Source organism: Rhodanobacter sp. DHG33, assembly GCF_014843005.1.
Taxonomy (GTDB): Bacteria; Pseudomonadota; Gammaproteobacteria; order Xanthomonadales; family Rhodanobacteraceae; genus Rhodanobacter_A.
The window spans coordinates 286787-342066 of the sequence record NZ_JACYXM010000006.1 but is presented as its reverse complement, the minus strand read 5'-3'; the positions used below and the strand labels follow the sequence as shown (position 1 = coordinate 342066).

The window sequence follows — 55280 nt, the reverse complement described above, 5'->3', positions numbered from 1 at the left end:
TGGTCGCAGCCGTCGGCAGCTGGCTGTGCGCGCGGCATGCCGGCGGCCGCTGGCTGCTGCGCATGGAGGACATCGACCCACCACGCGAGGTGCCCGGCTCGGCCGCCGCCATCCTCGCCGCGCTGCCGGCGTTCGGGCTGGCCGCGGACGAGCCGGCGCTGCACCAGTCGCAACGCGGCACCGCCTATGACGCGGCGTTAGCCCGGCTTCTCGAACTCGATGCGGTCTTTCCCTGCTGGTGCAGCCGCAGCGAACTGGCCGCCCTCGGGCCGCACCGCGACGGCCGCTGCGCGAGCCAGCCCGATCCGAACCGCGAGCCCGCATGGCGGCTGCGCACGCCGGATATCGAAATCGCCTTCGACGACGCCCTGCAGGGACCGCAGCGGCAGAACCTGCGCGAAACCGCGGGCGACTTCGTGATACGCCGTGTCGAAGGCCTGTATTCCTACCAGCTCGCCTGCGTGGTGGACGACGCCCACCAGGGCATCACCGAGGTGGTGCGCGGCTGCGACCTGCTCGATTCCACGCCGCGGCAGATCTATCTGCAGCATCTGCTGGACTTGCCCAGGCCGCGCTACCGGCACCTGCCGCTGGCGCTGGATGCGCAGGGTCGCAAGCTGTCCAAGTCGACGCAGGCGCTGCCGGTCGATCCCGCCGACCCGCTGCCGGCGTTGCGCCATGCCCTGGATTTTCTCGGCCAGCCGTCGCCCGCGGACGCCGGCGACGCGCAGGAAATGCTGGCGGGCGCGCTACTGCGCTTCGATCCTGAGCGCATACCGCAACGCAGCGGTTGCTTTGTCATCTGAGTGGTTATAAATCTTCTGTGGGCCGACGCCGGTCGCTGATCGTCGCGCCATGCGCCCGCCATCCATTCCAAGGAGATTCGACATGACGCAGCGCACGGCTTTGGTTACGGGCGGTACGGGTGGCATCGGCAGCGCCATCGTGCGCTACCTCGCCCGGCAGGGACACCGGGTCGCCACCAACTACCGCAACCCGGAAAAAGCCGAAGCCTGGCGCAAGGCCATGGCCGATGAAGGTATCGAGGTGTGCATGGTGTCCGGCGATGTCTCCGAACCCCATTCGTGCGAAACGATGGTGCAGGAGATCGCCAGCAAGTGCGGCCCGGTGGACATCCTGGTCAACAACGCCGGCATCACCCGCGACACCACCTTCCACAAGATGAGCTACCAGCAGTGGACGGAGGTGCTGAACACCAACCTCAACGCCTGCTTCAACGTCACCCGCCCGGTGATCGAAAGCATGCGCGACCGCAAATGGGGCCGCATCGTGCAGATCAGCTCCATCAACGGCCAGAAGGGCCAGTACGGCCAGGCCAACTACGCCGCCGCCAAGGCCGGCATGCACGGCTTCACCATCTCGCTGGCGCAGGAAAACGCCAAGTTCGGCATCACCGTCAACACCGTCTCGCCGGGCTACGTGGGCACCGACATGGTGATGGCGGTGCCCGAAGACGTGCGCGCCAAGATCGTGGCGCAGATCCCGGTGGGCCGCCTCGGCCGACCCGACGAAATCGCCCACGCCGTGGCCTTCTTCACTGGCGAGGAGGCGGCCTGGATCACTGGCGCGAACCTGGCGATCAACGGCGGCCATTACATGGGCTGGTAAAGCGCGCGCATGGTGAAGCCGTCTGTTGGCGGCTTCACCATCGTCTGTGGAAATCCATCCGGGTGGTGATGGCCGGCCTGGGGCGGAAAAGATCGCGAAAAGCATTCCGTACCCTCGAGCACCGAGGCATGTGCGGCGATGATGCCGCCTGCGCAAATCATCGGGTCGCGCTGCCACCAAGCGCTTTCAAGCGCGGATCGAAGCGTGTGTTCACGCGCTGGCCCCGCATCCTCCGACATCGTCCAGCGACGCTTTGCCGCATTCGCGCGGCTGGATGCCGCCGTGGCGGCATGACACCATTTCGCGCCTCAGATCCGGATTTTGTCGGGTACATGTTGTTCCGCAAGCGCGCCCACCGCAGCATCGCGACCTGGCTGGCCTTTCTGGCGATCGGCTTGATCCTGTTCGCGCCGACGGTTTCGCGAACGCTGGCCTTCGCCACGACGGCCAGCGCCAGCATGGACATGGACTGCCCCATGCACGCCGCCATGCATCACGGCGGCCAGTCGCCGGATGCCCCGCAGGCTCCCGATCCTTGCGGGTATTGCACCCTGATGTGCCACTCCCCGGCCCTGGCGACCGGGCTGGTACTCACCATCCTTCCGCTGCCTGCCGCGCCGTTTGCCGTCCGCGATACGCAGCGCGACGCTCCACTGTCCACCCTGCTCGAACGACGCTCGCGCGGGCCACCGTCCGCTTGATCCCTTACTGAACAAGGAAACGCTACGTGTTCGCCCGCTTCGTGGATGGGCAAGCGCGGTGCGTTGCCGTACGCCATTACCGTTCACAGGATCGACTACATGCCTTCTCCAGGCTTCCGCCGCGCGCGTCCCGCGCTGGCCTTGACACTGCTTGCCCCCACACTTGCCGCTGCCTGGGACAACACGCCCACGCCACCCCAGACCTCCGCCAAGACCTTGGAAGGCGTGAGTGTTTCCGCACGCTCGGAACCCAAAACGCAGGCCGGTTTTCCTGCGACGAAAGTGACCGTCGCCGCCGCGCAGATCCAGGAGACGGTCAATGCGGTGGACGTGGAAGACGCCGCCAAATACCTGCCCAGCGTGTTCATCCGCAAGCGGAACTACGGCGATACCCAGCCCGTGCTGGCCACGCGCGACTGGGGCGTCAATTCCAGCGCACGCACCCTGGTCTACATCGACGACGTGCCTGTCTCCGCGCTGATCGCCAACAACAACACCATCGGCGCGCCGCGCTGGGGCATGGCGTCGCCGGACAGCATCGACCACATCGACATGCTCTACGGCCCGTTCTCGGCAGCGTATCCCGGCAACTCGATGGGCGGCGTGCTGCGCATCGACACCAAACTGCCGGACCAGCCCGAGGTCACCCTCAAGCAGACCGAGGCCATGCAGGATTTCGACCTCTACGGCACGCACGATCATCTATGGACGAGCCAGACCACGTTCACTGCGGGCGAACACAGCGGCAACTGGGGCTTCTTCTTCTCCGCCAATGCGATGAACAGCTTCAGCCAACCGCTGAGCTTCATCACCAGCCCCGGTGTCCCGACCGGCACCAGCGGCACCCTCCCGGCACGGAACAAGACCGGCCAGACGGCCAACGTGCTGGGCGCGGGCGGCCTGCTGCATTCCCGCACGCTGGATCTCAACGGCCGGCTGAGCTACGACATCACGCCCTGGCTGCAGGCCAGCTACATGCTCGGCTACTGGCACGACATGGGACAGGCGCAGGCACAGACTTATCTGGACAACGCCGCCGGCGCACCCACCTACGGCAAGGCGGCAGCCTTTGCCAGCAGCATCTACGGCCTAGGCGCCGACCACCTGATGCAGGCCGCCACGCTGAAGACCGACACGCGGGGCGACTTCGACGGCGAGCTCGTCGTCACGCACTACGCGTTCCTCAGGGACAGCCAATGGACCCCGGCAGGTGTGGCGGCGGATACCGGCCTGACGACCCATGGCCGCCTGGCCAGCTACGCCGGCACGAACTGGTCCACGGCCGACCTGCGCGGCACCTGGCGCCCGGACGGCTACGACGGCACGCAGGAGGTGACGGCCGGTGCCCATGCCGACCAGTACACGCTGAAGAACCCCACGACCAATCTGACGGACTGGCTGGACCCGCAAAGCACCACCACCCTGTATTCGGCCGGCAGCGGCAAGACCTCCACCCGCGCCGTATGGGCACAGGATGCGTGGCGCTTCGCCACGGACTGGCTGCTCACGCTGGGCGGCCGCTACGAGTGGTGGCAGGCCAGCGACGGTTTCAACTTCAGCGGCAAGACGGCGATCCACCAGCCGTCCGAGAAGAGCGATGCCTTCTCGCCCAAGGCGACGCTGCGCTGGGACCTGGCGCCGGACTGGCGCATCACCGGCTCGCTGGCCAGGTCCGTGCGCTTTCCGACCGTGGGCGAGCTGTACCAGCTCGTCTCCACCGGCACCACCTACACCTCGCCCAACCCCGACCTCAAGCCCGAGCGCGCCTATGACGGCGAGCTGGCCGTCGAGCACGCCACGGACGGCGGTCTGGTGCGCCTGTCGCTGTTCCAGGAAAACACCCGCGATGCGCTGATCCAGCAGACCGCCTTCCTGGCGCAGTACCCGGTGCCGGTGAACTACGTGGTCAACGTGGGCGAGGTGCGCAATCGCGGCGTGGAACTCGCGATGCAACGGGACGACGTGCTGCTGCGGGGCCTGGAGCTGTCGGGCAGCGTGACCTTCGTCGACTCCACCATCCTGTCCGACGACAGCTTCGCCAGCGCTGCAGGCACCACGGCCGACGGCAAGCACGTGCCTTACGTGCCGCGCTGGCGTGCCACGGCGGTGGCCACGTATCGCCCGGACCAGGCCTGGTCGTTCACGCTCGCCGGCCGTTACAGCGGACGGCAGTACTCCACGCTGGACAACACCGACGACACGCCGCACGTCTTCGGCGCGTTCGACGCGTTCACCGTGTTCGATGCGCGTATCCAATACCGGATCAACAGCAACCTGACGGCCGGTTTCGGCGTGGACAACCTCACGAACGAGAAATACTTCCTCTACCACCCCTTCCCGCAACGGACCTTCGTGGCTGATCTGAAGCTGCGCCTGTGATGCGGTCCGACGGCGGCATGTACGCATGCATTCCACCGGCATCGAAGCGGCAAATGCCGCTACCATCGTTCCGTGAACAGCATGAAGCACAGGGGCCATGCCGCCCGCCTCGATGATGGAAACAACCGCCCGTTCGTCGGCCACCAGACCAGCGTGCGCGGCGCGGCCGGCTTTGCTCCCTGCGACGCCATCGCAACCAACCCCTCTCCATGACATCCGACGACCGTACCGCTGCCCGCCTTGCCTGGGCCCGTCACACGCTTGGCGATTCCTCCCTCACCCTGGAATCCGCCTCCGCCGATGCCAGCTTCCGCAGCTACTGGCGCACCTCGCACGGCGGCCAGAGCTGGATCGTGATGGATTCGCCGCCGGAGCGCGAAGACCCGCGCCCGTGGCTGGCGATGAACGCGCGTCTGTCCACGGCCGGACTGCACGTGCCGAAGGTGGCGGCGCAGGACCTGCAACAGGGCTTCCTGCTGATCGAAGATCTCGGCTCGCGGCTGTATCTGGCCGAGTTGAGCGACGCCAGTGCGGACAGGCTCTACGGCGACGCGATGAATGCCCTGCTCGCCATGCAGACCCGCGTGGCCAGCGATGACCTGCCGCCCTTCGATCGCACGGTGCTCGTGAATGGGCTCGAGGTGATGCCCACATGGTTCCTCGAACGCCATCTCGGCCACACGCCCAGCTGCGACGAATGGGACGTGCTGGAAGCGGCATTCGACCTGATCGTGCACAACGCCATGGCGCAGCCGCGGGTGTTCGTGCATCGCGACTACCACAGCCGCAACCTGCTGGTGGTGGACGAGAACAATCCGGGCATCATCGATTTCCAGGGCGCGTTGCACGGCCCGCTGACGTATGACCTCGCGTCGCTGTTGCGCGATGCCTACATCGCCTGGCCGCGCGAGCGCGTGCTAGGCTGGGTGGAGTCGTACCGGTTGCGCCTGCTGGGCGCGAGCGTGATCGACGATACCGTGGATGCCACGCGCTTCCGCCGCTGGTTCGACCTCACCGGCCTGCACCGCCATGTGCGCGTGCTGGGGCAGTTCTACCGGCTCTGGTATCGCGACGGCAAACCGGGTTATCTCAAGGACGTGCCGCAGGTTTATCGCTACGTAGTCGAGGTGGCGCGCAGCTATCCCGAGCTGGCGGATTTCGCGGCCTTGCTCGAACGGCATGCAACGGGTCGCGACCTCACGCAGGTGGCGGCATGAGGCATGCGCTGATTTTCGCGGCAGGGTTGGGCGAACGCATGCGGCCGCTCACCGAACACACGCCCAAGCCGCTGCTGCCAGTTGGCGGCAAGCCGCTGATCGTGTGGCACCTGGAGAAACTCGCCGCGGTCGGCGTGAACTACGTGGCGATCAACACCTCGCACCTCGCCGGACAATTCCCCGAGACGCTGGGCGACGGTTCGCGCTGGGGCCTGCGCATCCGCTATGTATACGAAGGCGCCACACCGCTGGAAACCGGCGGCGGCATGCTCAACGCCTTGCCCATGCTGGGGCCGGAGCCGGTGCTGACGATCAGTGGCGACGTGTGGTGCGACGCCGATCTCGCCACCCTGCCCGCCGAACCCGTCGGCCTTGCCCATCTGCTGATGGTGGACAACCCCGCACACCATCCCGGCGGTGATTTCCGGATGGATGCGCAAGGCCTGCTGCATGCCGGCGGCGAATCGCGGCTCACCTACAGCGGCATCGGCGTGTTCCGCCGCGAACTGCTGGATGGATGGCGCGAAGCGGTGGGCGATGCGCCGGGGGCCGAAGCGAAACCGCCGCGGTTCAAGCTGCGCCCCCTGCTGGAAGCGGCCATGGCGCGCAACGCGCTGACCGGCACGCTGCATCGCGGCCGCTGGACGGACGTGGGCACGCCGCAACGCCTGGCTCAGCTGGACGCCGAACTCTCTGCCTGAATACCCGCGTGTGCCAGCGGAATCTGGCTGGCTTCCGGCACTTGGAGGTCGAAATCCCGTGCCGGCATCGGCGCATAACCCTCGTCGAACGCCACGTCGCCAGGGCACCAGCCGGCACGGCGGCGCAGCACGCCCCAGAAGCGGCGCAGCACGTATAGCTGCTGGCCCACGACGCCGCGGCGGTTATCCGCATCCATCATCGGGTCGCCCACGCCGGTGGGGTATGCCGGCTCGCCGAACAGCGCGGTGCCGAACAGGATGTCCCATACCGGGAAGATGAAAGCGAAATTGCAGTAGTGCAGCTGCGGCCGATCCCGATCCACGCGCACGTGGTGCACGCGGTAGTAGTGCGGATCGGCCAGCGCCTTCTCCAGCACCCTGCCGAAGCGCAGCCGCACATCGCGCTGAGCAAAAACGCAAACGGCCCGGACTGTGCCGGGCCGTTTGCTATCCGCGGGGAAACTCCCCCAGCTCCTGTCCCGCAAGCGGGAGCCCTCTCAAGGGCGACGGGCGAGCTCCGGGTTTTCCTTGGTCGTCGGCATCAGATCCTTCTTCGACACGCCCAGCCACAGCAGGATGGGACTGGCCACGAAGATCGAGGAGAGCGTGCCCACCACGATGCCGATCAGCATCGTGATCGCGAAGTTGTGCACCGCCGAGCCACCGAAGAAGAACAGCGCGGCCATGGTGATGCCGGTGAACAGCGATGTGATGATGGTTCGCGACAGCGTGCTGTTGATCGAGCGGTTGAGGATTTCCTCGGGCTCGGCCTTGCGCGCGAGACGGAACAGCTCGCGGATGCGGTCGAACACCACCACCTTGTCGTTGATGGAGTAGCCGATCACCGCCAGCACCGAGGCCAGCACGGTCATGTCGAACTCGCGCCCCGTCAACGCAAGGATACCCAGCGTCACCAACGTATCGTGGACTTCGGTAAGCACCGCGGCGATGGCGAAGCGGCGTTCGAAGCGGATCCACAGATAGGCCATGATGCCAAGCATCACGAACACGGCGGCGACCATGCCGTCGCTCTTCAGCTCGGCGCCGACTTCGGCACTGACCGAGAAACGGCTCTTCAGCGTGGCATCGGCACGCGCGGCCTTCAGCGGCTGCATCACCACACCGGACACCTTGTCGAGGTCCACCTGACCCTTGGTGTCGAGCATCGCCTTGGTGGGCTGCATGCGAATCGATACCTCGCGGCTGCCGCCCACGCTCTGCACTATGGTGTTCTCGAGGCCGGCCTTTTCCAGTGCGGCGCGCACGTCGCCGGTCTGCACCGGCTGGGTGTAATCCACCACCAGCGAGACACCGCCGGTGAAGTCCAGGCCGTAGTTCAGGCCCTTGGTGGCGAGCAACGCGATCGAGGCAATCATCAGCACGGCGGCGACCGCGACGCTGAAGACGCGGATGCGCAGGAAGTGGATATTGCTGTTGTGGTTAAAGATTTCCATGGATTGAATCCCGCCCTTAGACCGACAGGGTCTTGAGCTTGCGGCGGCCGTGAATCAGCGCGGTGAATGCGTGCGTCATCACCACCGAGGTGAACATCGAGGTCAGGATACCGATACCCAGCGTGACGCCGAAGCCGCGGATCGCGCCGGTACCCATCGTCATCAGCGCCAGTGCGGCGATCAGGTGGGTGACGTTGGCGTCGAGAATCGTGGCCCAGGCCTTGTCGTAACCTGCATGGATCGCCGCATGCGGCGTGGAGCCGTTGCGCAGTTCCTCGCGCACGCGTTCGCAGATCAGCACGTTGGCGTCGATCGCCATGCCCAAGGTCAGCACGATGCCCGCGATGCCCGGCATGGTGAGCGTGACGCCGATCAGCGACATCACCGCCACCAGGATCAACAGGTTGAAGAACAGCGCGATGTCGGCAACGAGGCCGAACAGCTTGTAGTAGATCGCTGCCGCCAGTAGCACCAGCGCGAGGCCAAGCATCACCGCTTCGAAGCCCCTCTTGATGTTTTCCTGGCCGAGGCTGGGGCCGATCACGTACTGCTCGACGATGTCCATCGGCGCGGCCAGCGCACCACTCTTCAGCAGCAGCGCCAGGTCGGAAGCCTCCTTGGGGCTGCCCAGGCCGTTGGTGGAGAATTCCTTGCCGAACGGGCTCTGGATCGTGGCGTCGTTAATCACCTTGATGATGGTCTTGGGCGTGCGTACTTCCTTGCCGTTCACCGTGCTGGTTTCGTATTCGGTGTTGATGAGCAGCACCGCCATCGGCTTGCCGACGTTGTTGTTGGTGAACTCCTGCATCTTCGCCGCGCCGGAGGCGTTCAGCGTCACGTTCACCGAAGGCGTGCCGTTCTGCTGATCGACGCCGGAACTGGCGTCCACCAGCTGGTCGCCGGTGACGATTGCGCGTTTGCCGACCAGCACGGGCGCATTCCCGTTGCTGGTGTAGTAGAGATTGGCATCCGGCGGGATGCTGCCGCTCTGGGCAGCTTCCACCGCACGCGCATCGCCCGGGAAACCGATACCAGGGCGGTATTCCAGCGTAGCGGTGGCGCCGATCAGCTTCTTCGCCCCCGCCGGATCCTGCACGCCGGCCAGCTCGACCACGATGTGGTCGTCGCCCTGCTGCTGGATCAGCGGCTCGGACACGCCCAGCGCATTGATGCGATTGCGCAGCGTGGCGAGGTTCTGCTTAATCGTGCCCAGCGAGAGGTCGCGCAGCTTGGTCGGCTTGATCGCGGCATACAGCACGAAACGGTCGCCGGTGCTGGGGCCGTCGGTCACCGCGAGGTCGGGCGAGTTGCCGGCGATCATGTCCGCCGCGCTGGAGCGGTCGGCGTCTGAGCGCAGCACCACCACGATGCCCTGCCCGGGTACGGTGCTGCGAGTCACCGATTCGTAGCGGACGTTCTTGTCGCGCAGCTGGCTGCGGATGTCGTCGGCATAGCTGTTCTCCAGCTTGTCGAGCACGCCGCTCTGGTCCACCTGCATCAGGAAGTGCACGCCGCCCTGCAGATCCAGGCCCAGCGGCATGGAGTTCGCGTGGATGGCGGCCAGCCAGTTCGGTACCGTGGGTTCCAGTTTGAACGCCACCGTATAGCTATCGCCGAGCAGGGCACCGATCGCGTCGGCGCCGCTCTTCTGGTCGTCAGCATTGGCGAAGGTGGCGAGCAGATGGTCGCCCTGCACCTCCACGGTCTTCGCTGCCACATGGCTCTTGGCCAACGCATCGGCCACCTTCTGGCGCAGCGCGTCGTCGGCTGGTGCGGCACCCTCTTGGCTGGCAGTGACCTGCACCGCCTGCAGCGGCCGAAAAGCATTGGGCAGCGCATAGACGATGCCGAACAGCATCGCCAGCACGACCAGCGCATACTTCCAGCGGGGAAAATCGCTCATCGGTAATCCTTTGCAGCCATCCGTGTTGCAAACGTCAGCCAGCCGACCGTCCGTGGCCGCCCGTCATCGATTCATGGAATGCCCGTACCGGTGGAACCGGCTCAGGCGGATTTCAGCGAGCCCTTGGGCAGCACCTGCGACACCGCGCCCTTCTGCAGCTTCACCTTCACGTTCGGCGCGATCTCGATGGTGATGAAGGTTTCGCCCACTTCATCCACGCGGCCGGCAAGGCCGCCGTTGCTCACCACCTCGTCGCCCTTGGCCAGGGCGGAGACCATCGTGCGATGCTCCTTCTGCCGCTTCATCTGCGGGCGGATCATCATGAAATACATCAGGCCGAACAGCACCACCATCATGATGATCATGGACAGGCCGCCACCCGCGGCGCCCGGGGCCGCCTGGGCCAGCGTGAAAGACATCGGTAGACTCATTCGGCTCGTCTCGCAAGTTGTGGCGCCAGCAGGAATTTCCGCTGAACGCCCGATAAAAGATCGCTGATTATGCCATGCGTTACCGGCTGCCGCACGGCGCCCCCAGGGCCTCCCGGGGAGGCATCCTGTGCGCGATTTCCCGGATTCAGGCGAAGCCGGGGTCTCAAGGGACGCCGCAGCGGCGGCAGCCGCATCAGGCCTCGGCTTTCGCGCCCTGCCGCCGCGCGTGGAAGGCCGCCACGAAATCGGCCAGCTGCCCCGCCGCGATCGCCTCGCGCAATCCCGCCATCAGCCGCTGGTAGTGGCGCAGGTTGTGCATGGTGGCGAGCTGACTGCCGAGGATCTCGTTGCAACGGTCGAGGTGGCGCAGATAGGCGCGGCTGAAGCCGTTGGCGCACGCGTGGCAGTCGCAACCTTCCTCGATCACCCGGGTGTCGTCCGCGTACTTCGCGTTGCGGATGCGCAGCGTGCCTTCGCCGGTGAACAGGAAGCCGTTGCGCGCGTTGCGGGTGGGCATCACGCAGTCGAACATGTCGATACCGCGGCATACCGCCGCCACGATGTCCTCGGGCCGGCCCACGCCCATCAGGTAGCGCGGCTTGTCCTTGGGCAGCAGGTCCACGGTGAAATCCAGCGTGTGGTTGCGCGCTTCTTCCGGCTCGCCCACGGCGAGGCCGCCCACCGCGTAGCCGTCGAAGCCGATCTCCACCAGCCGTTCCGCCGAACGCCGGCGCAGCGGCTCGTACACGCTGCCCTGCACGATGCCGAACAGGTTGTTGGGGTTGCGCAGGTCGTCGAAGGCACGGCGCGAACGCTCGGCCCAGCGCAGGCTCAGCTCCATCGAGTCGGATGCCACCTTCTCCGTCGCCGGGTACGGCGTGCACTCGTCGAAGATCATCGCGATGTCCGAGTCCAGCGTGTGCTGGATCCGCATCGACACTTCCGGCGACAGGAACACCTTGGAACCGTCCACCGGCGAGGCGAAGGTCACGCCCTCCTCGGTGAGCTTGCGCCGGTGCGCCAGCGAAAACACCTGGAAGCCGCCGGAGTCGGTGAGGATGGGCTTGTCCCAGCCGATGAAGCGATGCAGGCCGCCGAACCTCTCCACGATCTCCAGGCCGGGCCGCAGGTACAGATGGAAGGTGTTGCCCAGGATGATCTCGGCGCCTGTCTCGCGCACATCGCGCGGGGTCATCGCCTTCACCGAACCATAGGTGCCCACCGGCATGAAGGCCGGCGTCTCCACCGTGCCGCGCGGGAAGGAAAGACGGCCACGGCGGGCCGCGCCATCGGTGGCTGTTACATCGAATGCAAGGGAAGTCATCGCGGCATTATCGCAGGTTGCCGGTTGGTCTCCCTCTGTCCGGTACGTACCGGCGCAAAACCGCCTCACACCTCGTGATGCGCCGCCTCCGCGCCCAGCGCCGCCGTGCGGCGCGGCACCAGTTCCACCAGGTACATCGCCCCCAGCACCAGCGCGCCGCCGACGAGCATGCGCCAGGTCAGCACATCGCTGCCCAGGGCCACGGCGAAGGCGGCGGCGAACACCGGCTCGGTGGTCATCACGATGGCGGCACGGGTGGCCGGCAGGTGCGCCTGCGCCCAGGTCTGCATCAGCATCGCGCCGGCGCCGGCGATCAGCGCCATGTAGAGCACCGCCAGCCATGCCGCGCGATCCGGCGGCGGCATGGGGCCGCCGTGCGGCAACGTGGCGAACAGGCACACCAGCGCAATGGCCACCATCTGCACCGCCGACAGGCCGAAGGCGTCGCCCGGGCGCGACCACTGCCCGAGCAGCACGATGTGCAAGGCGTACAGCAACGCCGAACCCAGCGTGAGCCAGACCCCGGCATCCACCGACAGACCATTGAGCGAGAGCAAGGCGAGGCCGACGGTAGCCAACCCCACCGCGAACCACACCACGCCGGCCATGCGCTGGCCGAGCAGCAGCGTCGCGAGCATGGGCGTGAACACCACGTACATACCGGTGACGAAACCGCTGACGCTGGGCGAGATCAGCGCCAGGCCCCAGGTCTGCAACAGCTGGCCGCAACCGTAGATCGCACCCAAGGCAAGCCCACGTGCGATACCGGCGCGTCCCAGCCTCCAGACGTGGCGCGGAAACAGCACCAGCATCGCCAGCGCGGCGACGGCGAAACGCACGGCCAGGAAATCCGCCACCGGCATGCGCGCCACCACGTCCTTGATCAGCACGAAGGTGGAGCCCCATACGGCGGTCATCGCCAGCAGGCCGAGCGTGGGAAGTGTGCCGCTGCGGGAGGTCATGGAAGAAAAGTACACGGGTGGGGAGGCACGAGGGAAAACACCAATAGCCATGACGGCTCCTGGCCGCCTATCCCGCTGCGTTTTTTCTTTTCATGCTGCCCACCCACTGGCCAGGAACCTTCAAAAGGAAGTGCCCCCAGATACCGAGCCACACCGCCGCCGCCACGAGCGGATTGCGTGCGGCGGGATCGAACTTGCGGAACCAGCGCCACATGCCGCGATGCTTGTGGCGACTCACGAACACCGGACGATGCCGGCTGGAACCACCCTTGCCGTGCAGCACGCGCACGTCGCCGGCCAGCAGCACGCGCCAGCCGGCGTCGCGTACGCGGCGGCACAGGTCCAGGTCTTCGCAGTGCAGGAAATAGCCTTCGTCGAAACCATTCAGCCGCTCGAACAAGTGGCGCGGCAGCAGCATCAACGCGCCGGATACCGCTTCGGCCTCGACGAGATGGTCCGGCATCGCACCTCCCATCTCGACGCGCTCGCCCTTGCCGCCCAACAGGCTGGCCAGTGCGCGGCGCAACAGCGGATCGCGCCGGTACGCGGCAGGGTCCGGCACGCCCTGCTCATCGCAGACCACGGCACCGAGCAGACCGACCTGTTTTTCGCGCGCGAACACGGCAAGCAGGCGATCCAGGCTGGCCTGGTCGAGCAGGCAATCGGGATTGAGCACAAGCAGGATGTCGCCCGTGGCCTGTGCCGCCGCACGGTTCACCGCCGGACCGAAACCGAGGTTGGTACGGTTCTGGATCAACCGGAAGCGCGAGTCGTGGTCATGCGCGCGCGCCACCGCCTGCGGCACGCCGTCGCCCGACGCGTTGTCGATCAACAGCAGTTCCAGCGACGTGGTACAGGACAGCACCCGGCGCACGCAATCGCGCAGACCTGGGCCGCTGTCGGCAGAGACGACGATGACGCTGAGCTTGGGCATGCCGCTGGGGAAACGGGAAGCGCGAGATGGCGGCAAGTATGCGCGATGCGCCCGATGCGCGATAGCCGCGCGGGTCGATGATTTAAAGATGCAGTCGGGCGGAAGCGGAAACTTGCGGGACGCGCAGAAAGAATCGCGTTCAATCGGCTTCGTCGTGCCCCAGCACGTGAGCGATGGCCAGTGGCGCATGCTCCATGTCTCGGCTCAGCCATGGCTGGCCTTCGTACCAACCGGCCAGCTGCCAGCCGCGCAGGCGATGCCGGCGATCCTGCCGCCGATCCAACAGCAGAAGACCACGCGGGGCCGCCAGCGACAACACCAGCCAACGGCCGTCGGCGGCGAAGTCGCAGCGTGGCTCGACGCCGTCGATCCGGTTGCCATCCGCCAGCTGCAACGCACCGTCGTGCCAGCGGAGCTCACCGCCCAGCGGATCGATCAGCCCCTCTTCCAATAGGCGCCAGTGCGGCAGCTGCAGTTCGATGATCGCGGCCGCCGGCCCGATCGGCGCCATCGCCAGTTCGGACCATTCGCCCGTGGCCGAGGGAGAGGGTTCGCGCACGCGGCCGCGATCCAGCCAATTTTCCAGCAGCATCAGCAGCGAAAAACCTGCCAGCGCCGCCAGCAAAGTCACTAGCCATGCCAGCGGATCGGCACCGAATGCGCGCAGTATCGCGAGCAGCAGGCCCGGCAATCCCCAGCGCAGGCCACGCCGCAACCATCGGGCTCGTCCCTGCAGCGGTCCCATGCGCCACAGCAGCGCCAATGCACAGGCCAGCAGCAGCGGCAGATCCAGCCACCAAGGCAGACAGGCCAGCAACAGCAACCAAGCGAACGCCAGCAGCCAGATCAGCCACCGGCGCCCTGACGCGGCTGTGCTCAGCCGCACCATACCCGCGCGTTGCGGAACATGCGCATCCAGGGCGAATCCTCGCCCCAGGACTCCGGATGCCAGCTCATCTGCACGCTGCGGAACACGCGTTCCGGATGCGGCATCAGGATGGTCACGCGGCCGTCGGCGGCGGTGAAGCCGGCCAATCCGCCGGGCGAGCCGTTGGGGTTGAGCGGGAAGTGCTCGGTGGGCTTGCCGCGGTTGTCCACGAAGCGCACCGCGGCCTGTGCCTTGGACGGGCTGCACACGCTGGGGAAATGCACGCGGCCTTCGCCGTGCGCCACCGCCACCGGGATGCGCGACCCGACCATGCCCTTGAAGAACAGGCTGGGCGAATCCAGCAACTCCAGCGTGGCCACGCGCGCCTCGTACTGTTCGGAGGCGTTGCGCAGGAACTTCGGCCAGTGCTGCGCACCGGGGATGATTTCCTTGAGCTGGCTCAGCATCTGGCAGCCGTTGCACACGCCCAGCGCAAACTTCGTGGGATCGGCGAAGAACGCCGTGAATTCGGCGCGCAGGTAATCGTTGTAGAGGATGGAGGTGGCCCAGCCGCGGCCCGCGCCCAGCACGTCGCCGTAGGAGAAGCCGCCGCACGCGGCGAAACCGCGGAAATCGGCGAGCTTGATGCGGCCGCTGGCGAGGTCGGACATGTGCACGTCCACTGCCTCGAAGCCCGCGCGGGTGAACGCGGCGGCCATTTCCACCTGGCCGTTGACGCCCTGCTCGCGCAGGATCGCCACGCGCGGCTTGGCGCCACCGGCGATCGCCGCGTGGATCAGCGGCGCGGCGATATCCTCGGCCGGGTCGAACGTGAGCTTAGGGCTGATGCCCGGGTCGGCGTCGTCCAGCCGCCATTCCAGCTCGGCGTCGGCGCTGGCCGGGTTGTCGCGCAGCTGCTGCATGGCATGGCTGGTTTCGTTCCATGCGCGGTACAGCGTGCCCCAGTTCCACTTGAACAATGTCTCGCCACCCGAGAAAAGCTTGATGCCCAGCTTTTCCTTGGGGCGGCCGATGCGATAGCCCATGCCGGCGAGGTCGTGCTTCACCAGCAATGCCTCGAAGGCCTCGCGGTTCGCCTTGGCCACCTGCAGCACCGCACCCAGCTCCTCGTTGAACAGCGTGCGCAACGCGGCATCGGCCCAGCCGTCGAGCTGGATTTCCAGGCCGCAGTGGCCGGCGAAGGCCATCTCCAGCAAGGTGACGATGACGCCACCGTCGGAGCGGTCGTGGTAGGCCAGCAACAGGCCGCCGCGATTCGCCTCCTGCACCAGATCGAACAGCGCCTTGAGGCGCTTGGCGTCGTCCAGGTCCGGCGGCACGCCGCCGCTGCGGTTGAACACCTGGGTCAGCGCGGACGCACCGAGACGGTCGCGGCCCGCGCCGAGGTCCAGCAGCCACAGGTCGGTGTCACCACGGTCGAGCTTGAGTTGCGGCGTGAGCGTGCGGCGCACGTCGTCCACGCGCGCGAAGCCGGTGATCACCAGCGATACCGGCGACACCGTGCGCTGCGGCGTGTCGCCGTCCTTCCACACGGTCTGCATGGAGAGCGAGTCCTTGCCCACCGGAATGGAGATGTCCAACTGCGGGCACAGTTCCATGCCCACGGCCTTCACCGCGTCGAACAGCGCGGCATCCTCGCCCGGGTGGTTCACCGCGGCCATCCAGTTCGCCGACAGGCGGATCTCGCCCAGCGAGGCAATCGGTGCCGCGGCGAGATTGGTGATCGCCTCGCCCACGGCCAGCCGCGCGGCGTCGGCGCTGCCGAGCAATGCCACCGGGGCACGCTCGGCCATCGCCATCGCTTCGCCGCGGTAGCCGTCGAAATCGGCCATCATCACTGCGCAGTCGGCCACCGGCACCTGCCACGGACCCACCATCGGATCGCGGTGATTGAGGCCGCCCACGGTGCGGTCGCCGATATTGATCAGGAAGCTCTTGCTGCCCACGGTGGGCAGGCGCAGCACGCGCAGCAGCGCTTCGTCCATGCCGATGCCGGTGAGGTCGGGCACCAGGTCCACGCGCGGCTTGATGCGCTTGGCATCGCGATGCATGCGCGGCGGCTTGCCGAACAGCACGTCCATCGGCAGGTCGATCACGGCAAGGTCGCGGCGCGGATCGGTGACGCGCAGCACGCGCGCTTCCGTGGCCGTGCCGACCACGGCGTAGGGACAACGCTCGCGCACGCAGTACGCCTCGAACTCGGGCAGGTTTTCCTGCGCGATGCCGAGCACGTAGCGTTCCTGCGATTCGTTGCTCCACACCTGCATCGGCGACAGCGAAGGATCGTCGCAAGGCACTTTCGAGAGATCGATCTCGCCGCCCACGCCGGCGTCGTTGAGCAGCTCGGGAATCGCGTTGGACAAACCGCCCGCGCCCACGTCGTGGATGCTGACGATGGGATTGTTGCTGCCGCGCGCCCAGCAGGCGTCGATCACCTGCTGGCAACGGCGCTCCATCTCGGCGTTGTCGCGCTGCACGGAGGCGAAATCCAGCTCCGCGCTCGATGCGCCGGAAGCCACCGAGGACGCCGCACCGCCGCCAAGGCCGATCAGCATCGCCGGGCCGCCCAACACGATCACCGCGTGGCCGGGCTGGATCTCGTGCTTCTGCACGTCCGCGCTGCGGATGTTGGCGAGGCCGCCGGCCAGCATGATGGGCTTGTCGTAACCGCGGCGCACGCCGGCTTCGCCGGTCTCGTGCTCATAGGTGCGAAAATAGCCGCCGAGGCAGGGGCGACCGAATTCGTTGTTGAACGCGGCGGCACCCAGCGGGCCGTCGCGCATGATTTCGAACGCGCTGGCCATGCGCGGCGGCAAGGGACGATCCACCTCCCATGGCTGCGAACGGCCGGGGATGCGCAGGTCGGACACCGAGAAACCGGTGAGCCCGGCCTTCGGCTTGGCACCGCGGCCGGTCGCGCCTTCATCGCGGATCTCGCCACCCGCGCCCGTCGCGGCGCCCGGCCACGGCGCGATGGCGGTGGGATGATTGTGCGTCTCGACCTTGATCGCGAAGTCGATGCGTTCCTCGCGCGCCCGCCACACGCCGTTTTCGCCGGCGAAGAAGCGCTTGCCCACGCTGCCCTCGATCACCGCCGCGTTGTCCTTGTAAGCGGACAGCGTGTAGGCAGGCGAATGCTGGTGCGTGTTCTTGATCATCGCGAACAGGCTCTTGTCCTGTTCCTGCCCATCCACCGTCCAGCTGGCGTTGAACACCTTGTGGCGGCAGTGCTCGGAGTTCGCCTGCGCGAACATGAAAAGCTCGGCGTCGGTAGGATCGCGGCCCAGCTCGGCGTAACGCTCGGCGAGATAGTCGATCTCGTCTTCGGCCAGTGCCAGGCCCAGCTCCTTGTTCGCCTGGGAAAGCGCGGCCTTGGCGTCCCCGCCCAGAACGATGTGCACCAGGTCGCCCGGCTGACCGCCGAGGAACAGGCCTTGCGCCGCATCCAGCGAAGCCAGCACCGATTGCGTCATCGCATCGTGCAGGAGGCCGAGCACCGCTTCATAGGCAGGCGTACCCGCTGCAGGCATGCCGGCGAGCTGCCACGCCGTGCCGCGCTCCACCCGGCGCAGGTCGAAGCCGGCGCCGTGCAGGATGTCGGTGGCCTTGCTCGACCACGGCGAGATCGTGCCCAGTCGAGGCACCACCCACAGCGTGGCCGATGCGGGAGCGGCGTCCTTGGCTTCCAGCACTTCCAGCAGGCGTTGGCGCAGCGCGCCCTCCGGCGCGGCGGCGGCATCGAGGAAATACACGAACCAGGCAGCCTGCACGCGCGCCCCGCGATGCAGCACATCGAGGCGGGCGTTGAGACGTTCGAGGCGGAAGGACGAAAGGGCGCTCTGCCCGTCGAGTGCGATCATGCGGGGAACGGAGCTATGCGAGTGGAAACGCGCATTCTAGCTGATGCTGCAGTACGGCATAAGCTGGTGGGCGATCGTTGGGACTGTATGGGCGGGGAACTGGAGCTTGGTTTGCCCGCTGGTACCTGTTAATGGGGGCGCTTGCCGCAAATTACAGAGCGATTGCGGGCCGCAGCCCGAAACCGCTTTGTTCCTTGCGAAAGCCCCCACTCAATCCTTCTGCAACACCTGCAGCAACTGCGGCGGAGTGAGATAGCCGCCGATCATGCGCCCGCTGGCGGTAAAGATCGCCGGCGTACCCGTGACGCCCAACTTCACGCCCAGTTCGAACTCCTGCCGCACCGGATTGGCGCAACTGGCCGACTTGGGCTCGCGCCCCGCGAACGCTCCATTGAGCGCAGCCTTGGGGTCGGCGGCACACCAGGCCGAGACCATGGCCTTGTAGGTCTCCGTGGGGCGCCCGGCCTCGTCTTCCACGCCCGAGCGCGGCCACGCCACGTAATCCACCGCAATGCCCGCCTTGTTCAATTCGGCCATGTGTTCGTGCAGCACCCGGCAGTACGGGCAGGTGACGTCGGTGAACACGGTGATGCGGTATTTCGGATTGGCCGGCGCGTATTCGATGTGCGCGGTCGCCGGCAGCTTGGCCAGCTCGGTCTTGCGGAACGTCGCCCAGGCGACGTCGTTGAGATTCCTCTTCGCACCAAGGTCGACCAGGTCGCCGTTCAGCAGATATTTGCCGTCGGTGCTCACGTAGACCAGCTGGCCCGAGGCGATCACCTGGTAGAAGCCCGGCAGCGGTGCGCGGTTCACCACGTCCACCTGCACGCCCTGCGCCAGCCTGTCGAGCGCCTGCTGCACCACCTGCAGCGCGGACGCATCGACGCCGCTGCCCAGGGTCGGACCGGCGGCTGCCGAAACATTGGCCGCGGCAGCGGCGGAGTTGTCGGCCGCGCAGGCAGTCAGGGTGAATCCGCCGACGCACGCGGCCAGCAACAACTTCTTCAGCATCTTGCACCTCGATGGCCGCGGGGAATCGGCCTTGCAGCCGCGATTCTCGCACAGTGACGCACCGTCACCCCCGCGGATGGTGCTGCGCATGCAGGCGCTTCAGCCCTTCCTTCGCCACCAGCGTGTAGATCTGCGTGGTGCTGAGCGCGCTGTGGCCCAGCAGCATCTGCAGCGCGCGCAGGTCGGCGCCGTGGTTGAGCAGGTGGGTGGCGAAGGAGTGGCGGAGCACGTGCGGCGAAATACGCTTGGACTGGATGCCGACCTTGAGCGCATGGCGCTTGACCAGCGTCCAGAACATCTGCCGCGTCATGCCTTCGCCGCGCTTGCTGAGGAACAGCGCGGCAGGCTGGCGCCCTTTCGCGAGCGCGGGGCGCACGTTGGCGAGATAGTTCTCGATCCAGCCCAGCGCCACTTCGCCCACCGGCACCAGACGATCCTTGCCGCCCTTGCCGGTGATGCGCAGCACGCCCTGCCGCGGATTCAGCGCGGCGAGCGGCAACTCCACCAGCTCGGACACGCGTAGGCCCGAGGCATACATCAGCTCCAGCATCGCGCGATCGCGCAGACCCAGCATGCCGTCGATATCCGGCGCGTTGAGCAGCGCCTCGATCTCGCGTTCGGCCAAGGCCTTGGGCAGGCTGCGTGGCATGCGCGGGCGCTCGATCAGCAACGTGGGGTCCTCGAAACCCGGCACTTCGCGAGCGCGGAACGCGTAGTAGCGCCGGAACGCCGACTGCCGCCGCGCCATCGAGCGCACCGCCGCGGGTTGCGCGCCGTGGTAGGCGGAGATGTCCTCGCGTCGCGCATCGCGCAGCGACCGGCCGCGACCGGCCAGCCAGCGCGCCAGCGCCTCGAGATCGCGGCGATAGGCTTCCAGCGTGCGGTCGGCGAGCCCGTCTTCCGACCAAACGCGCTCGATGAAAGCCTCGATGCTCGCGGCATCCGCATCGGCGATACTGGGGGAATCTTCCTTCTTCATGCGTGCGATGCTGGATGTCGTGCGCGGCGAGCGCAAGCATGAGCAACCTACCCTGCCCTTTGTGGCGCCGCCTGGTCGCGCTGGTGTACGACCTGCTGATCGTGGTGGCCATCGTGATGGTGGTGGGCCTCGTGTGCCAGATCGCCACCGGCGGAAAACTGATCGCCGCCGGCACGCATGCCGCGGCTCCGCTCTGGTATCAGATCTTGCAGGGCGCGGTGGTGGCCGCCTACTTCACCGTTTCGTGGCGACGCGGTGGACAAACCGTCGGCATGCGGCCCTGGCGCATCCGCGTGAGCCGCGACGACGGCGGCACGATCAGCCTGCAACAGGCCGTGGTACGCGTGCTGGTCGCCGCCGCACCCATGCTGCTGTTGGCGCTGGAACCCACGCTCGGACTGCACGTCACGGTGTGGGCGGTGTTCGTCGCATGGGCCTTGTGGTTTGCCGTGGCGTTGTTCGATCCACGCCGCCGCGCACTGCACGATTTCGCCGCGGACACCGAAGTGCGGCGCATGGACTGAAGCCAAGCGCTTGATCGTTCTGGGGAACGTGCTTGCGGCAACGCAACACAAGAATCCGCAACGGCGCTAAGATGGATCGGTTTTCGCCAACGCCGGTCGCCTCATGCTCTATCAGATCCACGAGTGGCAACGCGCCTTCCTCGGCCCGCTCAGCCACTTCGCCGACACCAGCGCGCAGATGCTCAACGACGCGAACAACCCGTTCGCCTCCTGGCCCGGCACGCAGCGGCTGGCCGCGGGCTACGAGCTGATCCACCGCCTCGGCAAGGACTACGAGAAGCCCGCCTTCGGCATCCACCAGATCGAGGCGCGCGGCCACGAGATCGCGGTGATCGAGCGCGTGGCGCTGGACACGCCGTTCTGCCAGCTCAAGCGCTTCAAGCGTTTCAGCGACGACCCGGCCACCATCGAGGCGATGAAGAACGACCCGGTGGTGCTGGTGGTGGCGCCGCTGTCCGGCCACCACGCCACGCTGCTGCGCGACACCGTGCGCACGCTGCTGCGCGACCACAAGGTGTACATCACCGACTGGGTCGACGCGCGCATGGTGCCGATGGAAGCCGGTCCGTTCGGGCTGGACGATTACGTAGCGCTGGTCGAGCGCTTCATCCGCCACATCGGCGCCGAGTCGCTGCACGTGATTTCGGTCTGCCAGCCCACCGTGCCGGTGCTGGCGGCGGTGTCGCTGATGGCCGCGCGCGGCGAGCCCGTGCCGCACAGCCTCACCATGATGGGCGGTCCGATCGATCCGCGGCGCAGCCCTACCAGCGTCAACAACCTCGCCACCACTCAGCCGCTGTCGTGGTTCAAGGGCAACGTGATCCACACCGTGCCGCCGAACTACCCCGGCCGCGGCCGCGAGGTGTACCCCGGCTTCCTGCAGCACGCCGGCTTCATCGCGATGAACCCCGGCCGTCACCTGCAGTCGCACTGGGACTTCTACCAGAACCTGCTGCGCGGCGACCTGGACGACGCGCAGTCGCACCGCAAGTTCTACGACGAATACAACGCCGTGCTGGACATGCCGGCGGAGTTCTACCTCGACACCATCGCCACCGTGTTCCAGCAGTTCCAGCTGCCGCGCGGGCTGTGGGACGTGAACGGCGAGCGCGTGACGCCATCGGCAATCAAGACCAGCGCCCTGCTTACCGTGGAAGGCGAGCTGGACGACATCTCCGGCCTCGGCCAGACCCAGGCCGCGCACGATCTGTGCAGCAGCATCCCAGCCAAGCGCCGTGCGCACCGCGTGATCGAAGGCGCCGGTCATTACGGCATCTTCAGCGGCCGGCGCTGGCGCGAGATCGTCTATCCGCAGGTGCGCGAGTTCATCCGCAAATTCGACGCACGCTGATACCGCATCTCCTGCAGAAGCGCGCTTGTGTACGAGTGCCTTTAGCTTCGAACGAAGCGAAAGCATTCGCGCACACAAGCGCGTCCCTGCAGCACTTGCCGCGGGCCATCAACCGCCCAGATAGGTGACGATTTCCACGCGCCGATTGGGTTGCAGGCAACGGATCAGCGCAGCGCTTTCCATATCTCCGCCCGAACACTGCACGAGCGGCTTCTGGCTGCCGAAACCCACCGCGCGGATCTTTTCCGCCGGCACGCCCTGCGAGATCAGCACGTCGCGCACGGCATCGGCGCGACGCTGCGACAGGTTGAGGTTGTAGTCGGCCCCGCCAAGCCGGTCGGTATAGCCGTCCACCTCGACATGGTCGAACGGCTGCGCCCTCAGGCGCACGGCGATCTGCTGGATGTCCGCGATGCCCTGCGGCCGGATGTCGTTCACGCCACCGCGATCGAAGGGAAACAGCGCGTCGGCAGACAAGCGCTCCACGCGCGGCGGTGGCGGCGATGGCGGCGGCGGCTGCACGACCACGACCTGCTGCGGATAGTAGGCACCCGGCGCCACGACCACCGGCGCCCAAGCACCCGGCACCCACACATAGGAACCGTAGCCCCAGCGCCAGTAACCGCGATGCCACTGCATCCCGCGGCGCGGCGGCGGAATGCGCTCGAAACGGGGTCTGGGTGTCGGCACCACGTAAACCTGCGCGCTTGCCATGGCAGGGGCCAGCGTGGCAGCGACCATCAATCCCGCAACAAGACCTGCGATCTTCCTTTCCATACGAACCTCCCAACAGTCGGCAGTGATGCGCGCCACCGGATGCCGCATGCGGCGTAGCGTCCGCGCCAGAGGATCAACGACAGGCTCTTTGCCGACGTTGACCCGCGATGCGTCGCCCCGGCGCAGAGGTTCATGGAGTGTTCCGGCTGATTAACGGACCCACAGCGGCAAACACGGAAGGTCTCTTCGGCGTGGACTGCCTGGCGATGCCTTCAGGGCATTCCCCACAAGGCCCGATCCAGATTCGCGTCCAGCCCGAACGCGGAGAGCGCCACGCGTCCGTTCTTCACTTCCACGCCCTCGGCGCGCAGCCGCTGCACCTGTTCGCGGAAGCCGCGGCTGCCTTTTGGCAAGGCGATTTCGCCCGAGGCGCGCAGCACGCGGAACCATGGCAGCTCCATGCCATCGGGCACTTCGCCCAGCAATTTGCCGACCAGCCGCGCACGGCCCGGAAGGCCGGCCCGGGCGGCAATGGCGCCGTAGCTGGCCACGCGGCCGGGCGGGATCGCGGCAATGGCAGCGTAGACGCGCGAATGGCTGTCTTGCATGGCGATAACGGAGCCTTGACCAAGCCGGCTGGCAGACGTGTCAGAGTAGCAGGGCCATCTACCAGACTTTGGGGGAGCGACCATGCATCACTTCGAAGCCGTGCGTTCCCATGTGGGCGGCCTGCACGGGCTGCGCCAGAACGATCCCTATCTCATCAGCTTCGACCTGAGCTTGCCCCATGGCCGCCATCAGGGCATCTATCTCGCCGAACTGGAGGCGGAGTCGGGCCACCGCTATCTGCGCATTTCCACGCCCATCGGCCCGTTGGCGGGCGCGGACGCGCAGCGCTGCCTGCGCTTCAATTGGGAACAGCGCTGCGGTTTTCTCGCCGTCGCCGACCTGGACGGCGCGCCCTACCTGCACCTGTGCGAGAACCGGCCCTACGAGTTGCTCGATGAGGGCGAACTGCAGCGCGTGATCCTGGAACTGGGCAGCCTCGGCGACCAGCTGGAGCAACTGGTCGCCAGCACCAGCGACGCGTTCTGACTCAAGCCACCAGGTGGGCGAGCGCGACGAAACCCCACGCGACCAGCGCAGTGATCGGCAAGGTGAGGATCCACGCCCACACCATGCGCTCCACCACCGACCACTTGATGGCGTTGGAACGCTTGGCCGAACCCACGCCCATGATCGCGGACGACACCACATGGGTGGTGGACACCGGCAGGCCGAATGCCGAGGCAGTCAGAATCACGATGGCCGAGCTGCCTTCGGCGGCGAAGCCGTTGATCGGGTGCAGCTTCACCATCTTGTGGCCCAGTGTCTTGATGATGCGCCAGCCGCCGCCGGCCGTACCGCCGGCCATGGTCAGCGCGCATACCACCGCCACCCACGCCGGCACCACGAAGCCGCCGTGGGCGGAACCGCTGATGCGCAGGAAGTGCAGCCACACCGGCAGGTGATCAAACTGGCCCGCCGCGGTAGCGCTGGCCAGCGCTAGCGCAATGATGCCCATGCTCTTCTGCGCGTCGTTCATGCCGTGCGCCAGCCCCATCGCGCTGGCCGAGGCGATCTGCGCCTTGCCGAAGAAACTGTTGACGAAGGGCGTGCGACCCAGCAACCGGAGCCAGCCGCTGCGGCGCGAGAACCACGCCAGCAGTGCATAGAGGCCGCCCATCAGCAGGAAACCGATCACCAGGCCCGCGATGGGCGAAGCCACCATCGGCACCACCACCTTGGGAATCACGCCCTTGCCCAACCACCAGTGCGCGCCGCCCTGCGACCAGACCACCGCATTGAAATGGCCGCCGGCCTCGGCCATCGCCGCGCCCACCAGCGCACCCACCAGGGCATGGCTGGAACTGGATGGCAGGCCCAGCCACCAGGTGATGAGGTTCCACACGATGGCCGCCAGCAGCGCGCAGATCAGCAGCTGCGGCCCCGCATCCACCACGCCGGTGTTGACGATGCCGGCGGCAATGGTGGCCGCCACTGCGGTGCCCCACAGCGCGCCGATCAGGTTGGTCACCGCCGCCAGCAGCACCGCCTGCCCGGGCGTGAGCACCTTGGTCGCCACCACCGTGGCGATGGAGTTGGCGGTGTCGTGAAATCCGTTGATGTAGGTGAAGGCGAGCGCGATCGCCACCACCACCACGACCAGTCCGAGGCTCATGAGTTCTTCAGCACGATCGAGTAGACGATGTTGCCGACGTCGCGGCACTTGTCGATGGCCTTCTCGATCAATTCGAACAGATCCTTCGCCAGCATCGCCTTCATCGCGTCGTTGCCTTCGACGTAGAGCGTGCGGTATGGCGCCAGCAGCATGCGGTCGCCCTCCGACTCCAGCGTCTGCAGGCGGTCCTGCAGCTTCTTTACGGGGTCGATGCGCAGCCCGCGGCGCAGCTCGCCGATCATCTCGGCCACCACCATGGTGGAACGCTCCAGCACCAGCGCGCGCTGGCCGAAATCCACGCCTTCGAGACGCACGGACACGATGTCGTAGCGCTCGGCGAACTTCTCCACCGACTTCGGGATCTTGTACAGCGCGGTGTTCAGCGCCTCGATGTCCTCGCGGTCGAGCGCGGTGACGAAGGTGTTCACCAGTTCCTCGCTGATCTTCGCGGCCAGCGATTTCTCGCGCGCGCGGGTAGCGGCGAACGCGGCCATCACCGGGGCGTGATCGGCCTGGGTGACCAGCGCGTGCAGCGCCTTGGCGCTCTCGTGCGCCGCCTCGGCGCTCTGCTCGAGCAGGCCGTAGAACTTGTCGCCTTTGCCGAAGATCGTCTGCAGTGAAAACATGCGGGTCGCGCCTTGGGTCGAATGGCCGCGATGTTACAGGACAGTTACCTCGCATCGCAGCATGCACCCCGTAACGGCGCGGTTTAGCCGCTAAACTGCCTCCATGCATTCCGCCCCACGCCCCACGCGATGCTGACCGAAATCGCGCTCGTCCTCGTGCTCGCCCTGTGCAACGGCTTCTTCGCGCTGTCCGAGATGGCACTAGTCGCCTCGCGCAAGAGCCGCCTCAAGCAGATGGCACGCGCCAGCCGCCGCGCCACCGTGGCGCTGCGGCATGCCGAGAATCCGGAATACTTCCTCTCCACCATCCAGGTCGGCATTACCCTGATCATGCTGGTCACCGGCGCGGTGGCCGGCGACGCGCTGGGCGCGCACATCGCGACCCTGCTGCACGATGGCCACACCGCGTGGCTGGAGCCCTACGCCCGCATCATCGGCGTGGTGCTGGGCTTCGTGCTGATCTCCTTCATCCAGATCGTGGTCGGCGAACTGGTGCCCAAGCGCCTCGCACTGTCGGCGCCGGAGAAGGTGTCGGCCATCGTGGCCATCCCCATGCTGCTGCTGTCGCGCGCCACCGCGCCGTTCGTCTGGCTGCTCAACACCGCCAGCAACCTGCTGCTGCGCGTGCTGGGCGTGCGCGGCCACAGCCACGCCGCCGCCACGGAAGAGGAGATCCGCCTGCTGGTGGCCGAGAGCGCCGAGCAGGGCGTGCTGGATGCGGACGAGCACGCCATGGTCAACCGCGTGTTGCGCCTCGGCGACCGCAGCGTGGACAGCGTGATGACGCCACGCGTGCGCATCGCGTGGCTGGACATGGCCGCGCCGCGCGAAGACAACGTGGAAGTGCTGCGGCAGACCCCCTACTCGCGCTATCCGGTGTATCGCGGCGACGAGAGCGAGGTGGTGGGCGTGGTCGAAGTGAAACGCCTGCTGCAATCCTTCGCCGAGGGCCGCCCGCAGCTGTTCGAGCACCTCGCCAAGCCGCTCTATGTGCCGGCCACCGCGCGCGCGCTCGATCTGCTCGAAGAGTTCCGCGACGCCGAAACGCCGCTGGCGCTGGTGGTGGACGAATACGGCGACATCGAGGGCCTGGTCACGGTCAACGACCTGCTCGCCGCCGTGGTCGGCGCCAGCCAGCTCGCGCACGGCGACACCGCGGAAAACGCGCCCATCGTCGAGCGCACCGACGGCAGCTGGCTGGTCGACGGCAGCCTGGCCACGGACGACCTGCGCGAGCTGCTGCACCTCGACCACCTGCCCGGCGAGGCCGAGCACGAATTCCGCACCGCTGCAGGCATGGTGATGGCCGCGCTGGGCCATATCCCGCAAGTCGGCGAGGTGTTCGTCTGGCAGGGCATCCGCTTTGAAGTGCTGGACCTGGACGGCGCGCGCATCGACAAGCTGCTGGTGACGCGCATGCCGAAGCAGGATGCCGCGGACGAGGCGGACGGCTAGGCCGCCACCCTTATCGCTTGTCGCCCGCCAGCGTCGCCATCCGCTGTGCGTCGGCCAGAATTCCGTGCAGCACGCGCAGCTCCCGCTGGTCCGGCTGCGCGCGCTGGAACAGCTTGCGCAGCCGCAGCATGATCGTGGTCGGCTCGCGGCCCTTGTGGAAGTCGATGTCGTCCAGCGTCTCGGCGAGGTGCGCGTAGAAGCGCTCCATCTGCGTCGCATCGGCGGGCGGCTCGTCGTGCTCGGGCGGCGGCTCGGGCAATACATCGCCCAGCAGCGCCAGGCGCAGTTCGTAGGCCATGACCTGCACGGCCTGTGCAAGGTTCAGCGAGCTGAAATCGTCCACGCTGGGAATGCGCACCATCGCATGGCAGGTCGCCAGTTCATCGTTCTCTAGCCCGGTGCGCTCGTTGCCGAACAGCAGGGCCACCTGCTCGCCGCGGGCGGCCGCGGCCAGTGCCTGGGCGGCACCTTCGCGCGGCGACAGCTCCGGCAGGTTCACCCCGCGCCGTCGTGCGGACAGGCCCAGCGCGAAGCTCGCCCCTGCAAGCCCCCCGACCAGCGTGTCGTGCACGCCCGCCTCGGCCAGCACCTGCACCGCGTTCGCCGCCAGCGCATCCGCCTCGCGGTCGGGAAAACGCTGCGGCGCCACCAGCTCCAGCCGCGTGAAACCCATGGTGCGGATCGCCCGTGCCGCGCCGCCGATATTGCCGGGATGCGAGGTGCGCACCAGCACGAAGCGGAACAGGGAAGCGAGGTCGAGAGAGGTCATGGGCACCGCCGGCAAAGCTAAAGACCGCCTAGGATACGCCAGCCCGCGGCCCGGCTCTGCTAGAATCGCCGGCCGCAACCCGTTCTTTCGACAGCCGAAGCCATGACCCGACCCGCCATCACCATCGCGGTACGCGCCGCGCGCGCCGCAGGCAACGTGATCCTGCGCTACATGAATCGCATCGACGGCCTCGCCGTCGTCGAGAAGCAGCGCATGGACTTCGCCTCCGAGGTCGACAAGCTGGCCGAAGCAGAGATCGTCAAGGAACTGCGCCGCGCCTACCCCGATCACGCCATCCTCGCCGAGGAAAGCGGCGCCATCGGCAAGAAGAACCCGCTCACCTGGGTGATCGACCCGTTGGACGGCACCCACAACTACCTGCGCGGCATCCCGCATTTCAGCGTGTCCATCGCCATGCTGGACAAGGGCGTGCCGGTCTACGGCGTGGTGTTCGACCCGCTGCGCGGCGAGCTGTTCACCGCCAGCAAAGGCGACGGCGCCTACCTGGACAAGGGTACCGGCCCCACCCGCATCCGCGTCGGCAAGCGCGAGAACCTCGGCGGCGCGATGATCGCCACCGGCTTCCCCTACCGCCAGCGCGCCCATCTCGACACGCAGCTCGCGATGACCCGCGCCCTGCTGGGCCAGGCCGAGGACATCCGCCGCTCCGGCTCCGCCGCGCTGGACCTCGCCTACACCGCCGCCGGCCGCTACGACGGTTACTTCGAGATCGGCCTCAAGCCCTGGGACATGGCTGCCGGCGCGCTGCTGGTGCATGAGGCAGGCGGCCGCTATGGCGACTTCGCCGGCCGCGACGGCATCCCCGAAAGCGGCAATATCATCGCCGGCAACCTCAACGTGGCGAAGGCGATGACCGACGCCATCGGTGCACAGGCCACGCCAGAGCTGCTGAAGGCCTGAAGCATCAGCGTCCCGTCGTCCTCGACGGCTTAACCGCCGATCGGGGCAACGGCCCGCATAGCCTGATGCCTGGATCGCCAAGGCGCTCTGCGACCACTTCATCCCGTAGCGGCGGTGTGGCATCCGGCACCACCGGCCCGACCGCGCCTCCCAACATCATGCCTGTGGTGCTCAGGCCTTTGGGTGCCGATTCCAAGCGTACTTCATAGCTGCCGTCCGCCGAGCGCTCAAGCTGAAAACGCGCTTTCATCGCCTGAATTCGGTCGGCCGCTCCAACTGGTAAATGGCCTCGCCGAGCTCGTCCATCTTGCTGGAAAGGATGGCCTGAGCGTCGTACAGACCGCGGTTGTAGAAATAGGCGCCGACCTCGGCCGCGAAAAAATCCAGCAGGAATTCGGCGTCGAAGCGGCCGATATCCTGTTTCAGCTCTTCCGTGAAATAGAGCTTGATCTTGCGCACGAGGATTTCCTTCTCGTCGCTGCTGAACTGGATGTCGGGCATGGGGAATCCACCATCGTCTGCGGTTGATCTATCCGGCTACTTCAGCAGCTCGCGCAGGAACGGGATGGTCACCCGCCGCTGCGCGGCCAGCGAAGCCTGATCCAGCCGGTCGAGCAGGTCGAGCAGCGCGCCGAGGTCGCGGGTGTGGCGCGCGAACAGCCAGTCGAGCACGCCTTCGTCCAGTTCGATGCCGCGCAATCCGGCCTGCGCCTTGAGCACGTCGCGGCGCTCGGCATCGTCCAGCGGCTTCAGCGCGAACTGCGTGCAGGCGCCAAGGCGCGAGCGCAGGTCGGGCAGGCCGAGGCCCAGTTGCGCAGGTGCGGCTTCGGCGGCAAACAGCAGGGCCGAGCCTTCCGCTTTGGCGCGGTTGTAGAGATCGAACAGCGCGTGCTCGGCTTCGCGCTGGCCCGCAATGGCGCCCAGGTCGTCCAGTGCCAGCAGATCGCCGCCGGCCACGCCGCGGATCGCGGCGGCCCGATCGGGAAATTTCGCCAGCGGCAGGTATTGCACGCCGCGCCCCGCCTCGCTGGCCGCCTGGCAGGCTGCCATCAGCAGATGGCTCTTGCCGCTGCCGGCGGGGCCATGCAGATAAAGCCATGGTGCGCCGGGTTCGCACGCCAGCCGTTCGACCGCGGCGAGTGCGGCGGCGTTGGCACCGGCCTGGAAATGTTCGAAGCGCTGGCGGCGCGGCCAGCGCAGGGCGAGCGGCAGCTGGGGAATCATGGCTTGGGGGACGGATCGTCCGAAGCCGCCTCGGTCACGTTCACGGTCTTCAAGCCGCCCGACGCTCCCACGGCGACTTCGATCGCGACCTCCACCTCGTGGATGGCGGGATCGGCCTCGCCCTCTTCGGTATACAGCTCGCTCTGCCGGTAGCGCTCCATCAGGTAGCGCAGCAGCACCATCACCACCGAAGCGGCCGGCAGCGCCAGCAGCACGCCGAGGAAACCGAACAACTCACCGCCGGCCAGTACTGCGAAGATCACCGCCACCGGATGCAGGCCGATCTTCTCGCCGACCAGCTTGGGTACCAGGACATAGCCTTCCAGCAACTGTCCGACCACGAATACGGCGCAGACGATCAGCACGTGGCTCCAGTCGCCGTACTGCACCAGCGCGGCGATGATCGAAGCGCCGAAGCCGGTGATGAATCCAAGGTAGGGCACGAAGCTGAGCAGGCCCGCCACCATGCCGATCAGCACGCCCACCGACAGGCCGGCCACCAGCGACAGCGTGCCGCCGTAGTACACGCCCAGCGCAAGCATCACCAGCAACTGGCCGCGCACGAAGGCGCCCAGCACGGCGTCGGACTCGCGCGCGAGATAGGCGACGGTCGGCTCGATCGAACGCGGCAGCAGCCGGTCGATGGCTGCCACCAGCCGGTCCCAGTCGCGCAGCAGGTAGAACGTCACCACCGGAATCAGTACCAGGTTGGTGAGCCACAGCACGAAGCCCAGCCCGGAGCGCGACACCTTGCCCAGCACCTGGCCGGCGATGCCGCTCACCGAACCGATGTGCTCCTTGATCGTGGCGATCATCCGGTCGCTGTCGAAGGTGCGCGGATCGAGGTGCAGCTTGACCTGCAGCCACGGCCAAGCGGTGTGTTCGGCCCAGTCCACGTAGCGCGGCACGTTCTGGATCAGGTTCTCGACCTGGCGCGAGATCAGCGGGATCAGCAGCAGCAACGCCCCCGCCAGCAGCAGGATCAGCACCAGGAACACGATGCTTACCGCCAGACTGCGGCTCATGCGCAGGCGCTCCAGCCGGTCCGCCAGCGGATCGCCGAGGTAGGCCAGCATCGCCGCCATCACGAACGGCATCAGCATCGGCCCCAGCCGCCACAGCACGAGGGCGAGGATCGCGATGATCGCCAGCATCTGCCAGCGGCGATGGTTCTCGTGAGTCAAGGCGTTCCCCAATACATCATGCTTGCCCCTCGTTTCGAGGCGTCATGCCTGCGACTGCCGATGCCGCTGGCGAACAGCTGAACCGGCCGGAAGGACGAGCGCACCGCAGGGAGATGCGAGCATCCATTTCGCATGGAAACACCAAGTAAATCGGGTCATTCGGTGGTGCCGCCCTGCCCGGGGCCGCCCTTCGGGCGTTCCGCGCGCAGCGTGGCGGGAATGGCAATGTCGTCATGCATGACGCTACGTGCAGCCACGCCTCAATGCAACCAGCGCAGGCTGGCATCGGTATCGGGATGCGCGTCGCCGCGGATCAGCCGCCCGCTGGCGGCGAGGTTCGCGGTCAACGCGTCGGCCGGCATCACCGACTTCACCTCGAACAGCATGCCGTCGTTGTCCGCCCCCAAGGTGGCGACGCTGCGCACAGAAGGATCGTTGCGCAGCAGATTGAGCACGTTGGCGTAGTCCATCGCGCTGGCGAGGCCGCTCACCCACAGCCGCTCGTCGTTGACGGTGGAGCCGATCACGTTGAGCTGCCTGCCGAGGCGATCCACCACGCCGTTGCCGGCGTTGGCCATCAGCGTGTCTTCGGTGGCGGCCTTGTCGTTCCAGCGCTGCGACTTGCCGCCGGATACCAGGGTCCAGTCCGCGCTGCCGTTATGCAGGCTGCCCAGCAGCACCAGGCCGGTGTGGTATTGCTGGTTGATCGCCGCCAGCGTGGCGGGATCGGCGGCATCCACCTTGGCCGGGTCGGGGGCGTTCGCGGGATCGGCATAGGCCACGTCGTAGCCGCGCGCGGCGGCCGCGCTGGCGAGGCTGGCCAGGGCCGCCTTGTCCATCAATTGGCCGTCGCTGCCGCGCACCATCAACAGCACCGGCGGCTTGCCGCTCACGCTGTCCACCACACCCAGCTGGGTCACCAGGTGGCGCACCGCGCCCGGCTCGAAATCCACCGAGAGACTCATGCCGGTAGCGGCGCGTGCGTACTGGAAGTGCAGCACCAGCGCCGCGGCGTTCTTCAGCGCGTCGTCGTAACCGGGCTTGCCGCGCAGGTCCTGCCCGCCGGCCACCCGGGCCAGCACCTGGCTCAGCGCGCTGGCGAAGGCGTCGCCGCGCTGGGCATCGCTGGTGTCGGTCACCGGCACCGTCACCGAATACGGCGAGGCGCTTTGCGCCCGCAACGGCTGCCACGCGACCAGGCCCAGCAGCAGGACGACGGAGAACAGACGCATGGCGAACGGGCGCATGGGCGGGACACTTGGCGGGGGATACCGTGGAAGTCTGCCCAATCGCCCCCGTGGCGTCCATGCCGTCGGCCACGAAACCGATGCGCGACCGCGTCGGCAGCCCGCCGCATGCAGTAGAATTGCGCGTTTCCCACGCCGGTTGCCGCCATGTCCGACGCCCTCACCTACCGTGCCGCCGGAGTCGACATCGACGCCGGCAATGCTCTGGTCGAACGCATCAAGCCGCTGGTCAAGCGCACCAGCCGTCCCGAAGTGATGGGCGGGCTGGGCGGCTTCGGCGGCCTGTTCAACCTGGGCGGCAAATACAAGGAGCCGGTGCTGGTTTCCGGCACCGACGGCGTGGGCACCAAGCTCAAGCTGGCCCAGCAGTTGAACCGCCACGACACCATCGGCATCGACCTGGTGGGCATGTGCGTCAACGACGTGCTGGTGCAGGGCGCCGAGCCGCTGTTCTTCCTCGACTACTTCGCCACCGGCAAGCTGGACGTGGACACCGCCGCGGCCGTGGTCGGCGGCATCGCCAAGGGCTGCGAGCTGGCCGGTTGCGCGCTGATCGGCGGCGAGACCGCCGAGATGCCCGACATGTACCCGCCGGGCGAATACGATCTGGCCGGCTTCACCGTGGGCGCGGTGGAAAAGTCGCAGCTGCTCTCCGGCGACGGCATCGTGGCCGGCGACGTGGTGCTGGGCGTGGCCTCCAGCGGCCCGCACTCCAATGGCTATTCGCTGGTCCGCAAGATCCTCGAACGCGCCGGCAGCCCGCTGGACCTGGACGTGGGCGGCGTGAAGCTCGTCGATGCGCTGATGGCCCCCACCACGATCTACGTGAAGCCGATGCTGGAATTGATCGCCACGCAGGCTGCGGCGATCCACGGCATGGCCCACATCACCGGCGGCGGCCTCAAGGAAAACATCATCCGCGTGGTGCCCGACGGTCTCGGCCTCGCACTCGACGCGGGCAGCATCGCCCTGCCCCCGGTGTTCGACTGGCTGCAGCGCGAAGGCAAGGTGGCGCGCGAAGAGATGTGGCGCACCTTCAACTGCGGCGTGGGCTTCACCGTGATCCTGCCGCGCGACGCGGTGGCTGCGGCATCCGCCCTGCTGGCAAAGCATGGGCTGTCCAGCCGCGTCATCGGCGAAGTGGTGAAGGCGACGGGCGACGAGCGCGTCCATATCGGCTGAGCCCAGCGTGAGCCAGCCTCTCCTCAAGGTCGCCGTGCTCGCCTCCGGCCGCGGCAGCAACCTCGCCGCGCTGATCGCCGTGCGCGAGGCCGGCACGTTGCCCGTGGACATGGTGCTGGTAGGCAGCGACAAGGCATCCGCCGGTGCGCTGCGGCTGGCCGAAGCCGCGCACATCCCCACGCTGTCCCTGAACCCGAAGGATTATCCGGACCGCCCCAGCTTCGACCGTGCGCTGTTCGCACGCGTCGCCGCCAGTGGTGCCGAGCTGCTGGTGCTGGCCGGCTTCATGCGCGTGATCGACGCCGCCGTGGTGGCCGAGTGGGAAGGACGCGCCATCAACATCCATCCGTCGCTGCTGCCGAAGTACCCCGGCCTGCATACGCATCGCCGCTGCCTCGAAGCCGGGGACAGCGAGCACGGCGCCAGCGTCCACTACGTCACCGCCGAACTGGATGGCGGCCCGGTGGTAGCGCAGGCGCGCATCCCTGTCGGCCCGGGCGACACCGAAGCCTCGCTCGCCGAGCGCCTGCTGGCCGAAGAACACCGACTGCTGCCCGCCGTGGTCGGTGCCATCGCCCGCGGCCGCCTGCGCTGGGATGGCGAGGCGATGTTCGATGGCCGGCCGGTGGCTGTGCCGCTCACCCTGGCGCAGCTTTCGTAAGAATCCAGGTCGTGCGGCATTCAGGCGCACGACCTATATTCGGCAGGATGAAAATCTCACTCCTCCGTGCCAGCCTAGCCGCAGCCTTCGTCCTGCCCGCCACCGCCGTTTCCGCCGCGAGCGTGCCCCAGTCCTTCACCGCCACCTACCACGTGCTGCAGGGTGGCGAGCCGATGGGCGACGCCAGGCTCACGCTGAAGCCTGTCGGCAACGGCCAGTTCGAATACACCGACAAGATCACCGGCACCTCCGGCCTCGCCGCCGCGTTCGGCGCCAGTACGTCGGAAGTGTCGCGCTTCACCTGGGCCGACCAGGTGCCGCAGGCGGTGTCGTACAAATACGCCTTCGCCTCTTCGTTCAAGCCGAAGAACCGCGAACTCGTCGTGCAGGGCAATACCGTGCAGATGGACGACAACGGCAAACACCACAGCTACCCCATGCAGCCGGGCATGGTGGAACGCAACACCCTGCCGCTGGCGCTGGGTATCGCGCTGCGCAGCGGTGCGAAGAGCGCCAGCTTTCCCGTCGGCGGCAGGCAGGCCGTCGAGATGCAGACGTTCAAGGTGGCCGCCAGCGAAAAGGTCGCCGTCCCCGCCGGCTCGTTCGATGCGGTACGCGTGGACCGCACCGACCAGAACAGTGACTTCAACGCCTGGTACGTGCCCGCGAAATACCCGGTGCCGGTGAAGATCTCCCAGAAGGACGGCGGCAATCTCACGCTGGAGCTGGTGAGCTACTCGCAGCCTTGAGGCCTACGCAGCCGCGTAGCGATCCAGCTCGTGTGCGTGTTCGCGCAGCCAGCGGCGCGTGACCGGCCAACGGGACCATTGCACAACGAAAGGCAGTCTGCGGCGACCCGCTCAGTTCGGCAAACGGCGGATCCGCGCGCCCAGCACGCCGAGCTTTTCCTCGATGTTCTCGTAGCCTCGGTCGATGTGGTACACGCGGTCGACCGTGGTGTCGCCCTGCGCCACCAGGCCGGCCAGCACGAGGCAGGCGGAGGCACGCAGGTCGGTGGCCATGATGGGCGCGCCGCTCATCTGGTTGACGCCCTTGATGACGGCGGTGTTGCCTTCGAGCTGGATGTCGGCGCCGAGGCGCTGCAGTTCGTGGGCGTGCATGAAGCGGTTCTCGAACACCGTCTCGGTGATCACGCCGGTACCTTCGGCCACGCAGTTGAGCGCGGTGAACTGGGCCTGCATGTCGGTGGGGAACGCGGGGTACGGTGCGGTCGTGATGTTGACCGCCTTCGGACGGCGGCCGCCCATGTCCAGCTCGATCCAGTCGTCGCCGCTGGAGATGTGCGCACCGGCGTCTTCCAGCTTGGCCAGCACCGCGTCCATCGTGTTGGCGCGGGCGCCGCGGGCGCGCACCTTGCCGCCGGTCATCGCCGCGCCGACCAGGAAGGTGCCGGTCTCGATGCGGTCGGGCAGCACCTGGTAGTCGGTGCCGTGCAGGCGATCCACGCCGTGGATCACCAACGTGGAGGTGCCCACGCCCTCGATCTTCGCGCCCATCGAGATCAGGCAATGCGCGAGATCCACCACTTCGGGTTCCTGCGCGGCGTTCTCGATCACCGTGGTGCCTTCGGCCAGCGTGGCGGCCATCAGGATGTTCTCGGTACCGGTGACGGTGACCATGTCCATCACGATGCGCGCGCCCTTGAGGCGCTTGGCGCGTGCCTTGATGTAGCCGTTCTCCACGGTGATCTCGGCGCCCAGCGCCTGCAGGCCGCGGATGTGCTGGTCCACCGGGCGCGAGCCGATCGCGCAGCCGCCGGGCAGCGACACCTCGGCCTGGCCGAAGCGCGCCACCAGCGGGCCCAGCACCAGGATCGAGGCGCGCATGGTGCGCACCAGGTCGTAGGGAGCGATGCAGGTGCTGGTGGTGCGCGGGTCGACGTGGATCTTCATGCGGTCGTCCAGCACCAGCTGCACGCCCATCTGGCCCAGCAGCTCGATGAAGGTGGTGACGTCGTGCAGGTGCGGCACGTTGCCGATGCTCACCGGCGCATCGGCCAGCAGGCAGGCGGCAAGGATGGGCAGCACGGCGTTCTTCGCGCCGGAAATGCCCACCTCGCCCTGAAGCGGCACGCCGCCGTTGATGAGGATCTTGGCCATGGAACGTCCTTCGGATTCGGTGGGGAAAGCGCGGCAGCGGCCTCAACGGCGCGCCGCGGCTTCCTCGGGGGTCAGCGTCTTCAATGCCAGCGCGTGGATCGCGCCGCCCATCAGTTCGCCCAGCGTGGCGTAGACCAGCCGGTGCCGCGCCAGCGGCAGCTTGCCGGCGAACTGGCTGGCGACCACGGTGGCCTCGAAATGCACGCCATCGTCGCCGCTGACCTCGGCCTGCGCGCCTGGCAGGCCGGTTTCGATCAGGGTCTGGATGCGTGCTGGGTCCATCGGGTTTCCACGAAAAGGGGGCAGCGGGCGCGGCCGGAATCGGCATCGCGTCGGCTTGTGACGTTAAAATGCGAATATGCCATGGTAATGGAAATCCCCTGTCGCAGAAACGACAGAGGCCTCACCACGGGCATTCCTACGCCCTGTATCGAGCCCACATGAACCCACGCCCCGCTCCGCACGCCGCCATCGAACCGCAGCCCGACGCCATCGTGCGCAGCGCGCGCGCGGTGATCGCCACCGAGGCGGCCGCCATCGCCGAGCTGGAGCCGCGCATCGACGGCGCCTTCGTGGAAGCCTGCCGGCTGATCCTGGCCTGCCGGGGCCGCGTGGTGGTCACCGGGATGGGCAAGTCCGGCCACGTGGCGCGCAAGATCGCCGCCACCCTGGCCTCCACCGGCACCCCGGCCTTCTTCGTGCACCCCGGCGAGGCCAGCCACGGCGACCTCGGCATGATCCAGCCCGACGACGTGGTGCTGGCGCTCTCGTATTCCGGCGAGACCGACGAGCTGCTGTTCATCCTGCCGATGATCAAGCGCCAGGGCATCCCGCTGATCGCGATCACCGGCAAGCCGAATTCCTCGCTGGCCACCCAGGCCAACGTGCACGTCGACGGCAGCATCAGCAACGAAGCCTGCCCGCTGGGCCTCGCCCCCACCACCAGCACCACCGCCGCCCTTGTACTGGGCGATGCGCTGGCGATCGCGCTGCTGGAGGCGCGCGGCTTCACCTCGGACGATTTCGCCCGTTCGCACCCCGCCGGCAGCCTGGGCCGCCGCCTGCTGCTCAGGATCAGCGACGTGATGCACTCAGGCGACGACGTGCCCTGCGTGCCGCCCGAGGCCAGCCTCACTGCCGCCCTGGTGGAAATGACCCGCAAGCATCTCGGCATGACCGCCGTGGTGGACGAGCAGCAGCGCCTGCTCGGCGTCTTCACCGACGGTGATCTGCGCCGCGCCCTGGACGACGAAGGCGTGAACCTGCGCGGCGCCACCGTGGCCGCGCTGATGACCCGCGGCCCCAAGACCATCGGCCCCGACAAGCTGGCCGCCGAGGCGGCGCAGCTGATGGAGAAGCACCAGATTCACGCCCTGCTGGTCGTGGACGATGAACGGCGTGTGGTCGGTGCGCTCAATATTCACGATCTGCTCCGTGCACGCGTGGTCTGATCGCGCGTTGCTCCTTCCCTCCATCTGCGCGAACCCATCCATGTATCTGGCCGATCTTCCCGCCGATCTCCTCGCCCGTGCCGCGAAAATCCGCGTGGCCGCGTTCGACGTGGACGGCACGCTCACCGATGGCCGGCTGTGGTACGGCGAGGACGGCCGCGAAACCAAGGTGTTCCACGTGCATGACGGCCTGGGCCTGAAGCGGCTGCAGGCGAACGGCATCCAGGTGGCGATCATCACTGCGCGCATCAGCCATCCGGTGGCGCTGCGCGCCGAGGAACTGGGCATCGCCCACGTCTACCAGGGCCAGGGCGACAAGCGCGTCTGCCTCGCGGCCCTGCTGGAGGCGCTGGGCCTCATGCCCGAACAGGCCGCCTTCGTCGGCGACGACCTGCCCGACCTGCCGGCGATGCGCATCGCCGGCCTCGCCGTGGCCGTGGCCAACGCCCATCCGTGGGTGGCCGAGGCCGCGCACTGGCAGACCCGCCTGTCCGGCGGCATGGGCGCGGCGCGCGAAGCCTGCGACCTGATCCTGCACGCGCAGGGCAAGAGCGCCGCCGAGCGGGAGCGTTGGCAGTGATCGCCTCCCTGCGACTCTGGTTCCGCGACCGCAAACTGCCCGCCATGATCGTGCTGGTGGCGCTGGCCGCCGGCCTCGCCCAGGCGCTGCTGTGGTGGGTGAGCGGGGCGCCGAAGGAAAACGACTTCGTGGGCCCGCCTCGTTCGGGTTACGTGCTCTACAACGCCAAGATGTGGTCCTACAACCCCGAGGGCATGCTGGCCTTCCGCATGCAGGCGCCCCATATGGAGCGCCGCGAGGACGACGACACCCTGTACATCAACGCGCCGGTCTTCCAGATCTCCCCCAAGAAGCCCGGCATCCCGGACTGGGACGGCCATTCGCTGTACGGCTGGGTGGACAAGAGCGGCACCCTGATCAAGCTGCAGGGCCCGGTGCACATGCAGCGCGCCGCCTATACCGACGCCAAGGGCCAGCCGGTGGACATGGCGACCCTGGACACCTCCGAGGTCACCGCCTGGCCGAAGGAGAACCGCATGGAAACGGCCGAAGCGGCACACGCCGTGCAGGGCGCCCGTACACTGGACGGCATCGGCATGCGCGCCAACCTCAACGACAACCATCTGGAGCTGCTCGATGCAAGCCATGGCACCTTCCCGCCGCGCCCGCGCCCGCAACGCAAATCGTGAGGTCTTCGGTGCTGCCTGCGTGGCGGCCCTGCTCGCCCTGACCCCGCTGGCGGCCAGCGCCAAGAAGTCGGATCGCCAGCAGATAATGAATACCTGGGCCAAGCAGACCAACGCCTACAACGCGCCGAATACGGTCACCACGCTCACCGGCAGCGTCAAGATCACCCAGGGCACCATGCTGGTCACCGGCGACGTCGCCAAGCTCTACATGGACGGCGACCAGCAGGTGTCGCGCGTGGTGGTCACCGGCACGCCCGGCCATCCGGCGCACATCCAGGAACTGGACGAGAACAACAACCTGATGACCGGCGATGCGGCCACCCTGAACTACGACAACATCAACGGCATCGCCGTGCTCACCGGCAACGCGGTGGTGGTGCAGCAGTGCCGCGGCGAATTCCACGGCGACAAGCTCACCTACGACCAGAACACCAGCCAGATCACCGGCGACACCGGCGGCGACGGTCTGGTGCACGGCGTGATCCTGCCCAAGAACACCACGGCCACGCCGGTCATCTGCGCCAAGCCGCCCACCGCGCTGCCGGTGCCCGACAACGAGCCGGTGGCCGGCAAGCTGCTTCCCAAACCCGCCGCCACCCCGGCAAAACCCGCCGCACCGGCAAAGGGCCACTGATCGATGCTGTCCGCCGAAGGTCTGCAAAAGAGTTTCAAGGCGCGCCAAGTGGTGCGCGATTTCGCCTTCTCCATCCGCGAAGGCGAGGTGGTGGGCCTGCTCGGCCCCAACGGCGCCGGCAAGACCACCTGCTTCTACATGATCGTGGGCCTGATCGAGGCCGACGCCGGCCTGATCAAGCTGGACCAGCAGGACATCACCGGCCTGCCGATGCACCTGCGCGCCCGCCAGGGCATCGGCTACCTGCCGCAGGAAGCCTCGGTGTTCCGCCGCCTCAGCGTGGCCGACAACATCATGGCCGTGCTGGAACTGCGCGAGAACCTCACCCCGCAACAACGCGAAGCCGAGTGCGAAAGCCTGCTCGACGAGCTGAAGATCGGCCACATCGCCACTCAGAAGGGCATCAGCCTGTCCGGCGGCGAGCGCCGCCGCGTGGAGATCGCCCGCGCGCTGGCCGCCAACCCGCGCTACATGCTGCTGGACGAGCCCTTCGCCGGCGTCGACCCCATTTCGGTGGGCGAGATCCAGCGCATCGTGCGCCACCTCAAGGAGCGCGGCATCGGCGTGCTGATCACCGACCACAACGTGCGCGAGACCCTGGGCATCTGCGACCGCGCCTACATCATGAACGAGGGCGAGGTGCTGTCGCGCGGCACGCCCGCCCACATCCTCGCCGACGAGAAGGTGCGCGAGGTCTACCTGGGCCGCGAATTCAAGCTGTGACCCCGGTTCCACGGTAGCCGGGGGGGCGGCTATGGCCCCCCCTGTCGGCTGCGGGTAGGATGGCGTCGACATGAAACCCGCCCTGCAATTCCGCCTTCGCCAACAGCTCACCCTGACGCCGCAACTGCAGTTGGCGATACGCCTGCTGCAGCTGTCGCAGCTGGAGCTGGAAGCCGAATTGCGCCAGATCGCCGAAGGCAATCCGCTGCTGGAATTCGTCGACGAAAACGAGGACGACGCCAGCGCCGACGAAAGCGCGCCGGAGGCCGAATACACCCCCTCCCCCAGCGCCGTCGAAATCGCCGCCGACAACGACATCGATGGCGACGATCCTTCCGAATGGGCCAGCGACGGCGGCGGCAACGTCGAGACACCCATCGATTTTTCCAGCGGCGCCGCGGGCAACGGCAATGCGCGCGGCGACGACGACTTCGAACCGCAGAGCGCCGCGCCCGAAACCCTGCAGCAGCACCTGCTGTGGCAACTCAACCTCGCCGGCTTCAACCCGCGCCAGACTGCGATCGCCACCGCGATGATCGATGCGCTGAACGGCGACGGCTACCTCACCGACGGCATCGAAGCGGTACGCGCGGTGCTGCCGGAAAATTTCGCCGCCAGCCTCGACGAAATCGAGGCGGTGCGCCGCCGCCTGCAAGGCTTCGACCCGCTGGGCGTGGCCAGCCTCGATCTGCGCGACTGCCTGCGCAGCCAGTTGCTGCAGTTCGACCCCGCCACGCCGCAGCGCGAGCTGGCGCTCGCCATCGTCGAAAGCGAACTCGAGCTGCTGGCCCGCAACGACATCGCGAAGCTGGCGCGCAAGCTGCGCGTCGGCGAAGACGAGGTGGCCATTGCCGGGGCGCTGATCCGCAGTCTCGACCCGCGTCCCGGCGCGGCGCTGGACGCCACCCCCGTGGAATACGTGGCCCCCGACGTCTATGCGGTACGCGAAGGCAGCCGCTGGCAGGTGCGCCTCAACATGGACGCGCAGCCGCAGCTCGGCCTCAACCAGCACTACTGCAACCTGATCGCCCGCGCCCGCGGCGACGACGCCAACTGGATGAAAGGGCAGTTGCAGGAAGCGCGCTGGCTGCTCAAGAGCCTGGAGTCGCGTGCCGAAACCCTGCTCAAGGTGGCCGGCGCCATCGTGCAGCGGCAAAGCGCCTTCCTCGACTACGGCCCCGAGGCGATGCACCCGCTGGTGCTGCGCGAAGTGGCGGAAGAAGTGGGCATGCACGAATCCACCATCTCGCGCGTCACCACGCGCAAGTACGTGCATACGCCGCGCGGCACCTTCGAGCTGAAGTATTTCTTCTCCAGCGGCGTGGCCACCGAAGACGGCGGCAGCGCTTCGGCCACCGCGATCCAGGCCATGCTGCAGAAGTTGATCGACGGCGAAGACCCGCGCAAACCGCTGTCCGACCAGGCGCTGGCCGAAGAGCTCAAGAGCAAGGGCATCCAGGTCGCGCGCCGCACCGTGGCCAAGTACCGCGAGGGCTTGCGCATACCCAGCTCCAGCGAACGCCAACGAAAAACCTGAACGGGGAACTTGCCTGTCGGAAAAACGCTCTCATGTTTGTCTGTAGCGAAGGATGTTTGAAGATGCGCCAGGGGCATACCCGAAACGCATCCGTCCCGCCGCGAAACGCGGCCTGCACCACCCGAGGAGGCGTACCATGCAATTCCAAATCAGCGGCCAGCAGATCGATGTCACCCCCGCGCTGCGCCAACACGTCGAGTCCCGGCTCGACCGCCTCCAACGCCTCGATGACAAGCTGGTCAGCCTCGCCGTGATCCTCTCGGTGGACAAGCTGCGACACCGCGCGGATGCCACGCTGGGCGTCAATGGCGCCACCCTGCATGCCGAAGCCGCCGAGGCCGACATGTACGCCTCCATCGACATGCTGTTCGACAAACTGGTCGCGCAACTGCGCCGCCACCGCGAGAAGATCGTTGACAAGCACCACCGCTCCGCCCGCGCGGAGCCCCAGTACGGCTGATGTTCCGGCGCAGGCCGCCCGCCAGGGGCGGCCTGCCTTTCCCCGCACAGCCACAGCCTCCGTCCAAGCTGGCACAATTGAGCCCTGTCTGCTCGCAAATCGCGACGCAAAGGACCCAGGCTTGGACCGGCTCACCGCACGACAACTCTTCGACGGCGTCAACGAGCGCATGGCGCTGCGCTGGATCGCCGGCATGCGCGGCGAATCGCGCATGCTCGAACCCGGCGTGGCGCAGTCGCGCCGGCCTTCGTTGATCGGCTATCTCAACGTCATCTATCCGAACAAGGTCCAGATCATCGGCTCGGAGGAGCTGAACTTCCTCGACGCCATGGACTCGCGCCAACGCTGGGAGGCGATCCACAAGATCGCCGCCACCCGGCCGGTGGCGCTGATCGTCACCAAGGACCAGACGATACCGGCGGACCTGCGCGAGGTGGCCGAGGAAACCGACACCCCGCTGTGGGTCAGCTCCAAGCGCGGCCACGAACTGCTGACCTTCATGCAGTACCACCTCGCGCGCCAGCTGGCGGCCAAGCTCACCCTGCATGGCGTGTTCCTTGAGGTGTTTTCGATCGGCGTGCTGATCACCGGCGAGGCTGGCTCCGGCAAGAGCGAGCTGGCGCTGGAACTCATCAGCCGCGGCCATCGCCTGGTGGCCGACGACGCCACCGAATTCACCCTGATCGCACCGGACGTGATCGACGGCACCTGCCCCGAGCTGCTGCAGGACCTGCTGGAGGTGCGCGGCCTGGGCGTGCTCAACGTGCGCGAGATGTTCGGTCACATGTCGGTAAAGCCGTCCAAATACCTTCGCCTGGTGATCCATCTCAAGCCGCTGCGCGAAGGCGAGGACATCGATGCGCTCACCCGCCTCACCGGCGATATCGGCCATCGCGAAGTGTTCGACGTGAAGGTGCCGATGATCACCATACCGGTGGCGCCGGGCCGCAACATCGCCGTGCTGGTCGAGGCCGCCGTGCGCAGCCACGCACTGAAGAGCAAGGGCATCGACCCCGCACAGACCTTCATCGACCGCCAGGCGCACCAGTTGCGCAGGCTGCCGCCCTGGTGAGTGAGACCATGAACGACGAGACCGCGGCAACCAACCTGTTCAACAACCCGCACGAGACCCACCTGATCGTGCTGACCGGCATGTCCGGCGGCGGCAAGACGGTGGCGCTGCGCGCGCTGGAGGACCTGGAGTTCTACTGCGTCGACAACCTGCCCCCCTCGCTGTTGCCGCAGCTGGTGGAGGCGGCAGGCCGGGGCGCCGGTCGCTACCGGCGCATCGCGGTGGGCGTGGACGTGCGCAATCGCGGCGCCGACCTCGAACACCTGCCGGAGGCCTTGTCCGCGCTGGCCGCCACCGGCGTGCAGCTGCACCTGATCTTCCTCGACTGCAGCGACGAAGTGCTGCTCAAGCGCTATTCGGAAACCCGCCGCCGCCATCCGCTGGCCACGCGCGGCAAGTCGCTGGCCAACGCGATCGCCGAGGAACGCCACCTGTTGCGTCCGCTGATGGCCATCGCCGAGAAGGTGATCGATTCCAGCGACCTCAACGTGCACCAGCTGCGCCGCCTGGTCGCCACCGGTTATGCGCAGGCCACCGAGGGCATGACGCTGATGTTCCAGTCCTTCGCGTTCAAGCGCGGGTTGCCGCTGGATTCGGATTTCGTGTTCGACGCGCGCTGCCTGCCCAACCCGCACTGGCAGCCGCGGCTGCGCCCGCTTACCGGCAAGGATGCGCCGGTACGCGAGTTCCTCGACGCCGAGCCGATGGTGACCGAATACCTAGCCGACACCACGCGCTGGCTGGATGCGTGGCTGCCGCGCTTCGAACAGGACGACCGCAGCTACGTCACCATCGCCATCGGCTGCACCGGCGGCCGCCATCGCTCGGTGTACCTGGTCGAGCAACTCGCCGCACACTATCGGGCTGCGCGCGAAGGCGTGCTCACCTTCCACCGCGAGCTGGACTGACCGTCATGCCGGCACTACGCAAAAACAAGGCAGGAACACGACCATGAGCGTGGGCGTGCTGTTGATGACCCATGAGGCAGTCGGCCAGGCGCTGATTTCCACCGCCTACCACGTGATGCCGAAACTGCCGCTGCAGGTGGAGGCGGTGGAAGTGCCGCCGCAGGCCGACCCCGACGTGATGCGCACGCTCACCGCGCGCCATGCGCGCGCGCTGGACCAGGGCGACGGCGTGCTGGTGCTGGCCGACCTCTACGGCGCCACGCCCTGCAACATCGGGCTTTCGCTCAGTTCGCTGGGCGTGCGCCTGCGCTGCGTCTCCGGCCTCAACCTGCCCATGCTGCTGCGCGTGCTCAACTACGCCGAGAAGCCGCTGGACGAATTGGCCGAGATCGCGGCCAGCGGCGGCCGCGGTGGAATTTTTATCGACAAAGCTTGTCTCTGAGAATCCATTGCGCCGGACTCCCGCATTGCCATCGAATGACCATCCCCTGGTAGTGCATCACGAAGCGGCCGGCCGTACGGCGGCCACGGCCATGCGCTTCGAAAGCCCGCGGTTGCTTGCCTCTGCGCCGGCATCCTCGGCGACACCTCTCCACATACCATTGCTTTCCCTTGGCTTGTTCGCGGACGGTTTCCGGCGCGGGCTGCTCGACGACCACGGACAGGCTCCGCTCCATGCTTGAAAAAGACATCGTCGTTTCCAACAAACTCGGCCTGCATGCACGCGCCTCGGCCAAGCTGGTGCAACTGGTGCAAGGCTACAAATCCACCGTACTGCTGTTGAGCCGCGGCCGCGAAGTCAACGCACAGAGCATCATGGGCGTCATGATGCTGGCCGCCGGCATCGGCACGCCGCTGACCATCCGCACCGAAGGCCCGGACGAGCAGGCCGCGCTGGATGCCGTGGCGGACCTGTTCGATCGCAAGTTCGACGAAGGAGCTTAAGCACGATGAGGCACGTCCTGCCCGGCACACCGGCCTCGCGCGGTATGGCGCTGGGACGCGCGCGCCTGGTGCGGCCCAGCCGCTATGCCGTGGACAACCGCCCGCTGGCCGAGGACGAGGTCGAAGCCGAGCTGGAACACCTGCATCGCGCGCTGGACACGGCACGACAGGAGCTGCGCGAACTGCGCGGCAAGCTGCACGGCGCGCTGGCGCGCGAGGTCAACGAATTCATCGACGCGCACAGCCTGCTGTTGGACGACGCCGAGCTGCTGCGCGGCCTCGACGATCTGGTGAGGATCGGCCACTACCGTGCCGGCGCCGCGCTCAAGAAGCAGCGCGATCGCCTGGCCGCCGTGTTCGAGGCGATGGACGACCCCTACCTGCGCAGCCGCAAGGAGGACATCGACCAGGTGATCGCCCGTGTGGTCTCCGCGCTGCAGCGCCACACCACGCCCGAGGAACGCAAGATCGCCGCGCGCGTGGGCGAAATCCTCATCGCCGACACCATCGCGCCGGCCGACATGGCCCAGCTCGCCGGCAACGGCCTGCTCGGCGCCGTCACCAGCTCCGGCAGCGCGTACTCGCACAGCGCCATCCTCGCGCGCAGCCTCGGCCTGCCGATGCTGGTGGGCGCGCGCGACGCATTGTCGCTGCTGCACGACGACGACCTGATCCTGCTCGACGCCGACCGCGGCGAAGCCATCGTGCATCCGACCGCGCAGGACCTCGCCCGCTACCGCGCCTGGCAGCGCGAGGCCGCCGCCGAGGGCCGCCGCCTCGCCACGCTTGCCAATGCGGCCACCCGCACCCGCGACGACGTGGCCATCCGCCTGCTGGCGAACGCGGAAACCCCTGCCGACGTGGCGCTGGCGCGTACGCGCGGCGCCGACGGCGTGGGCCTCTACCGCACCGAATTCCTGTTCCTGCGCCACAAGGGCCTGCCTTCGGAAGACGAGCAGTTCAACGCCTACCGCGACCTGGTGCTGGGCATGGGCGGCCTGCCGGTCACCATCCGCACGCTGGACCTCGGCGCCGACAAGGCCGACGCCGCCGGCCTGGTGATGCGCGGCGAGGACAATCCCGCGCTGGGCGTGCGCGGCGTGCGCCTATCGCTGCGCTATCCCGCGGTGTTCACCACGCAGATCCGCGCCATCCTGCGCGCCGCCTGCTACGGCCCGGTGCGCGTGCTGGTGCCGATGGTGACCCAGCCCGACGAACTGATCGCGGTGCGCACGCTGTTCAAGCTGGCGCGACAGGATCTGAAGCGCGAGAACATCGACCTGCCCGAGAAGCTGCCGCTGGGTGCGATGATCGAAGTGCCCGCCGCCGCGATCAACGTGCGCTCGCTGCTGGAACACGCCGACTTCCTCGCCATCGGCACCAACGACCTCGCCCAGTACGTGCTTGCCGCCGACCGCGGCAACGACGCGCTGGACAACATCTACACCCCGCTGCAGCCGGCCATGCTGCGCCTGCTCTCGCACGTGATCGGCGCGGGACGCCGCGCGAAGAAGCCGGTGAGCCTGTGCGGCGAGATCGGCGGCGACGTGAACTTCACCGCGATGCTGCTCGCGCTCGGCCTCACCGAATTCAGCATGCATCCCAGCCAGCTGCTGCTGGTGCGCGACCGCCTCGCCACGCTGGACCACGCCATGCTGCGCGGCCACTCGGCGCGCCTGCTGCGCGCCACCACCCACGAGCGTGTGGCCGAGATGCTGGCGCAGCTCGCCTACTGAATCCTTTTTCGCGACCTTCCCCGACGGCAAACCGTCAGCGGACCAACCCCGCCTGCGCGATGAACGCGTCCAGCAACGCTCCGCGGTATTTCTGCTTGTGGACCAGCATCGACAGCTTGCGCTGCAGGTCGAGGAAGGGCGTCTTCAGCGCCTTCAGCCGCCCCGTGGCCAGTGCGTCGACCACCGCCACCTGCGGCAGGCAGGCGATGCCGAGGCCGGCGATCACCGCCTGCTTGATCGCCTCGATCTGGTCCAGCTCCAGCACGGTCTCGCCGGGCGGCAGTTGCGACAGCACGCGTTCGCTGGTGGCGCGCGTGGCGGAACCCGGCTCGCGCATCACCCAGCTTGCGCCGGCGAAGTCGGCAGGCTTCAAGCCGCGCTTGCGCGCCAGCGGATGGTCGGGCGGCGCGCATACCACCAGCGAATCGTCGCGCCATGGCCGCACCTCCAGTTGCGGGTGCGTCACCGGCCCTTCCACGCAGCCGAGATCCAGGCTGTGTTCCAGCATCGCCGCGGCGATCGCGTCGGTGTTCGCCACGCGCAGGCGGATCGCCACCTGCGGGTGCGCACGCACGAACTCGCCCAGCAGCTCGCCCACGCGGTAGTTGCCCACGGTGTTGCTGGCGCCGATGCGCAGCTCGCCAGACAGCGCATCGCCCTCCTCGCGGCCGCGCCGGCCGAATTCGGCGTGGCGCTCCAACAGCTCCTGCGCCAGCGGCAGCAGTTCGCGGCCGCGCGGGTTGAGCCGCAGCCGGCCGCGTTCGCGGGCAAACAGCGGCGCATCGAGCTGCCGTTCGAGCTCGGCCAGCGCCATGCTGGCGGCAGGCTGGGTCATATACAGGCGCTCGGCGGCGGCGCGCACGCCGCCTAGCAGCGCGATCTGCACGAACACCTCGAGCTGGCGCGGGCTGATGTTGTTCATCATTTGGCCTTATACACGCGATCAGATATTCCAAGTTTTACTGATCGATGGCGGCAAGGACAATAGCCGCATCCCAGCAGGCCGCCCCATGAACGCACCGCTCGCCACCGCCCTCGCCCGCCCCACCCTGCGCAGCCGCGCACCCGGCCTGCTGCTAGCCGTCGCCATCGCGCTGCTCGCATGGTGGTTGGGCCGGTTGATGCCGCTGATCGGCGGTCCGGTGATCGGCATCCTGCTCGGCATCGCGGTGCGCAACACCGTTTCGCCCAACGCGCGCTTCACGCCCGGCATCGCCTTCGCCGGCAAACAGGTGCTGCAGTGGTCGATCATCGCGCTGGGCTTCGGCCTCAGCCTCACCCAGGTGGCGAAGACCGGCCTGGAATCGCTGTCGGTGACCCTGGTGACACTGACCGTAGCCTTCCTCAGCGCGTGGGCGCTGGGCCGCTGGCTGGGTGTGCACGACAAGCTGAAGATCCTGATCGGCGTGGGCACCGCAATCTGCGGCGGCTCGGCCATCGCCGCAGTCACGCCCATCATCAAGCCCGACGAGCACGACACCGCCTTCGCGATCTCCACCATCTTCCTGTTCAACGTGGTGGCGGTGCTGCTGTTCCCGTTGCTCGGCCACCTGCTGCACCTCAGCGACCTGGGCTTCGGCCTGTGGGCCGGCACCGCGATCAACGACACCTCGTCGGTGGTGGCCGCGGGCTACAGCTTCAGCCACGCGGCGGGCGACTACGCCACCATCGTCAAGCTCACGCGCGCCACGCTGATCATCCCGATCTGCCTGATCCTGGCCTTCGCGGTCGCCGCGCGCGAAAAGAAGAAGGGCGCCACCGACTTCAGCCTGCGCCGCATCTTCCCGTGGTTCATCCTGTGGTTCCTGGTGGCCTCGGCGCTGCGTACCGCCGGGCTGATCCCCGCCGCCATCCAGCCCGTGCTGCACGCCGCCGCCGAGTTCCTCATCATCGTCGCGCTCACCGCCATCGGCCTGTCCGCCAACCTGCGCAAGATGATCGCCAGCGGCCCGCGGCCGATCCTGCTGGGGCTGGGCGTGTGGGCGGCGGTGTCGGTGAGCAGCCTGGCGGTGCAGTTGCTGATCGGGCAGCTCTGATCGATGCGGAGCACCTGCCGGCGGCAGGTGCTCGATCGAATTTCACGCACTGCGGTCGCCACGCAACGCGCGCACGGCTTCGTCGTCGCCCGCCGCTTCGCGTCCGCTGACCCAGCCGAACAGCGCAATACCCACGACGATGGCCAGCGCGCCGAGCAAGGCCCAGCCATGCGGCCACGCCTCGCCGAGCAGGGCCGCGCCCAGCACCGTGGTGAACAGCAGCTCTGCCGCCTGCATCGCCTCCACCGCGGCCAGCGCGGTGGGCTGCGTGCGCACGCGATCGGTGGCGGCGAAGAACAGCACGGTGGCGATCACGCCCGAGGACAGGGCCACCCCACCCGCCAGCAAGACTTCCCGCCAGCCCGGCAGTCCGATCGTGTGCCATGCAACGGCGGCGATCAGCAGCCACGACGGCCAGCTGCACAGTGTCATGCCGAACACCCGCTGCAGAGCATTCACCCGATAGGCGCTGGTCTCCAGATGCAGCAGCAGCATGCGGTTGCCGAGCGGATAGGCGAACGCGGAAAACACCACCGCACCCGCCGCCAGCCAGTCGCCAGTACTCAGATGACCGTGCGCATGACCCCACTGCAACGCGAACACGCCGGCTACGATCAGCGCGCCGATCGCCAGCGTAGGCCACGCGAGCCGGCGGCGCGCATCGCGATAGATCAGCGGCGCCAGCAGCGGCCCAGCCAGTACCGTGGTCTGGAAACTACCGGCGACCAGCCACGCCGGGCCACTGCCCGCCGCCCAGGTGAGCGGCACGCCGAACAGCACGAAACCCACGCTGCTCCACGTCAGCCATGCGCGCGGATGCATACGCAGCTCGCGCGGCAATTCGCCCAGACCGCCACGCCATGGCAGCGCCAACGCCAGCAGCGGCAAGGTGATGAGGTAGCGCAGGATCACCGCCCACGCCCAATGGCCGCCGCCGTTCACCAGGCTGCGGTTGAGCACGTAGGTCATCGTGAAGAACAGCGCCGCGCACAGCGCCAGTCCCACGGCGGCGAAGGCATGGCGACGCATCGGCAGTACGGTGGCATCAAACAGTGTCATCTACTCCGCGAAATATCCGCTTCCAGCAACTGGTGCAGGCTCCTGGCATACGCAGCTCCGGCAAGCATGTAGGTATCTTGATGCGTACCGCCATCCACCGTCGTGAATGCCACATTCGGCTGCCCCGATGCCGCACTCCGCGCCAGGGCATAGGGCGTCACCACGTCGGCGGTTCCCTGATAGATCGCTACGGGCACCGACGGAATTTGCCTCAAAAGCGATGCGGCGGAATAGTCCCATCGTCCCAGCAACCCGCGCACCGGGAGCATCTGCCAGCCGATCAACGCCGGATGCCGACGGATCCATGCACGGATGACGCTGGACAGATCCGCCCCGAGTCCATCAACGAGCACACCCTTGGGCTTGAATTTCGTTGCTTCCACAAGCGCCATGGTTGCGCCAAGCGAGCGGCCGACGAAGACGCTGCGGCTCATCCCGCAGCGAGTCGCCTTGCTTACCTGCGCCAGTGCCAGCGCAATCTGGTCGGGCAAGAGGGCGATATAGGAGTGCCCCTTCGCCCCATCCTGCCCGGGGTATGAAATCGCGTAGACATCGGCCCTACCCTCCCGGATCAAGGGGAAAAGCGTTCTCTCGTAGGTACCGATGCCGCCATGCTGCCCTGGAAAGAAAAAAGCGCAGGCCTGGCCGGCCATGCCGTATCGGCGCACCACGACGGTGGCTTCAGGCGAGACGGCGACGTCAAACCGCTTGTCCTCGTGCGTCCGGTCATTGGACTGCGCGCTGAATACCAGCCGGTCGATGTCCCAGCGCAGGAGCGCTGCAGGCACGACGAAATACAGCACGGCGATGCCGGCGGCGAGTATCCACAGGAGGTCCTTGAACCGCGGAGAAATCCTTCGTCCATTCCCGCGTCCGTGGCGCATGGGCGCCTTCAATCGCCAGCCACCGGCAACCTCAGCCTGACTTCGAGGCCATCGCCTTCGCCATTGCGCGCGAGGATCTCGCCGCCGTGCGCCTTGGCCACGCGTTGCGCGATGGCCAGGCCGAGGCCGTGGCCTTCGGCACGCGAAGCGTTGCTGCCGCGGAAGAACGGCCGGAACAGCGATGTCAGCTCGCCTTCGGGGACACCTGGGCCGTGGTCGCGCACCAGGCATTCGGCTTGCCCATCGACGACGCATGCCGAGACTTCCACGCTGCCCCCTTCCGGGCTGTACTTGATGGCGTTCGAGATCAGGTTGCCCAGCGCACGTTCCAGCAGCACAGGGCTGCCGATCACTTCGAGCGGCGCGTCACTGGCCTGCCATTGCAGTTGGATGTGGCGCGCGTCCGCTTCCAGCGACGCCTGCTGCAGGCCGTCGTGTGCGAGTTCGGCAAGATCCAGCCGCTCGCGTTCCATGCCCGGCAGGCCGCCCTCCATGCGCGACAGCGCCAGCATGTCGCCGGTCATGCGGTCGAGCCGGGCGATCTCCTGCTCGGCCTGGCGGAAGTAGCGCTCCGCCGCCGCGGGATCGGTGCTGCGCTGGGCCAGGTCGAGGATCAGCTGCAGTCGCGCCAGCGGCGAGCGCAATTCGTGCGAAAGGTCCTGCAGCACGCGGCGGTCGTGCGTGACCAGCGCCTCGATGCGCTCGGCCATGGCATCGAAGTCGCCGGCAAGCTGGACCAGCTCGTCGCGCGCGGCGCCGCCGGGGTGATCCACGCGCGCGGACAGCTCGCCCGCGGCCATCCTTTGCGTCGCATTGCGCAGCGCCTGCACCGGCTTGGCCACGCTGCGCGCCACCCACCAGCCCACCAGGCCGATAAACAGCAGCGACAGCATGCACTGCACGGCCAGCAGGATCTTTTCGCGCGTCTGCGGCGGCAACCGCGTATGCGAACGACTGATCGCCACCAGCTGCCGCTGCTGGCCGTCCGCACCGACCACGGGCTCCACCGCCAGGTACATGAACTCGCTGCGCCACGGCTTCAGCTCCAGGCTGCGGTTGGCCGCCAGCATGTCGGGCAGCGCATCGCGGAGCGGCGGCGGCAGCCGGATGGGCAGCAAGGGCTGACCATCCTGGAACAGCGTGGCTTCGATGAAGACGCCATCGTGGCGCTGCTGGCCGGCCCAGTCCGCCAGCGCGGACTGCCCGCCCCGGTCGTAGGCCTGCTCGGCCGATTGCGCCACGGCCGCCCAGTCGACCTGCACTGCGGTCCTGTATTCCACGAAACGCTGCGTGAGGAAGCCGCCCAGCGCCAGCACCAGCAGGTTCACCGCGCAGAACCACAGCAGCAGCCGCCAGTACAGCGAACTCTTGAACGGGTTCATGGCGTACCCACCAGCAACACGTAGCCGGCGCCACGTACGGAATCGATGCGCGGTGCCTGCGCGGAGGCCTCGGCCAGCTTGTGCCGGACGCGGCTCACGTGCACGTCGATGCTGCGGTCGTAGCGCTCCAGCTCGCGGCCCAGCGCGAGGCGCGTGAGCGCGACCTTGTCCACCAGCTCCCCCGCACGCTGCGCCAGCGCCAGCAACAGCTGGAATTCGGCCCCGGTGAGCGACAGCTCCCGCTCCTCGACCAGCGCGCGGCGCTCGCCGGGGAACAGTTTCAACACGCCGAGCTGCAGCTCGCCCGCGGCGGCGGCGCCCGGCGCGTGGCGCCGCAGCTGCGCGCGCACACGGGCCAGCAGTTCGCGCGGCAGGCAGGGTTTGGAGAGGTAATCGTCCGCCCCCAGCTCCAGCCCCACCACGCGGTCTACCGGCTCTCCGCGCGCGGAAAGCATGATCACCGGCAGGCGGTATTTCATGCGCAGCTCGCGCAGTGTCTCCAGGCCGTCGCGGCCCGGCATCATCACGTCGAGGATCAGCAGATCCGGCCGCTGCGCCGCGTTGTGCAGCCGCGCCAGCGCCTCCTCGCCGTCGTGGGCGAGATCCACGGCGAAGCCTTCGCGCTGCAGGTACTCGGACAGGAGGCGGCAGAGTTCGCGGTCGTCGTCGGCGATCAGGATGCGGGTCATGGCGTTATTTGAATGGCTCGGAGGCGGCATGCGGCAGGGGCTTTACCCATCTTTACGCTAGCGCAAAGAACATACACATCGGGGTGTCGTCCAATAGCCACACGTTCCACTTCCCCAACGCAAGAGGCGACAACCATGCGCAAGAACCTCATTCTCGGCCTGGCCCTCAGCTCGGCTTTGGCCATCGGCAGCTTCGCCGTCGCAGCCCAGGGCGCCCCTGGTCCGGGCGGCCCCGGCGGCTGGGGTCACCATGGCGGCCGCCACGGCATGATGGATTTCCACAAGCTCAACCTGACCGATGCTCAGAAGGCCAGCATCAAGCAGATCATGAAGAGCAACTTCGAGCAGAACAAGAGCCAGCGTCAGGCCCTGCGCCAACAGCATGAAGCGTTCGAGGCGATGAGCCCGACCGACGCCGGCTACCAGGCCGCCGCCGCCTCGCTGGCCCAGGCCGAAGGCGCCGCCACCACGGCCCGCGTGCAGCAGATGGCCAACATCCGCGCGCAGATCTACAACGTGCTGACCCCGGCCCAGCAGTCGCAGCTGGCCGCCCAGAAGGCGCAGGCCCAGGCCCGTCGCCAGCAGTGGGAGCAGTTCCGCGCCCAGCAGAAGGCCGCTACCGGTTCGACGACCACCAGCGGTCAGTAAGGACGTTCGCGCAGGATCTCCTCCCCCTGCGCAGCGTAAAGCCGCGTCGGTCTTGGCCGACGCGGCTTTTTTGTGGCTGGAATCTCGGTGCCTGAGCAACCTTTTCTCTACGGCCCCGCGCCACCACGGAAACTGTGGCGAGCGACGAAACTGACCGCTGGTTCGAGGACAGAGCAACCAGAGTCAAGAAAAGTGCCCCGAAGAAATGGCTTCCAGTCCGTTGGGGTTACGAGCAGCTTGTGTCGAAGACCTGGGAGCGGCGTCACCCGTGCGATAGGCGGTGCAGCCATTCCAACTCATACCGCGTATTTCGCCAGCCAGCGGCGCGTTTCGGCCAGTACCGCGTCCGGCGCCTCCATGTTGGTGTGATGACCGGCGCCCTGCAGCAGCAGGAATTGCGCCGTGGGAATGCCGGCAGCCATGCGTTCGGACAGCGCGATCGCCTCGGGCTGATCCTCGGTGCCGGAAATCAGCAGGGTCGGCGCAGCGATCTCGTGCAGGCGGTCCAGCACCGAAGGTTGCGGTGCGCGCTGGTCGTCGGCGGCGCGCCGCCAGTAGTTGGATGCGCGCCGGAAATTGTTTGCCGTCATCTCGCGCGTGCGATGGCGCACGGCCGCATCGACGTCCTGCGGCAGGCGGCGCGGACCGTCGGTGAAGGCACGCAGCGAACTGTCGATCATGCCCGCCACGTCGTAGCTGCCCAGCGCCTGCAGGAAAGCGCGCGCCGCGGGCGTGGCATGGGCGAACTGCCCCCAGTACCCGGCACCCACGAACACCATCGCGCTCACCCGCTCGGGATACGCCAGCGCGAAATCCAGCGCGGTCGCCGCACCGCCCGAACAGGCCAGCAGTGCGGCGCGCTGCACGCCGCAGGCATCGAGCACGGCGGCGAGGTCCTCGTGGTGCGCATACGCGCCGGGCTCGATGGTCGATCGGCCAAAGCCGCGCGCGTCGTAGCGCAAGACATGGCGATCGCGCGACAGCGCGGCGAACTCGTGATCCCACTGGCCGCTGTCGACCAGGAAGCCGTGCAGCATGGCGACGGTTTCGCCGCGGCCCGCCTGCTCGGCATGGAGGCGGGCGTGCTCGACATCGATCTGTTGGATGGACATGTGCTGCTCCTCAGCGCGCATTGGTCACGGCCAGACTCTGCATGGCGTCGGCCGCCGCCGCGGCCACGCGCACCGGCGCGCGATAGCCATCCGGCTTGTCGCCCACGGCAGCGCCGCCGTGGATGCGCTCCTGCTGCGCCTGTTCGAAGAAACTGTAGGGAAACTGCTGCGGCAGCGCGGAGATTTCGTCCAGCGCACGCAGGGCGTCGTCGGGCAACG

At 67.5% G+C, this 55280-nt stretch carries 57 protein-coding genes (2 of these 57 running past the window's edge); 28 read left to right on the top strand and 29 right to left on the bottom strand.

What is annotated here, in order from left to right; translation table 11 throughout:
• The 6 genes from gluQRS to murU form a co-directional block, all read left to right on the top strand.
• Positions 1–806, top strand: the 3' portion of a protein-coding gene (gene gluQRS, locus IHE46_RS13105) for a tRNA glutamyl-Q(34) synthetase GluQRS (RefSeq protein ID WP_192165082.1). 58 nt of this gene lie to the left of the window's left edge; only the last 806 of its 864 coding nucleotides appear in the window; its start codon lies beyond the left edge, outside the window; the stop codon is at positions 804–806.
• Positions 807–888: 82 nt separating this feature from the next.
• A complete protein-coding gene (locus IHE46_RS13100) occupies positions 889–1629 on the top strand; it encodes a beta-ketoacyl-ACP reductase (RefSeq protein WP_192165081.1) in 741 nt (246 codons plus the stop codon).
• A 290-nt stretch (positions 1630–1919) separates the two neighbouring features.
• Positions 1920–2330, top strand: coding sequence for a DUF2946 domain-containing protein (locus IHE46_RS13095; protein WP_225563040.1), 411 nt, complete (start codon positions 1920–1922; stop codon positions 2328–2330).
• Between the two features lie 99 nt (positions 2331–2429).
• The gene (locus IHE46_RS13090) at positions 2430–4709 is read left to right on the top strand and encodes a TonB-dependent receptor (RefSeq protein ID WP_192165079.1); all 2280 of its coding nucleotides are present in this window, start codon (positions 2430–2432) and stop codon (positions 4707–4709) included.
• Between the two features lie 209 nt (positions 4710–4918).
• On the top strand, positions 4919–5926 hold the full coding sequence (locus IHE46_RS13085) for a phosphotransferase (RefSeq protein ID WP_192165078.1): 1008 nt from the start codon (positions 4919–4921) through the stop codon (positions 5924–5926).
• Positions 5923–6627: an N-acetylmuramate alpha-1-phosphate uridylyltransferase MurU gene (gene murU, locus IHE46_RS13080; protein ID WP_192165077.1), complete on the top strand. Its 705-nt coding sequence runs from the start codon at positions 5923–5925 to the stop codon at positions 6625–6627. Before IHE46_RS13085 ends, murU begins: the two co-directional genes overlap by 4 nt.
• On the opposite strand, the gene IHE46_RS13075 is transcribed toward murU, so the two are convergent.
• The 11 genes from IHE46_RS13075 to xerD form a co-directional block, all read right to left on the bottom strand.
• Entirely contained in the window at positions 6600–7025 is a 426-nt protein-coding gene (locus IHE46_RS13075) for a hypothetical protein (protein WP_192165076.1), read from the bottom strand. The genes murU and IHE46_RS13075 overlap by 28 nt on opposite strands.
• Before the next feature lie 99 nt (positions 7026–7124).
• Positions 7125–8081, bottom strand: coding sequence for a protein translocase subunit SecF (secF, locus tag IHE46_RS13070; protein ID WP_192165075.1), 957 nt, complete (start codon positions 8079–8081; stop codon positions 7125–7127).
• A 16-nt stretch (positions 8082–8097) separates the two neighbouring features.
• A complete protein-coding gene (gene secD, locus IHE46_RS13065) occupies positions 8098–9984 on the bottom strand; it encodes a protein translocase subunit SecD (protein WP_192165074.1) in 1887 nt (628 codons plus the stop codon).
• Positions 9985–10085: 101 nt separating this feature from the next.
• A complete protein-coding gene (gene yajC, locus IHE46_RS13060; protein ID WP_192165073.1) occupies positions 10086–10415 on the bottom strand; it encodes a preprotein translocase subunit YajC in 330 nt (109 codons plus the stop codon).
• A gap of 193 nt (positions 10416–10608) precedes the next feature.
• Positions 10609–11739 (bottom strand): tRNA guanosine(34) transglycosylase Tgt, encoded by a 1131-nt coding sequence (gene tgt / locus IHE46_RS13055; protein ID WP_192165072.1) that lies wholly within the window; start codon positions 11737–11739, stop codon positions 10609–10611.
• Between the two features lie 65 nt (positions 11740–11804).
• Positions 11805–12701 (bottom strand): DMT family transporter, encoded by an 897-nt coding sequence (locus tag IHE46_RS13050; RefSeq protein ID WP_192165071.1) that lies wholly within the window; start codon positions 12699–12701, stop codon positions 11805–11807.
• A 67-nt stretch (positions 12702–12768) separates the two neighbouring features.
• Positions 12769–13635 (bottom strand): glycosyltransferase family 2 protein, encoded by an 867-nt coding sequence (locus tag IHE46_RS13045; RefSeq protein WP_192165070.1) that lies wholly within the window; start codon positions 13633–13635, stop codon positions 12769–12771.
• 139 nt (positions 13636–13774) lie between these two features.
• Positions 13775–14524, bottom strand: a complete 750-nt coding sequence (locus tag IHE46_RS13040) for a hypothetical protein (protein ID WP_192165069.1) — start codon at positions 14522–14524, stop codon at positions 13775–13777.
• On the bottom strand, positions 14512–18384 hold the full coding sequence (purL, locus tag IHE46_RS13035) for a phosphoribosylformylglycinamidine synthase (protein WP_192165068.1): 3873 nt from the start codon (positions 18382–18384) through the stop codon (positions 14512–14514). Before purL ends, IHE46_RS13040 begins: the two co-directional genes overlap by 13 nt.
• Before the next feature lie 210 nt (positions 18385–18594).
• Positions 18595–19395 carry a DsbC family protein gene (locus tag IHE46_RS13030; protein ID WP_192165067.1) on the bottom strand — a complete coding sequence of 267 codons (801 nt, stop codon included), beginning with the start codon at positions 19393–19395 and terminating at the stop codon, positions 18595–18597.
• A 64-nt stretch (positions 19396–19459) separates the two neighbouring features.
• On the bottom strand, positions 19460–20374 hold the full coding sequence (xerD, locus tag IHE46_RS13025) for a site-specific tyrosine recombinase XerD (RefSeq protein WP_192165066.1): 915 nt from the start codon (positions 20372–20374) through the stop codon (positions 19460–19462).
• 38 nt (positions 20375–20412) lie between these two features.
• On the opposite strand from xerD, the gene IHE46_RS13020 reads away from it, so the two are divergent.
• Positions 20413–20898, top strand: coding sequence for an RDD family protein (locus tag IHE46_RS13020; protein WP_225563039.1), 486 nt, complete (start codon positions 20413–20415; stop codon positions 20896–20898).
• A gap of 103 nt (positions 20899–21001) precedes the next feature.
• Positions 21002–22249 (top strand): polyhydroxyalkanoate depolymerase, encoded by a 1248-nt coding sequence (gene phaZ, locus IHE46_RS13015; RefSeq protein ID WP_192165064.1) that lies wholly within the window; start codon positions 21002–21004, stop codon positions 22247–22249.
• Positions 22250–22357: 108 nt separating this feature from the next.
• Here phaZ and IHE46_RS13010 read toward each other — a convergent pair whose 3' ends face one another.
• The gene (locus tag IHE46_RS13010; RefSeq protein WP_192165063.1) at positions 22358–23026 is read right to left on the bottom strand and encodes an OmpA family protein; all 669 of its coding nucleotides are present in this window, start codon (positions 23024–23026) and stop codon (positions 22358–22360) included.
• A 212-nt stretch (positions 23027–23238) separates the two neighbouring features.
• Positions 23239–23574 (bottom strand): MGMT family protein, encoded by a 336-nt coding sequence (locus IHE46_RS13005; protein WP_192165062.1) that lies wholly within the window; start codon positions 23572–23574, stop codon positions 23239–23241.
• Between the two features lie 82 nt (positions 23575–23656).
• Between IHE46_RS13005 and IHE46_RS13000 the strand changes: the two genes are divergently transcribed.
• Positions 23657–24061 (top strand): hypothetical protein, encoded by a 405-nt coding sequence (locus IHE46_RS13000; protein WP_192165061.1) that lies wholly within the window; start codon positions 23657–23659, stop codon positions 24059–24061.
• A 1-nt stretch (position 24062) separates the two neighbouring features.
• Here the strand turns inward: IHE46_RS13000 and IHE46_RS12995 are convergent, their stop codons facing one another.
• The gene (locus tag IHE46_RS12995; protein ID WP_192165060.1) at positions 24063–25187 is read right to left on the bottom strand and encodes an inorganic phosphate transporter; all 1125 of its coding nucleotides are present in this window, start codon (positions 25185–25187) and stop codon (positions 24063–24065) included.
• Positions 25184–25813 (bottom strand): pit accessory protein, encoded by a 630-nt coding sequence (locus IHE46_RS12990; protein ID WP_192165059.1) that lies wholly within the window; start codon positions 25811–25813, stop codon positions 25184–25186. Before IHE46_RS12990 ends, IHE46_RS12995 begins: the two co-directional genes overlap by 4 nt.
• A gap of 129 nt (positions 25814–25942) precedes the next feature.
• On the opposite strand from IHE46_RS12990, the gene IHE46_RS12985 reads away from it, so the two are divergent.
• Positions 25943–27268 carry a hemolysin family protein gene (locus tag IHE46_RS12985; RefSeq protein ID WP_192165058.1) on the top strand — a complete coding sequence of 442 codons (1326 nt, stop codon included), beginning with the start codon at positions 25943–25945 and terminating at the stop codon, positions 27266–27268.
• 10 nt (positions 27269–27278) lie between these two features.
• On the opposite strand, the gene IHE46_RS12980 is transcribed toward IHE46_RS12985, so the two are convergent.
• The gene (locus IHE46_RS12980) at positions 27279–28037 is read right to left on the bottom strand and encodes an RNA methyltransferase (protein ID WP_192165057.1); all 759 of its coding nucleotides are present in this window, start codon (positions 28035–28037) and stop codon (positions 27279–27281) included.
• Positions 28038–28139: 102 nt separating this feature from the next.
• Here IHE46_RS12980 and IHE46_RS12975 point away from each other — a divergent pair, with 102 nt between their 5' ends.
• Positions 28140–28958 (top strand): inositol monophosphatase family protein, encoded by an 819-nt coding sequence (locus IHE46_RS12975; protein ID WP_192165056.1) that lies wholly within the window; start codon positions 28140–28142, stop codon positions 28956–28958.
• Positions 28959–29204: 246 nt separating this feature from the next.
• Here the strand turns inward: IHE46_RS12975 and IHE46_RS12970 are convergent, their stop codons facing one another.
• From IHE46_RS12970 to IHE46_RS12955, 4 genes are all read right to left on the bottom strand, one after another.
• Positions 29205–29459 carry a DUF2164 domain-containing protein gene (locus tag IHE46_RS12970; RefSeq protein ID WP_192165055.1) on the bottom strand — a complete coding sequence of 85 codons (255 nt, stop codon included), beginning with the start codon at positions 29457–29459 and terminating at the stop codon, positions 29205–29207.
• 36 nt (positions 29460–29495) lie between these two features.
• Positions 29496–30182 carry a DnaA regulatory inactivator Hda gene (hda, locus tag IHE46_RS12965; RefSeq protein WP_192165054.1) on the bottom strand — a complete coding sequence of 229 codons (687 nt, stop codon included), beginning with the start codon at positions 30180–30182 and terminating at the stop codon, positions 29496–29498.
• Complete coding sequence (locus IHE46_RS12960; protein WP_343230032.1) at positions 30179–31366, bottom strand: AI-2E family transporter; 1188 nt, start codon at positions 31364–31366, stop codon at positions 30179–30181. The genes hda and IHE46_RS12960 overlap by 4 nt, the downstream gene beginning before the upstream one ends.
• 260 nt (positions 31367–31626) lie before the next feature.
• Positions 31627–32613 carry a DUF2066 domain-containing protein gene (locus IHE46_RS12955; protein WP_225563038.1) on the bottom strand — a complete coding sequence of 329 codons (987 nt, stop codon included), beginning with the start codon at positions 32611–32613 and terminating at the stop codon, positions 31627–31629.
• Between the two features lie 147 nt (positions 32614–32760).
• On the opposite strand from IHE46_RS12955, the gene purM reads away from it, so the two are divergent.
• The 3 genes from purM to IHE46_RS12940 are packed head-to-tail and all read left to right on the top strand — an operon-like array spanning position 32761 to position 35205.
• Positions 32761–33795 carry a phosphoribosylformylglycinamidine cyclo-ligase gene (gene purM, locus IHE46_RS12950; protein WP_192165053.1) on the top strand — a complete coding sequence of 345 codons (1035 nt, stop codon included), beginning with the start codon at positions 32761–32763 and terminating at the stop codon, positions 33793–33795.
• Positions 33796–33802: 7 nt separating this feature from the next.
• Positions 33803–34456, top strand: a complete 654-nt coding sequence (gene purN / locus IHE46_RS12945) for a phosphoribosylglycinamide formyltransferase (protein ID WP_192165052.1) — start codon at positions 33803–33805, stop codon at positions 34454–34456.
• A 47-nt stretch (positions 34457–34503) separates the two neighbouring features.
• Positions 34504–35205, top strand: a complete 702-nt coding sequence (locus IHE46_RS12940; protein ID WP_192165051.1) for a DUF3108 domain-containing protein — start codon at positions 34504–34506, stop codon at positions 35203–35205.
• Positions 35206–35316: 111 nt separating this feature from the next.
• Here IHE46_RS12940 and murA read toward each other — a convergent pair whose 3' ends face one another.
• The gene (gene murA / locus IHE46_RS12935; protein WP_192165050.1) at positions 35317–36576 is read right to left on the bottom strand and encodes a UDP-N-acetylglucosamine 1-carboxyvinyltransferase; all 1260 of its coding nucleotides are present in this window, start codon (positions 36574–36576) and stop codon (positions 35317–35319) included.
• A 42-nt stretch (positions 36577–36618) separates the two neighbouring features.
• Positions 36619–36858, bottom strand: coding sequence for a BolA/IbaG family iron-sulfur metabolism protein (locus IHE46_RS12930; RefSeq protein WP_192165049.1), 240 nt, complete (start codon positions 36856–36858; stop codon positions 36619–36621).
• 158 nt (positions 36859–37016) lie between these two features.
• Between IHE46_RS12930 and IHE46_RS12925 the strand changes: the two genes are divergently transcribed.
• The 12 genes from IHE46_RS12925 (at position 37017) to ptsP (ending at position 47251) form a co-directional block, all read left to right on the top strand.
• Positions 37017–38027 carry a KpsF/GutQ family sugar-phosphate isomerase gene (locus tag IHE46_RS12925; RefSeq protein WP_192165048.1) on the top strand — a complete coding sequence of 337 codons (1011 nt, stop codon included), beginning with the start codon at positions 37017–37019 and terminating at the stop codon, positions 38025–38027.
• 40 nt (positions 38028–38067) lie between these two features.
• A complete protein-coding gene (locus IHE46_RS12920) occupies positions 38068–38607 on the top strand; it encodes an HAD hydrolase family protein (protein WP_192165047.1) in 540 nt (179 codons plus the stop codon).
• The gene (lptC, locus tag IHE46_RS12915; RefSeq protein WP_343230031.1) at positions 38604–39236 is read left to right on the top strand and encodes an LPS export ABC transporter periplasmic protein LptC; all 633 of its coding nucleotides are present in this window, start codon (positions 38604–38606) and stop codon (positions 39234–39236) included. Before IHE46_RS12920 ends, lptC begins: the two co-directional genes overlap by 4 nt.
• Positions 39193–39870 carry a lipopolysaccharide transport periplasmic protein LptA gene (gene lptA / locus IHE46_RS12910; RefSeq protein WP_225563037.1) on the top strand — a complete coding sequence of 226 codons (678 nt, stop codon included), beginning with the start codon at positions 39193–39195 and terminating at the stop codon, positions 39868–39870. Before lptC ends, lptA begins: the two co-directional genes overlap by 44 nt.
• Before the next feature lie 3 nt (positions 39871–39873).
• On the top strand, positions 39874–40593 hold the full coding sequence (gene lptB / locus IHE46_RS12905) for an LPS export ABC transporter ATP-binding protein (protein ID WP_192165045.1): 720 nt from the start codon (positions 39874–39876) through the stop codon (positions 40591–40593).
• A 70-nt stretch (positions 40594–40663) separates the two neighbouring features.
• Positions 40664–42130: an RNA polymerase factor sigma-54 gene (locus IHE46_RS12900; RefSeq protein ID WP_192165044.1), complete on the top strand. Its 1467-nt coding sequence runs from the start codon at positions 40664–40666 to the stop codon at positions 42128–42130.
• A 136-nt stretch (positions 42131–42266) separates the two neighbouring features.
• The gene (gene raiA / locus IHE46_RS12895) at positions 42267–42590 is read left to right on the top strand and encodes a ribosome-associated translation inhibitor RaiA (protein WP_192165043.1); all 324 of its coding nucleotides are present in this window, start codon (positions 42267–42269) and stop codon (positions 42588–42590) included.
• 121 nt (positions 42591–42711) lie between these two features.
• Entirely contained in the window at positions 42712–43662 is a 951-nt protein-coding gene (gene hprK, locus IHE46_RS12890; RefSeq protein WP_192165042.1) for an HPr(Ser) kinase/phosphatase, read from the top strand.
• 8 nt (positions 43663–43670) lie between these two features.
• Complete coding sequence (gene rapZ / locus IHE46_RS12885) at positions 43671–44570, top strand: RNase adapter RapZ (protein ID WP_192165041.1); 900 nt, start codon at positions 43671–43673, stop codon at positions 44568–44570.
• A 43-nt stretch (positions 44571–44613) separates the two neighbouring features.
• A complete protein-coding gene (locus IHE46_RS12880) occupies positions 44614–45012 on the top strand; it encodes a PTS fructose IIA subunit family protein (RefSeq protein ID WP_192165040.1) in 399 nt (132 codons plus the stop codon).
• Between the two features lie 233 nt (positions 45013–45245).
• Complete coding sequence (locus IHE46_RS12875) at positions 45246–45515, top strand: HPr family phosphocarrier protein (RefSeq protein ID WP_192165039.1); 270 nt, start codon at positions 45246–45248, stop codon at positions 45513–45515.
• Between the two features lie 5 nt (positions 45516–45520).
• Positions 45521–47251 carry a phosphoenolpyruvate--protein phosphotransferase gene (gene ptsP, locus IHE46_RS12870; protein WP_192165038.1) on the top strand — a complete coding sequence of 577 codons (1731 nt, stop codon included), beginning with the start codon at positions 45521–45523 and terminating at the stop codon, positions 47249–47251.
• Positions 47252–47285: 34 nt separating this feature from the next.
• Here ptsP and IHE46_RS12865 read toward each other — a convergent pair whose 3' ends face one another.
• Entirely contained in the window at positions 47286–48173 is an 888-nt protein-coding gene (locus IHE46_RS12865; RefSeq protein ID WP_192165037.1) for a LysR family transcriptional regulator, read from the bottom strand.
• An 88-nt stretch (positions 48174–48261) separates the two neighbouring features.
• Between IHE46_RS12865 and IHE46_RS12860 the strand changes: the two genes are divergently transcribed.
• Positions 48262–49287, top strand: coding sequence for a putative sulfate exporter family transporter (locus tag IHE46_RS12860; protein WP_192165036.1), 1026 nt, complete (start codon positions 48262–48264; stop codon positions 49285–49287).
• A gap of 42 nt (positions 49288–49329) precedes the next feature.
• On the opposite strand, the gene IHE46_RS12855 is transcribed toward IHE46_RS12860, so the two are convergent.
• Genes IHE46_RS12855 through IHE46_RS12840 form a run of 4 tightly spaced genes read right to left on the bottom strand, consistent with a single transcriptional unit; the run spans position 49330 to position 53301 of the window.
• The gene (locus IHE46_RS12855) at positions 49330–50346 is read right to left on the bottom strand and encodes a multidrug resistance efflux transporter family protein (RefSeq protein WP_225563036.1); all 1017 of its coding nucleotides are present in this window, start codon (positions 50344–50346) and stop codon (positions 49330–49332) included.
• On the bottom strand, positions 50343–51230 hold the full coding sequence (locus tag IHE46_RS12850) for an alpha/beta hydrolase (RefSeq protein WP_192165035.1): 888 nt from the start codon (positions 51228–51230) through the stop codon (positions 50343–50345). The genes IHE46_RS12855 and IHE46_RS12850 overlap by 4 nt, the downstream gene beginning before the upstream one ends.
• Before the next feature lie 8 nt (positions 51231–51238).
• On the bottom strand, positions 51239–52612 hold the full coding sequence (locus IHE46_RS12845; protein WP_192165034.1) for a HAMP domain-containing sensor histidine kinase: 1374 nt from the start codon (positions 52610–52612) through the stop codon (positions 51239–51241).
• Complete coding sequence (locus tag IHE46_RS12840) at positions 52609–53301, bottom strand: response regulator transcription factor (protein WP_192165033.1); 693 nt, start codon at positions 53299–53301, stop codon at positions 52609–52611. Before IHE46_RS12840 ends, IHE46_RS12845 begins: the two co-directional genes overlap by 4 nt.
• Before the next feature lie 135 nt (positions 53302–53436).
• Between IHE46_RS12840 and IHE46_RS12835 the strand changes: the two genes are divergently transcribed.
• Positions 53437–53949: a Spy/CpxP family protein refolding chaperone gene (locus IHE46_RS12835; RefSeq protein WP_192165032.1), complete on the top strand. Its 513-nt coding sequence runs from the start codon at positions 53437–53439 to the stop codon at positions 53947–53949.
• Between the two features lie 296 nt (positions 53950–54245).
• Here the strand turns inward: IHE46_RS12835 and IHE46_RS12830 are convergent, their stop codons facing one another.
• Positions 54246–55061 (bottom strand): alpha/beta fold hydrolase, encoded by an 816-nt coding sequence (locus tag IHE46_RS12830; protein ID WP_192165031.1) that lies wholly within the window; start codon positions 55059–55061, stop codon positions 54246–54248.
• A 10-nt stretch (positions 55062–55071) separates the two neighbouring features.
• Positions 55072–55280, bottom strand: partial view of an aldo/keto reductase gene (locus IHE46_RS12825; protein WP_192165030.1) — the 3' portion only. The gene runs 940 nt beyond the window's last position; 209 of the gene's 1149 nt are visible here — the last part of the coding sequence; the start codon falls outside the window, past its right edge; it ends in the stop codon at positions 55072–55074.

Bases quoted from the DNA above. Each gene is read 5' to 3' on its own strand.
- IHE46_RS12830 (WP_192165031.1), bottom strand. From the start codon at position 55,061: ATGTCCATCCAACAGATCGATGTCGAGCACGCCCGCCTCCATGCCGAG.
- yajC (WP_192165073.1), bottom strand. From the start codon at position 10,415: ATGAGTCTACCGATGTCTTTCACGCTGGCCCAGGCGGCCCCGGGCGCC.
- IHE46_RS12835 (WP_192165032.1), top strand. From the start codon at position 53,437: ATGCGCAAGAACCTCATTCTCGGCCTGGCCCTCAGCTCGGCTTTGGCC.
- phaZ (WP_192165064.1), top strand. From the start codon at position 21,002: ATGCTCTATCAGATCCACGAGTGGCAACGCGCCTTCCTCGGCCCGCTC.
- IHE46_RS12930 (WP_192165049.1), bottom strand. From the start codon at position 36,858: ATGGACCCAGCACGCATCCAGACCCTGATCGAAACCGGCCTGCCAGGC.
- IHE46_RS12860 (WP_192165036.1), top strand. From the start codon at position 48,262: ATGAACGCACCGCTCGCCACCGCCCTCGCCCGCCCCACCCTGCGCAGC.
- IHE46_RS13090 (WP_192165079.1), top strand. From the start codon at position 2,430: ATGCCTTCTCCAGGCTTCCGCCGCGCGCGTCCCGCGCTGGCCTTGACA.
- murA (WP_192165050.1), bottom strand. From the start codon at position 36,576: ATGGCCAAGATCCTCATCAACGGCGGCGTGCCGCTTCAGGGCGAGGTG.
- IHE46_RS12920 (WP_192165047.1), top strand. From the start codon at position 38,068: ATGTATCTGGCCGATCTTCCCGCCGATCTCCTCGCCCGTGCCGCGAAA.
- IHE46_RS13100 (WP_192165081.1), top strand. From the start codon at position 889: ATGACGCAGCGCACGGCTTTGGTTACGGGCGGTACGGGTGGCATCGGC.
- lptB (WP_192165045.1), top strand. From the start codon at position 39,874: ATGCTGTCCGCCGAAGGTCTGCAAAAGAGTTTCAAGGCGCGCCAAGTG.
- lptA (WP_225563037.1), top strand. From the start codon at position 39,193: ATGGCACCTTCCCGCCGCGCCCGCGCCCGCAACGCAAATCGTGAGGTC.
- IHE46_RS13045 (WP_192165070.1), bottom strand. From the start codon at position 13,635: ATGCCCAAGCTCAGCGTCATCGTCGTCTCTGCCGACAGCGGCCCAGGT.
- IHE46_RS12970 (WP_192165055.1), bottom strand. From the start codon at position 29,459: ATGCCCGACATCCAGTTCAGCAGCGACGAGAAGGAAATCCTCGTGCGC.
- IHE46_RS12865 (WP_192165037.1), bottom strand. From the start codon at position 48,173: ATGAACAACATCAGCCCGCGCCAGCTCGAGGTGTTCGTGCAGATCGCG.
- IHE46_RS13005 (WP_192165062.1), bottom strand. From the start codon at position 23,574: ATGCAAGACAGCCATTCGCGCGTCTACGCTGCCATTGCCGCGATCCCG.
- IHE46_RS12980 (WP_192165057.1), bottom strand. From the start codon at position 28,037: ATGACCTCTCTCGACCTCGCTTCCCTGTTCCGCTTCGTGCTGGTGCGC.
- IHE46_RS12845 (WP_192165034.1), bottom strand. From the start codon at position 52,612: ATGAACCCGTTCAAGAGTTCGCTGTACTGGCGGCTGCTGCTGTGGTTC.
- xerD (WP_192165066.1), bottom strand. From the start codon at position 20,374: ATGAAGAAGGAAGATTCCCCCAGTATCGCCGATGCGGATGCCGCGAGC.
- IHE46_RS12875 (WP_192165039.1), top strand. From the start codon at position 45,246: ATGCTTGAAAAAGACATCGTCGTTTCCAACAAACTCGGCCTGCATGCA.
- IHE46_RS12975 (WP_192165056.1), top strand. From the start codon at position 28,140: ATGACCCGACCCGCCATCACCATCGCGGTACGCGCCGCGCGCGCCGCA.
- rapZ (WP_192165041.1), top strand. From the start codon at position 43,671: ATGAACGACGAGACCGCGGCAACCAACCTGTTCAACAACCCGCACGAG.
- IHE46_RS13020 (WP_225563039.1), top strand. From the start codon at position 20,413: ATGAGCAACCTACCCTGCCCTTTGTGGCGCCGCCTGGTCGCGCTGGTG.
- IHE46_RS12995 (WP_192165060.1), bottom strand. From the start codon at position 25,187: ATGAGCCTCGGACTGGTCGTGGTGGTGGTGGCGATCGCGCTCGCCTTC.
- IHE46_RS12925 (WP_192165048.1), top strand. From the start codon at position 37,017: ATGAACCCACGCCCCGCTCCGCACGCCGCCATCGAACCGCAGCCCGAC.
- murU (WP_192165077.1), top strand. From the start codon at position 5,923: ATGAGGCATGCGCTGATTTTCGCGGCAGGGTTGGGCGAACGCATGCGG.
- IHE46_RS13000 (WP_192165061.1), top strand. From the start codon at position 23,657: ATGCATCACTTCGAAGCCGTGCGTTCCCATGTGGGCGGCCTGCACGGG.
- IHE46_RS13095 (WP_225563040.1), top strand. From the start codon at position 1,920: ATGACACCATTTCGCGCCTCAGATCCGGATTTTGTCGGGTACATGTTG.
- secF (WP_192165075.1), bottom strand. From the start codon at position 8,081: ATGGAAATCTTTAACCACAACAGCAATATCCACTTCCTGCGCATCCGC.
- IHE46_RS12880 (WP_192165040.1), top strand. From the start codon at position 44,614: ATGAGCGTGGGCGTGCTGTTGATGACCCATGAGGCAGTCGGCCAGGCG.
- hda (WP_192165054.1), bottom strand. From the start codon at position 30,182: ATGATTCCCCAGCTGCCGCTCGCCCTGCGCTGGCCGCGCCGCCAGCGC.
- IHE46_RS12855 (WP_225563036.1), bottom strand. From the start codon at position 50,346: ATGACACTGTTTGATGCCACCGTACTGCCGATGCGTCGCCATGCCTTC.
- IHE46_RS12990 (WP_192165059.1), bottom strand. From the start codon at position 25,813: ATGTTTTCACTGCAGACGATCTTCGGCAAAGGCGACAAGTTCTACGGC.
- raiA (WP_192165043.1), top strand. From the start codon at position 42,267: ATGCAATTCCAAATCAGCGGCCAGCAGATCGATGTCACCCCCGCGCTG.
- tgt (WP_192165072.1), bottom strand. From the start codon at position 11,739: ATGACTTCCCTTGCATTCGATGTAACAGCCACCGATGGCGCGGCCCGC.
- IHE46_RS13050 (WP_192165071.1), bottom strand. From the start codon at position 12,701: ATGACCTCCCGCAGCGGCACACTTCCCACGCTCGGCCTGCTGGCGATG.
- IHE46_RS13085 (WP_192165078.1), top strand. From the start codon at position 4,919: ATGACATCCGACGACCGTACCGCTGCCCGCCTTGCCTGGGCCCGTCAC.
- IHE46_RS13010 (WP_192165063.1), bottom strand. From the start codon at position 23,026: ATGGAAAGGAAGATCGCAGGTCTTGTTGCGGGATTGATGGTCGCTGCC.
- IHE46_RS12900 (WP_192165044.1), top strand. From the start codon at position 40,664: ATGAAACCCGCCCTGCAATTCCGCCTTCGCCAACAGCTCACCCTGACG.
- IHE46_RS13040 (WP_192165069.1), bottom strand. From the start codon at position 14,524: ATGGTGCGGCTGAGCACAGCCGCGTCAGGGCGCCGGTGGCTGATCTGG.
- ptsP (WP_192165038.1), top strand. From the start codon at position 45,521: ATGAGGCACGTCCTGCCCGGCACACCGGCCTCGCGCGGTATGGCGCTG.
- IHE46_RS13030 (WP_192165067.1), bottom strand. From the start codon at position 19,395: ATGCTGAAGAAGTTGTTGCTGGCCGCGTGCGTCGGCGGATTCACCCTG.
- purL (WP_192165068.1), bottom strand. From the start codon at position 18,384: ATGATCGCACTCGACGGGCAGAGCGCCCTTTCGTCCTTCCGCCTCGAA.
- IHE46_RS12985 (WP_192165058.1), top strand. From the start codon at position 25,943: ATGCTGACCGAAATCGCGCTCGTCCTCGTGCTCGCCCTGTGCAACGGC.
- secD (WP_192165074.1), bottom strand. From the start codon at position 9,984: ATGAGCGATTTTCCCCGCTGGAAGTATGCGCTGGTCGTGCTGGCGATG.
- purM (WP_192165053.1), top strand. From the start codon at position 32,761: ATGTCCGACGCCCTCACCTACCGTGCCGCCGGAGTCGACATCGACGCC.
- IHE46_RS12850 (WP_192165035.1), bottom strand. From the start codon at position 51,230: ATGCGCCACGGACGCGGGAATGGACGAAGGATTTCTCCGCGGTTCAAG.
- IHE46_RS12940 (WP_192165051.1), top strand. From the start codon at position 34,504: ATGAAAATCTCACTCCTCCGTGCCAGCCTAGCCGCAGCCTTCGTCCTG.
- IHE46_RS12840 (WP_192165033.1), bottom strand. From the start codon at position 53,301: ATGACCCGCATCCTGATCGCCGACGACGACCGCGAACTCTGCCGCCTC.
- IHE46_RS12955 (WP_225563038.1), bottom strand. From the start codon at position 32,613: ATGCGCCCGTTCGCCATGCGTCTGTTCTCCGTCGTCCTGCTGCTGGGC.